Origin of the sequence: Kitasatospora sp. NPDC097643 (assembly GCF_040302625.1) — a bacterium.
In the GTDB taxonomy this organism is placed as follows: Bacteria; Actinomycetota; Actinomycetes; order Streptomycetales; family Streptomycetaceae; genus Kitasatospora.
This window is the reverse complement of sequence record NZ_JBEOSA010000075.1, coordinates 1-44,046: the sequence shown is the minus strand read 5'-3', so window position 1 is coordinate 44,046 and position 44,046 is coordinate 1. Positions and strand designations below refer to the sequence as shown.

Here is a 44,046-nt window from a genome sequence, read left to right as displayed (position 1 = left end):
ACACTCCGCACCCGCGGACCGGCCGGCGGGGTGCTGTGGAATCCCGCCCCGGCCGACTTCCCACTCCGCGGCCATCGCCGCCGGCGGCGGTCGTACCGTGCAGTAGGGTCCGGGGCGAACCAGTTCGATTCCGCCCCGAGTGCGAGGAGCCACCGATGTCCGACCTGCTGGAGAGTGCCCGTCCGGCGGCCGAGGTGCTGGCGGCGTTCGAGGGCGCGACCGGGTTCATGCCGGTGGACGAGGGCCTGGCGCTGTACGCGGCCGCAGTGGCCGCGGCGCGGGCCACCGGGCTGCCGGTGCTGGAGATCGGGACGTACTGCGGGCGGTCGGCGATCCTGCTGGCGGCCGCGGCCCGGGAGACCGGCACGGTCGCCCTGACCGTGGACCACCACCGCGGTTCGGAGGAGCAGCAGCCCGGCTGGGAGTACCACGACCCGACGCTGGTCGACCCGGAGGTGGGGCTGATGGACACCCTGCCGCGGTTCCGCCGGGCACTGCACGCGGCCGGGCTGGAGGAGCACGTGGTCGCGCTGGTCGGCCGCTCGCCGCGGATCGCGGCGCTCTGGGGCCGGCCGCTGGGCCTGGTGTTCATCGACGGCGGGCACACCGACGAGCACGCCACCGGCGACTACGAGGGCTGGGTCCCGCACCTGGCGCCGGAGGGGCTGCTGGTGGTCCACGACGTGTTCCCGGAGCCGGCCGACGGCGGCCAGGCCCCGTACCGGGTGTACCTGCGGGCGCTCGCGGAGGGCTTCGAGGAGGTCTCGGTGACGGGTTCGCTGCGGGTCCTGCGGCGCACCGCCCGCTGACCGCCGCCGACCACCGCCGACCGCCACCCGCCTCCCCCAACCCGCCCCACAGCCGCGCACGGATGCTCTAACGTCGTGCCGGGGCTGTCGGGCGGGGATTCGAACGGTACGGTGTCCGCGCAGCACCAGGCAGAGCATCGATCGGCGGACGGTGGGGGCTAGCGGCACATGACGGACCAGCACAACAGCGCACCGGCGGTCTGGGATCCGACCGCGCGCGGCGGCGCGGGCGGCTGGGTGCGCGGCCCGCAGGGCCCGGACGCCGAACACGCCCCGAAGCCCGCCCCCACCGGCCCCGTCGCGCCCCCGCCGGCCCCGCCCGGCCCGGTCGCGCCCCCGCCGAGCCCGGTCGCGCCGCCGCCCGTCCCGGGCGCGGTCGGCGACCAGGGCCCGCCGCTGGCCGCCCGCCCGTACCTGGCCACCGCCCCCGGCTACGACGCGCCGACCGCGCCCGCCTTCCCGGGCGTCGCGCCGCCGCCCGCGCAGCCCCAGCGGCCGGCCGGCCCGCCGGTCACCCCGCCCGCCTCGGCCTTCCCCTCCCACGCGACCCCGCAGGCCCCCGGCCCCGGTTACGGCTACCCGCCCCAGCCGTACGGCGGCCCGCCCGGCCCCCCGCAGCCCGGGTACGGCCAGCCCCCGTACGGCCAGCCCGGCGCGTACCCGGCGCAGCCCGACTACCCCACCGACTACGCGGACCCGGACGACGACGACCGCCCGGGCAACCGGAAGGCGCCGCTGCTGATCGGCTTCGCGCTGCTGCTGGTGCTGGCGATCGGCGGCGGGCTGCTGCTGGCCACCAAGGACGGCGGCGACAAGAAGGACCAGGCCGCGCCGGCCCCCTCGGCCACCTCGGCGGCCTCCTCCGCGAACCCGCCGCCCGCACCGGCGCCGACCGGGACGGACGCCGCGGCAGGCAGCGCCACCACCGGCCCGGCCACCCCCAGCGGGACGCCGAGCCCGACCGCGAGCGGCGCCGGGCCCAATGCCAAGACCCAGGCGCAGGCGCTGGACGGCCTGCTCTCCGAGGGCGAGAACGCGAAGGCCCCGATCGGCAACGCGGTCGCCAAGGTGTCCAGCTGCCCGGCGAAGGCGGACATCGAGAGCGCGGCGCAGACCTTCGACAACGGCGCCAGGCAGCGCGACGACCTGATCCGCAAGCTGACCGGGATGACCGTCACCGACGTGCCGGGCGGCGCGGACGCGGTGGCGTCGCTGAAGTCCGCCTGGCAGCTGTCCGCCGACATCGACCGGGCGTACGCGGCCTGGGCCCGTTCGGTCGGCACCCAGGGCTGCTCGGGTTCGGCCCCGAACACCGCCGACAAGAAGCACGCCGACGAGCTCAACCCGCAGGCCACGCAGGCGAAGAAGGACTTCGTGGCCAAGTGGAAGCCGATCGCGGACAGCTTCGGCCTCACCCCGCGGACCCAGGACAGGATCTGACCCACCCGTGACCGGCACCACGCCCCGCCCGCCCCGCCGTTCCACCCTGCTGCGCGTCACCACGGTGGTGGGCGCGGCCGTTCCGCTGTGCACGGCGGCCTGGTTGGGCTGGCAGGCCCTCGACGGCCCGGCCACGGCCGCCTCCCCGGGCACCCCGGCCGCCGCCCACGCCCTTCCGCAGTCCGCGACCCCGCCGGGCACCACCGCGCCGGGTACCACCGCGCCCGGCAGCAGCACGCCCGGCGGCACCGCCCCCGCCACCGGATCGCCGGGCACGGACGCACCGACGCCCACGGACGCACCGACGTCCGGCGCACCGGCCACCGCCGGTACCGCCGGCACCGCTCCGACCGGGGCCGCCGTCTCCCTCACCGGCCGCACCGTCGTGATCGACCCCGGCCACAACCCGGGCAACGCCGCGCACACCACCGAGATCAACCGCCAGGTCGACATCGGCAACGGCCGCAAGGAGTGCGACACCACCGGCACCGAGACCAACGCCGGCTACACCGAGGCCGAGTACTCGCTGGACGTCTCCCGCCGGGCCCGCGCCATCCTGGCCGCCCGCGGCGCCACCGTGGTGCTGGTGCAGGACGGCGACCGCCCGTGGGGGCCGTGCATCGACGAGCGCGCCCGGGCCGGCGGCGAGGCCCACGCGGACGCGGCGGTCTCGGTGCACGGGGACGGCGGGCCGGCGAGCGGCAGCGGGTTCCACGTGATCCTGCCCGCCCGGGTGGTCGCCGGGAAGGCGAACAACTCTGCGATCGTCGAACCCTCGCACCGGCTCGGCCTGCTGCTGCGCGACCACTTCCACACCGCGACCGGCGAGCCGTACGCCGACTACACCGCGAACGCTGGGCTGGACACCCGCTCCGACCTGGGCGGGCTCAACCTTTCCACCGTCCCCAAGGTGTTCATCGAGTGCGGTAACATGCGCAACCCGGCGGACGCGAAGCGGATGACGGATCCTCAGTGGCGTCAACTGGCGGCCCAGGGGATCGCCGACGCGCTGACGGCGTTTCTGACCGATTCGGCCAATCAGGCGAAGCCGTAAGGGAGTTCCGGCCGGGTACCCGGACCAGGAACGACGCGTCCGGCCGACACGGTTTGCAACGACTTCGCCCCATTCCCGGTCCCGCCGTGCACCGGCGGGTCGGTTGGGCCTAGGCTTCTGGTCCGTTCGGGAGTTTCGGCCGGTCGGCCCGACCGCGCGAATCGCCGTCCACGACACGTCAACGAGGGGAACGTTAGTGAATCTGCGCGCTCTCACCAGGGGAGACGCCGCCGTCGGAGGCGCGGCCGTCCTGCTCTTCATCGCCTCCTTCCTGCCCTACTGGACCGTGAGCTGCAGCGGGGTGTACTGCGGGGGGCTCAACACCTCGCAGAACGCGTGGAGCACGGAGCTGTTCCCCATCCTGCCCTCGGTCTACCTGCTGGGCATCGCCGCCGCCGTGCTGATCCTGGTGCAGCGGTTCCAGGGCCCGGCCGGCGCCGGCCGTCAGGTGCTCGGCCTGCGGCTGGACCAGTGGGGCATCGCGTTCGCCGTCGCGGCGCTGTGGACCTCGATCTGGGCGCTCGGCGGTGGCTACGACGGCCCCAACATCAGCCACGGCTTCGGCGCCTGGCTGGGCTTCATCTCGCTGATCGTGCTCGCCGGTGCGGCCGCGGCCGGCCCGCTGGTGCCCGCGCTGAAGGCCCCGCTGGTCACCGACCGTCCGGCCGCCCCGTTCCAGGGCGGCTACCCGATGCCCGGCCAGCCGGGTCAGCCCGGTCAGCCCGGCCAGTACGGTTACCCGGCCCCGGGCCAGGACCCGAACCAGGCCCCGGCGTTCGGCGGCCAGCCGGGCGGCTACGGCTACCCGGCCGGCGGTCAGCCGCAGCCGGCGCAGCCCGGCCAGCCGCAGGACGCCGGCGTCCCGGCCCCGCAGCCGACCCCGGCCGCGCAGCCGCAGCCGGGCCCGGCGGCCGACTTCACGCCGTTCTGGTTCGCCGTCCCGGCCCCGCGTCAGCTGGCGCCGAAGGACAACCCGGCCGGCGCCCCGGTCGGCGACCTGGTGCCCGGCACCTGGTACCTGGCGGTCGAGCAGCGCGGCACCGCGCTGGTCGCCCAGCTCCAGGACGGCACCCAGGGCCTGCTGGCCGACACCTCGGGCATCCAGCGCGGCTGACGCCCGTACAGCCCGTACGACACACCGCGAAGGGGCGGGACCGGATCTCTCCGGTCCCGCCCCTTCGGCGTGCGTGCGTCGTGCTGTCGTCAGCAGCAGTCCTGGACCACCAGCCCGGCGGGCAGCTGCTCCCCGCCGAACACGGCGACCGTCGCCGGGTCGCCGCCGAGCGCCGCCACCGCGAGCAGCAGCGCGCCGGCCGTCCAGGTGGTGCGCTCCTCCGGCCAGATCGCGTCGTCCTCGAAGACGTACCCGGTCCAGTACGAGCCGTCCTCGTGCCGCAGGTGCTTCTGGATCCAGCGCAGGATGTCCACCGCACGGTCGGACTCGCCGACCGCCCAGAGCGCGAGGGCCAGTTCGGCGCTCTCGCCGCCGGTCACCCACGGGCGGTCGCTGACGCAGCGCACGCCGAGGCCGGGGACGACGAAGCGGTCCCAGTCCCGGTCGATCCGGGCCAGGGCGGCCTCGCCACGCAGGCCGGTGCCGAGCACCGGGTAGTACCAGTCCATCGAGTAGCGGTCCTTGTCGAGGAACCGCTCGGGGTGGTGGGCGATGGCGTGCCGCAGCCGGCCGGCCGCGAGCTCCCAGTCGGGCTGCGGCTCCTCCAGGTACTCGGCGATGGCCAGGCCGCAGCGCAGCGCGTGCAGGATGCTGGACGAGCCGGTGAGCAGTGCCTCCCCGGTGGCGGTGCCGTCCTCGTCGAGGCGCCAGGCGATCGGGCCGCCGGGCAGCCGCAGGCCGACGATGAAGTCCAGGGCGCGCCGGACCACCGGCCACATCCACTCCAGGAAGTGGTCGTCGCCGGTGCTGAGGTGGTGGTGCCAGACCCCGACGGCCACGTAGGCGCAGAAGTTGGTCTCCTTGGCCCGGTCGGTGACCACGCCGTCGGTGTAGGCGGAGTACCAGGAGCCGTCCGGGTTCTGGTTCGCGGCGAGCCAGCGGTAGGCGGCCTCGGCGGCGGCGTGCTCGCCGGCCGTGTCGAGGGCCATCGCGGCCTCGGTGTGGTCCCACGGGTCCAGGTGGTGGCCGGTGAACCACGGTATGGCGCCGTCGGGGCGCTGCTCGGCCAGGATGCTGCGGACGGTGCCGGCCGCCTGCTCGGCGTCGAGCACCCCGTCGAGCAGCAGCACCTCGGGGACGGCGGCGGTCATGCCTTCGCCCGCTGGGGCTTCGAGGCGTAGGCGACGAAGCTCTTGCCGATGACCGGGTTGAGCGCCCGCTCGGCGGCCTTGGTGAGGGTGCTGATCACCGGGGTGCCGACGATGTCCCAGACCAGCAGCTGGTGGTAGGCCTTGACCGGCAGCGCCTTGTCGTTGTTCACGCCGACCGCGCACTTGATCCACCAGTACGGCGAGTGCAGCGCGTGCGCGTGGTGGGTACCGTACGGCTCCAGGCCGGCGTCCTTGAGCTTGCCGAGGAGTTCGTCGCCCCGGTAGATCCGGATGTGGCCGCCCTCGACCTCGTGGTACTCGTCGGACAGCGCCCAGCAGATCTTCTCGGGCAGCCAGCGCGGCACGGTGACGGCGAGCAGCCCGCCGGGCTTGAGGACCCGGAACATCTCGTTGAGCACGCCCTTGTCGTCCGGTATGTGCTCCATCACCTCGGAGATGATGATCTTGTCGAAGTACTCGTCCTCGAACGGCAGCGCCAGCGCGTTGCCCTCCATCGCGACCGCCGACGCGCCCTCGGGGGCCTCACCGGCCTGCTCCATCGCGGCGAACCACTTCTTGACCTCGGCGATCTCCTCGGTGTTCTGGTCGAGGGCGATCACGTTGGCACCGCGGCGGTAGCACTCGAACGCGTGCCGGCCCCCGCCGCAGCCCAGGTCGAGCACCCGGTCGCCGGGGGCGAGCGGGAAGCGCGAGAAATCGACGGTCAGCACTGCAGGGCTCCCATTCCTTTTGCTACCAAGCGATTTGCTACCAAACGACGGTGACGCTTCGTCGGATCGACCCGACCCGGGGTCGGCGCCGGACTCGGGACCGGACTCCGGACCGAAGGCGCCGGGGTCGGCACCGGACCCGCGGCCGGCACCGGGCCCGACTCAGGGCACGTACCGCCAGCCCGGCCCGGAGCGGGCCCGGGCGCCGGCACCGGTGGCGATCGCCGCGCGGTAGGCCTCGGCGGTCAGTTCGGCGGCCCGCTCCCAGGTGAACCGGGCGAGCACCCGCTCCCGTCCGGCCGCGCCGAGCTCGGCGCGCAGCCGCGGGTCGTCCAGCAGCCGGCCGAGCGCCGCCGCCAGCGCGTCCGCCTCCCCCGGCGGCACCGCCAGACAGGTCTCGCCGTCCGGCCCGGCCACCTCGGGGATCGCACCGCCGGTGGTGGCCACCAGCGGGGTGCCGGTGGCCATCGCCTCGGCGGCGGGCAGCGAGAAGCCCTCGTACAGCGACGGCACGCAGGCCACCTCGGCCGAGCGGTAGAGGTCGACCAGCTCCTGGTCGGTCAGGCCGCTGCGGAACTCGATGTGCTCCGCCAGCCCGAAGCGGCGCACCGCGTCGGCGACCGGCCCGTCCTCCTTCTGCGGCTTGCCGACCACCACCAGGTGCGCGTCCCGCTCGGTCCGCACCTTGGCCAGCGCCTCGACCAGGTACACCAGGCCCTTGAGCGGGACGTCCGCGCTGGAGGTGGTGACGATCCGGCCGGGGACGCGGGCGACGGACTCGGACGGCGACCAGAGCCGGGTGTCGGCGCCGATCGGCACCACCGAGATCGCGCCCGGCGCGGCGCCCAGGTGCTCGGCGATCTCGCGCTGCGAGGTGCCGGAGACGGTGATCACGTGGTCCAGGCGGGCGGCGACCCGACGCTGCATCCGGGTGAAGGCGTACCAGCGGCGCAGCGAGAGCCGCTTGAGCCGGGTGGTGGCCGCGTCCAGCTCCAACTGCCGGTCCACGGTGATCGGGTGGTGGATCGTGGTGACCAGCGGGAAGCCGTGCCGGGCCAGGCCGAGCAGGCCGTAGCCGAGGGTCTGGTTGTCGTGCACCACGTCGTAGCGGCCCTTGTGCCGGGCCAGGTACTGACGGGCCCGCAGCGAGAAGGTCAGCGGCTCGGGGAAGCCGCCGGTGCGCATGGTGGCGAACTCCAGCACGTCCACCGGGCCGCGGAACTCGCCGCGGGCGGGCGTGCGGAACGGGTCGTCGGCGCGGTAGAGGTCCAGGCTGGGCAGTTCGACCAGGCGCACCGAGCCGGGGCCCTCGACCTCGTCCAGCACGGGGTACGGCTGGGCACCGATCACGTCCACGTGGTGGCCGAGCCTGGCCAGCTCGCGGGAGAGGTGCCGTACGTACACGCCCTGACCGCCGCAGAAGGGGTCCCCGCGGTACGACAGCAGGGCAATCCGCAGCGGCTGCGCGGTCATCCTCGGGCCCTCATCTCTAGCTGCTATCTGTGCTGGCGGTCGCTAAAGTAGATCAGGTTTCAGTGGGTGTGGAACTCGTCATCGACCATGTGAACAATGAGAGACCTCGAAGATACCGGCCCGTAGCTTCCGCTCAGGAGCCAGGGCTGGTGATTCCCGCCACGCCGAGCCAGCCGATCTTTGTGGAGCACGCCGCCACCCACGCGCCCCGGGAGCACTCCTTGCCGCCGCCGATCACGCCCCTGAGCCCGACCGCGCCCTCCCCCGCACAGCCCGGCGAGCCCCCGCTGACCGCCCGCCAGGCCGAGCGCCGGCGGCGGATCCTGCGGGCGGCCACCGCGCTGGCCGCCCGGGGCGGGTACGACGCGGTGCAGATGCGGGAGGTCGCGGAGAGCGCGCAGGTCGCCCTCGGCACGCTCTACCGGTACTTCCCGTCCAAGGTGCACCTGCTGGTCGCGGTCATGCTGGAGCAGTTGCAGGGCCTCCAGGAGCACATCCGGCGGCACCCGCCCACCGACCCGGAACCGGCGCCGCGGGTCGCCGACACGCTCACCCGGGCGTTCCACGCGCTGCAACGCGAGCCGCTGCTGGCCGAGGCGATGGTCCGGGCGCTGTCCTTCGCGGACCGCTCGGTCGGGGCCGAGGTCGACCAGGTCAGCGTCGCCACCGGACAGCTCATCCTCGACGCCATCGGCCAGTCCGGGCCGCCCAGCGAGAGCCAGCGCGCGGCGGTGCGGGTGATCGAGCACACCTGGCACTCCGCGCTCGTCGCCTGGCTCTCCGGCCGCGCCTCGATCGCCGAGGTCCGGGCCGACCTGCAGACCGCCGCCCGGCTGCTCACGCTGCCCTGACTGGAACCTGTTCCTGCGGCGGTTCCGGCGGCGGCGGCCGGGGCGCGCAGAGCGGTTAGAGTCGACGGGCGAAACAACTGCATCCCGCTCCTCCACCGGGGGAAGCCGGTGCGAAACCGGCACTGACCCCGCAACCGTGAGCCCGCACCCCCACCCCGGGGCCGGGCGAGTCGGACCGCCCGGGGAGGCGCGAGCGGCCAGTCCGGGCCCGCCCCATCGCGCGCCCGGCACCGTCGAGGACTACGGAACGGCCCCGCCGGGCCACCACCGCTCACCGAAAGGCACACCTCCACCATGCTGACCGCCGCCCGCCTGGGCGCCGCCGCCCTGTCCGCCGCGCTGCTCACCGGCGCCGCCGCCGCACCGGCCCTCGCCGACAGCCCCGCGCCGACCGCCGGTTCGCCGACCGCTGCGGCCGTCCCCGAGGGGCTGTACGGCAAGAGCGACCCGACGTACGACGGCGTCTGGCGGCAGTCCCTCGCGCTGACCGCCCTCGCGGCCGCCAAGGTCACCCCGGCCGACTCGGCCGTCGGCTGGCTCACCGGACAGCAGTGCGAGGACGGCGGCTGGCCCTCCTACCGGGCCGCCGGCGCGGCCTGCGACGCCAAGACCGAGGACAGCAACGCCACCGCCGTCGCCATCCAGGCCCTCGTCGCGCTCGGCGGGCACCAGGACGCCGTCGACAAGGGCGTCCAGTGGCTCAAGGCCAACCAGAACGCCGACGGCAGCTGGGCCTACAACCCCGGCAGCCCGGGCGACGCCAACTCCACCGGACTCGCCGTCAACGCCCTGTTCGCCGCCAAGACCGACCCGGCGGGCGTCGCCAAGGCCGGCAAGAACGCCTTCGACGGGCTCGCCCTCTACCAGCTCGGCTGCGCCGCCGCCCCCGAGCAGCGCGGCGCCTTCGGGTACCAGCCGGCCCCCGACGGCGCCCTCGCCCCCAACGGCCTCGCCACCGCCCAGGCCTCGCTCGCGGCCGCCGGCGGCCACCTCCCGGTCGCCACCACCGTCCGCGCCGACGCCGCGCCCAAGGCCCTGAACTGCCCGGCCGGTTCGGCCACCACGGCGGTGTCGCACGCCGACTCGGCCGAGGCCGTCGGCGCGTACCTGACCACCCAGCTCGGCACGGGCGACAACCACCTCACCCTCACCCTCCCGGGTGCCGCCCCCACCCCCGACTACACCGGCACCGCCTGGGCCGCCCTCGGCCTCATCCAGAGCGGCCACCCGCAGCAGGCCACCGGCGCCGTCGACTGGCTCGCCAAGGAGGGCGCCACCTGGACCAAGGGCGGCACCGACGCGGCCGCCACCGCCAGCCTGCTGCTCGTCGACCAGGCCGCCCAGCGCGACACCGCCGCCCTCACCGGCCAGCTGACCGCCCTCGGCCCCGCCCCGAAGGCCACCACCACCGCGGCCACCACCACCGCCGCCGAGGAGGAGGGGAAGAGCAGCGACGGCTTCGGCCAGTACTGGCTGATCATCGTCGGCCTCGCCATCGGCATCGGCGGCGGCCTCCTCCTCAGCCTCCAGCGCAAGCGCGGCGCCAAGCTGTGACCCCCCACGCCCCGGCAGGCACCACCCCCCGCCGGGCCGCACCCTGCGGCCCGGCGGGGCGGCGTCGGGCCGGCCGGGTGCTGACGGCGTGCCTGGCCGGGGGGTTGCTGCTGCTCGCGGCCGCTGCGCCGGCGCAGGCCGCGGGGTACCGGTACTGGTCGTTCTGGCGGGGCAGTGGCAGCGGGTGGCTGTACCAGCAGCAGGGCCCGGCGGTGTACGTGCCGCCGGACGGGGCCGTGGACGGGTGGCGGTTCGCGGTGAGTCCGGACGGCGGGCAGGATGCCGCCCGGCCCCGCTCGGACGCCGGCTTCGCGACCGTCTGCGCGGTCACGCCCGCCCAGCAGGGCCGCAAGCGGGTCGCCGTCGTCCTGGACTTCGGTTCGGCCGCCGACGCCGGCTCCGCCGAGCAGCCGCCCGCGGAGCGGACCGTCTGCGCCGTCGTCCCGACCACCGCCAGCTCGGCCGAGGTGCTGGCGACCGTCGCCCCGCCGCTGCGCTACGACACCAACGGCCTGCTCTGCGCCATCGCCGGCTACCCGAAGGCGGGTTGCGGCGAGCAGCTCGGCGCCGGCGCGCAGCCGAAGACCACCTCCGCCGGCGGCACCGAGCGCAACAACAACGCCGACGGCCCGGACATCGGCCTGGCCGCCGGGGGCGCGCTGATCGCCGCACTCGCCGGCGGCGCCCTCTGGCAGACCCGCCGTCGCCGCACCCCCTGAGCCCACACCCCCTGAGCCCACACCTCCTGAGCCCGCACCCCCTCACCTGGACCACCCGTGACCACAGCCCGCAGCACCCGCCCACCCACCGGCCCCCGCCAACTGCACCCCGGGGCCTGGTGGTTGTGGGCGCTCGGGCTGGGCGCGGCGGCCACCCGGACCACCAACCCGGTGCTCCTGCTGCTGCTCGCCGCCGTCGCCGGGTACGTGGTCGCGGCACGGCGCGGCGATGCGCCGTGGTCGCGTTCGTACGGCGCGTTCCTGCGCCTGGGCCTGCTCGTGCTCGGCATCCGGCTGCTCTTCGCCGTGTTCCTGGGCTCGCCCGTCGCCGGCACCCACGTGCTGTTCACGCTGCCCGAACTGCCGCTCCCCGCCTGGGCGCAGGGGGTGCGGATCGGCGGCCGGGTAACGGTCGAGGGCCTGCTCGCCGCGCTGTACGACGGGTTGCGACTGGCGACCCTGCTGGTCTGCGTGGGTGCCGCCAACGCCCTTGCCAGTCCGGCCCGTTTGCTGCGCGCGCTGCCCGGCGCGCTCTACGAGGCGGGGGTGGCGGTGGTGGTGGCGATGACCTTCGCCCCGAACCTGGTCGCGGATGTCCGCCGGCTGCGCGCCGCCCGTCGCCTGCGCGGCCGCAACGACCGGGGCGTCGCCGCCGTGCTGAGCGTCGGACTCCCGGTGCTGGAGGGCGCGTTGGAGCGCTCGGTGGCGCTGGCCGCCGCGATGGACACCCGCGGGTTCGGCCGTACCGCCGACGTCCCGCGCCGACTGGCCCGCCTCACCGCCGGGTTGACCCTGGCCGGCCTGCTCGGGGTCTGCCTGGCCGCGTACGGGCTGCTGACCGCCGGGGGTGCGGGCTGGGCCCTGCCGGTCCTGCTGCTCGGCGTGGCGTCGGCGTTCACCGGCCTCCTCCTCGGCGGTCGACGCTCCGCCAGGACCCGTTACCGGCCGGATCCTTGGGCGCTGCCCGAGTGGCTGACCGCCGGTTCGGGCGCCGCCGTCGCGGCCCTGACCGTCCACCTCTCCGGCCTCGATCCGGCCGCCTTCGCCCCGACCGTCGTCCCGCCGTCCGTCCCCGTGCTGCCACTGGCCGCCGTGCTGGCCGTCCTGCTCGGCCTGGTGCCGGCGTTCGCCGCCCCGATCCCGCCCCGGAGGGCATCGTGATCACCTTCGAGCAGGTCTCCGTCCGGTACCCGGACGCCGCCGCAGCCGCGATCGACGGGGTCGACCTGACCGTCCCGGAGGGCGAACTCTGCCTGCTGGTGGGCCCGTCGGGCTCCGGCAAGTCCACCCTGCTCGGTACGGTCAGCGGACTCGTCCCGCACTTCACCGGCGGCACCCTGCACGGCCGGGTCACCGTCGGCGGCCGGGACACCCGCGCACACCGGCCGCGTGAACTCGCCGACCTGGTCGGCACGGTGGGCCAGGATCCGCTCGCACACTTCGTCACGGACACCGTCGAGGACGAACTCGCCTACGGCATGGAGTCATTGGGGCTACCCGCGGACGTCATGCGGCGCCGGGTCGAGGAGACCCTCGACCTGCTCGGCCTCGCCGACCTGCGCGACCGCGCCCTGACCTCGCTCTCCGGCGGCCAGCAGCAGCGGGTGGCGATCGGCTCGGTACTGACCGTCCACCCGCGCGTGCTGGTCCTGGACGAGCCGACTTCGGCGCTGGACCCGGGCGCGGCGGAGGAGGTGCTGGCCGTCCTCCAGCGCCTGGTGCACGATCTCGGCACCACCGTGCTGATGGCCGAGCACCGCCTGGAGCGGGTGGTCCAGTACGCCGACCAGGTGCTGCTGCTCACCCCGGGCGCCCCGCCCGTGCTCGGCGAACCGGCCGAGGTGATGGCGCACTCGCCGGTGCACCCGCCGGTGGTCGGCCTCGGCCGGCTGGCGGGCTGGCGGCCGCTGCCGCTGTCCGTCCGGGACGCCCGCCGCAAGGCCGGGCCGCTGCGGGACCGCCTGGACGGCCACCGCCCGGCGACCACCGGCACCCCGATCGCCACCGACACCCCGATCGCCACCGTCGACCGGCTCGCGGTGCGGCGCGGCCCGGTCCAGGCGCTGCGCGGCGTCGACCTGGCCGTCCGGCCCGGCGAGATCACCGCCCTGATGGGCCGCAACGGCGCCGGCAAGTCCACCCTGCTGGGCAGCCTGGTCGGCCTGCACGAGCCCGCCGCCGGCAGCGTCCGGGTGGGCGGCCGCACCCCGCACCGCACCCGGCCCGCCGAGCTGATCCGCGAGGTCGGCCTCGTCCCGCAGGACCCGCGCGACCTGCTGTACGGGGAGACCGTCGCCGCCGAGTGCACCGCCGCCGACGCCGACGCGGGCGCCGCCGGCGGCACCTGCCGGGCCCTGGTCGAGCGGCTGCTGCCCGGCATCGCCGACGCCGCCCACCCGCGCGACCTCTCCGAGGGCCAGCGGCTGACCCTGGCGCTGGCCGTCGTCCTCACCGCCCGGCCCCCGCTGCTGCTGCTCGACGAACCGACCCGCGGCCTCGACTACGCCGCCAAGGCCCGGCTGGTGGAGATCCTGCGCGACCTCGCGGCCGAGGGGCACGCCGTCCTGCTGGCCACCCACGACGTCGAGCTGGCCGCCGAACTCGCCCACCGCACGGTGATCCTGGCCGAGGGCGAGGTGGTCGCGGACGGCCCGACGGCGGAGGTGGTGGTCTCCTCGCCCGCCTTCGCGCCGCAGGTGGCCAAGGTGCTCGCGCCCGGGCCGTGGCTGACCGTCCGGCAGGTCGCGGAGGCGCTGGGCGCATGAACTCCCGCATGAACGACCGTATGAACAACGGTATGAACGACCGCCCCGTCCCGCTCGGCCGCCGGTCGGTCGCGACCCTGCTGCTGGTGTCGTCCGTCGGCGTCGCCGCCTTCGGCTGGCCGCTGCTGGCCTCGACGAAGTCCGCCCTGGTCGGCCACGCCACCGACGCCCCCTGGCTGTTCGCGCTGCTCCTCCCGCTGCTCCTCGCCGTCGTCGTCGCCCAGATCTCCGAGGGCCGCTCGGCGGGCGGCGGCGCGCCCGGTCTGGACGCCAAGTCCGTCGCCCTGCTCGGCGTGCTGGCGGCCGCGGGCGCGGCCCTGCGCCCGCTCGGCGCGGGCACGGCCGGCCTGGAGCCGATGTTCTTCCTGATGATCCTGTCGGGGCGGGTGCTCGGCCCGGGCTTCGGCTTCGTCCTCGGTGCCCTGTCGATGTTCGCCTCCGCCCTGCTCACCGGCGGCGTCGGGCCCTGGCTGCCGTTCCAGATGCTCGCGATGGGCTGGGTCTGCCTCGGCGCCGGGCTGCTCCCCGGGGCGGCCTCCCTGCGCGGCCGCCGCGAACTCGCCCTGCTCGCCGGCTACGGCGCCCTGTCGGCCGTCCTCTACGGCACGATCATGAACCTCCAGGGCTGGCCGTACATCGCGGGCCTCGCCGGCTCCATCTCCTTCGTCCCCGGCGACCCGCTGCCCGCCAACCTGGTCCGCTTCGCCGCCTACTGCCTCACCACGTCGCTGGGTTGGGACCTCCCCCGCGCCGCCCTCACCGTCGTCCTCTGCCTCACCCTCGGCACCCCGGTGCTGCGCGCCCTGCGCCGCGCCACCCGCCGGGCCGCCTTCGACGCGCCGGTGAACTTCCGCCCGCCAGGCGGGTGAACTGCGCTCCCCGCTCGCGCCGTCGGCCTCCCACACTCCCGTTCGTCCACGATCATCTCGACCGTGATCCGAACCCTCGCCCGCACCACGACCGTGGCCACGCTCTCCCTGGGCCTCGCCACCGCGCTCGCCTCCCCCGCCGCAGCCGTCACCTTCATCGGCCGCGACGTCCCGACGACCGTCACCATCGCGCCCGGCCAGACCGCTCCGGTGCCGTGGACGTACCAGAACACCGGCGGCGCCGGGCTCCTGCCGCCGTCCGGCATGACCGCGATCTTCACCGCCCCCGGCAACACCACCTTCCCCGCGCAGTCCACCGTCGCCACCGAGTACAGCGGCGACGGCTCGTCCTGGGGCGTCAACAACGTCGGCCTGCGGGGCTGCACACTCAGCAACGGCAACCGGACGCTGACCTGCGAGGGCTACGGCCTCAACGGCGCCAACAGCGGCTGGCCGGCCCGGGGTTACTTCCGCTTCTCGCCGCGCGTCACCGTGGACGCCACCGCCCCGGCCAACACCACCCTCGCGCCCGGCAACGGCAGCTTCCGCTACACCAACCCGGGCAGCGGCACCCAGTACACGATCACCGACGGCACCCTCAACGTCGCCACCCCGCCCCGGGTGCCGACCGGCATGTGCCTGGACGTCGGCAGCACCCGCTTCAACGCCGACAACGCCCGGATCTGGCAGTGCCTCGACCACCCCAACCAGCGCTTCGTCCTCGACGAAGGGCGGGTCAAGGTCGCGGACACCGTCGGCACCGGTACGGAGATGTGCCTCGACGCCGACAACACCGGCGAGAACGGCGACAACGTCCGCATCTGGGCCTGCGAGTACTCCCGGGCCGCCATCGCCAACCAGACCTGGCTGCTGAGGCAAGGCTCCTTCGTCCTCCAGTCGACCGTCGGCACCGCGAAGGAGATGTGCCTCGACGTCGGCGGCACCCGCGCCAACGGCGACAACGCCTTCCTCTACGAGTGCGGCGCCACCGACCCCAACCAGAAGTTCGTCGTCGACGGCGGCTACATCAAGGTCCGCGACACCCTCTGAGCCCGCCTGCCCTTAGGGTGATCACTCGCAACCACGCGCCAGAACCGGGGGTCCCAGTGTCCGACGAACCTTTCGACACCACCGACGACGATGACGAGGACGAGGCTCCCTGGATCGTCGCGACCTGCCCCGTCTCGCCCGAACTGGCCGCCCAGATCGTCGAGATGACGAAGCTCGACTGGGAGGACCCCGAGCTCACCGAGCAGGCCATGGTCTCCGCCGGCTGGCGCTCCACCGGCGACTACCTGGGCGACCTCAACGAGAAGGCGTACACGCCCGCAGGCCACCTGGTCCACGGCGACGACTGCTTCGCGATGCCGTTCGCGTACGAGTACCACGTGCACCCCGACGGGGCGATCACCGAGGACTACTGGGGTGAGCAGCCCGGCTGGCAGAGCCACATCGACCCGCCGGATGACGCCTTCGACGCCCAACTCGACGCGGTTGCCGCCCAGTTCACCACCCTGCTCGGCCCGCCCGACCACGACGTCACGCACGAATCCCACCCGGACTTCGACTACCGCTGGCGGTACCGCATCTGGCGCCGGGGCGACAACCTGCTCGTCGTCGCCCCGGGGCTGGACGAGTTCTCGTACTCCCAGTTCGAGCACGCCTTCGTCCAGATCCGCCCCCTCCCGGCGGACGCCCCGCTCCCGCCCGCCTCCGAGCTGCCCGACTTCCTCTGGTAGTCAGCGCTGACGGTCTCGGGGGGGGGACCGGGCATCGAGTGCCGCCTGCCGGCTCGGCCGGTAGGCGGGCAGCGTCGCGGACGAGGTCACCAGGTCCGCCGGGACGTAAAGCGGTGGACAGTCCGCCGCCTCCGGGCGACCATCTCCGCGATGAACGATGAACTTCGCTCCGTCCCCAAGCGCGTCCGCTTCGTAGAGCTCAACGCAAAGGCACTGCGGGCACTTGCCGACGGCGACCTCGCCGGCGCCAGCACCGAGGCCGGCGTCGCCCTTGACGAACACTTCGTCAGCGACCGGGCCCGCGGAATCTTCGGCTATCGCGCCGATCAGCTCGCCAAAGACCCGTCTGCCGCGCCCTGGATCACGCGGGCCGCAGTCTCCGAGCCGGACGGGACCGTCATCGGCGACGCCGGGTTCCACGGGCCGCCGGACGAGGCCGGCATGGTCGAGGTCGGCTACTCAGTCGTGCCCGGGTACCGCCGCCAGGGATACGCCCGCGCCATGCTGACGGCACTGCTCGTCAGGGCCGCCGCCGAACCCGGTGTCCGGACCGTGCGGGCCAGGATCCGATCCGACAACGCGGCCTCCCTGGCCACCATCGCGGGCTTCGGCTTCACGCGCGTCGGCGAGCAGGGGAACGAGCGCGACGGGATCGCATTCGTCCTCGAGGTCCCGGCAGACGCGATTCAGGCCGCGTAGCCCGCCGCCGCCCGACACGACGCACACACCTGCCCGGCACCCTCGACGGGCCGCCCGCACATCCCGTCCCGCCCGGGACACTCATGTCGGCGCTGCCCGTGGCCGTGGCGCCGGGCCGCCGGAACGGGCGGCACCTTCGCAATCCGCCCCGCAAGGATCGCCCCCACGCTGTGCGTGACCTTCTCGGGCAGCGGCGCGCCAAGGATCCCGGTCAACGCATCCCGGGTCCAGCCGCCGGCCAGCAACCCTTCGACCCGCGCGGCCTGATCGCTCAACGGCTTCCCGGCCAAGGCCATCTGCGGGTCGCGGCGCCCGAGTTCGAGCAGCAGCGCCATCCCGGCCGTCACCTTCCCTGCGGACGGAGGGACGGAGGGCTCTTCTGCTTCCTTCTCGGTCACTACCTTCCCGGAAGGGCTTCCCGCCTTCCCGGCGCCTGCCACCCCAGCTCCAGGCCCACCGGCGGCCGGTGACACGGGAAGCGGCGGCACCGTGTGAACCGCCTTGCCCACCACCGGCACCTCGTGAACGGACACCGTCGTCCGCACCTGCCCCGTCACCGGATCGCGCAACGTCCGACGGACGTAGTGCCCCGCTGCCTCCAGCTCCCGCAGCGCCCGCGCCACCGTCGTCCGCCCCTCGACGCTCTTCGCCGCCAGCGTGCGCACGTCCTCCCGCGCTCCGTCCGGCAGGCTGAGCAGGTAGCTCAGCAGCCCACGCGCCGCCCACGACAGCGAGTGCTTCCGTACGACATGCCCGTTGTCCAGGATCGTGTACCCGGGCGCATGCCGAGGGATACGATGAATCTGCATCTTGGAGTGTCTCCTCCTGGTGCCATACCCCGGGGTGTTCCAGCACCGCCGGGGTTACTCATTGCCGCGCATCGCGAACCTGCGCATCGCAATGCTCACCGTAATGCGCCAACGAAGCGTCAAACCCACACTCACATCACCCATTCGGGCGGCGCCAGCGCACACCACCGGCGCGCCCCAGGCTCCACGAGCCCGGGACGCGCCACCGCTACCGGCCGGGATGCCCTCAGTAGGTGATGGCCATCCGAAGGCGTCGCCATGAGCGACGGCGGCGGCGTCAAGCTGGCCATGCCCCGGCCCACCGTGGGCGCCGAGCAGGTGGGCCAACTGCTGACCGCCGGCGTGGCGCTGTGGGGCCCGGTGGCGGAGGTGGAACCGACCCTGGTCAACGGCCACCCGGCGCTGCTCCTGCGGATCGACGGGGAGATCGACCTGGTGGTGGCGATGCGGCTGGACGAGGGCCGGATCACCGGCATCTACTCCGTGCGCAACCCGGAGAAGCTGACCCGCATGGAGCGGGAGACCGTGGTCAGCCGCTGAGGCCCGGCCGCTCGCCCCGGCGGTGCCGATCGGCGGTCGGCCGTCACCAGTCCAGGCTGCGCCTGGCCAGCGTCGCCAGGGCGAGCGAGGCCGGCAGTTCGACCAGGAACGCCATCGCCAGCGCGACGTACCAGTCGCCGCCGCCCTCGGCGGTCATCACGTCGAACCAGGCGTCGAGGAACAGCAGGGTGGCGGAGGCGGCACCGGCCAGCGCGGTCAGCCGCGAACGCCTGGTCAGCAGCAGGCCCGTGGCGATCAGCCCGGTGACCTGGAGGACGTCCAGCCCGATCCACACCGTGGACCAGTTCCGGACCTCGGCCTGCCCGTGGGTGATCGATCCCAGCACCAGGATCCAGCCGAACAGCAGCGCCGCCACCGCCAGCAACGCCCCGGCCAGCACCCGCCGCGAGCGCCCCGCCGCCGGATCCTCCGCCCCCAGCCGGTCGAGCACCGCCGACAGCGACCGGCCACCCGGCCCCGAAGTTCTCATGATCCAAAATCTACCGACCCGACTCACCGTCGCGTGAACACCCCTGAGCCGCCGCCTGAAACATTGTCACAAGATCTTCACATCCTCGCAGTTACCCCTGGTGCCGGCCCACCGGACGGGACATCATCGGCGCAGACGAGCGGAACCGTCCCCCCCGAGGAGATCCATGGTCGACACCATCAGCTCACTGGCTTCCCGCGTCCACGACCTGCTGGTGACGAGCATGACCAATGCCGCCGCCTCGGTGGTGCCGGGGCAGGGGGCACTCTCCTCGCTCGCGCGGGCGTTCCTGGGCGTCCCGCAGAGCGTCGACGTCACCGCCGGCTTCCACGACGTGATCGCCCGCGCCGGCACGCTCGGCCCGGACGGCGCCTTCCTGGTCGCCGCGGGCCACGGGGGCCTCACCGGCCTGGCCATCAAGCACGGACAGACGGAGCAGGCCCTCCACCACCTCGACGCCGCGGTCACGTTCGGCTACAACGACTGCGTCGCCCTCCACATGCCGCTGCTGCGTCCGCTGCACGACGATCCGCGCTTCCGCGCGCTGTACCAGCGGATGCGGATCACCCCGGCCGACCTCGACGAGCTCTACTGGCTGCACCAGGAGATCCAGATCATGTCGCGGGACGCCACCCGGGCGAGCATCGACAACATCAACCGCCACGACACCGGGGTGGCGCTGCTCCCCCAGGCCCCGCTGCCGACCCGCACCCCGAACACCGCCGGCCTGCTGATCTCCCGCATCGAACTCGCCGCGGCCCAGACCGCGCTCCAACAGGCCGCCATGCGCTCGGACATGAGCCGCAGCTCGGGCAACGTCAGCCTCAGCCTGATCGACGACTCGTGGGACTACGCCGCCGCCCGGCGCGACGCCTGGCGCGCCGACGACCTGGAATCCCACCGCCGCCAGGCCGCCGCGGCCCGGGCCTTCGTCGAACGGCCCGGCGCCAGCACCCTGGTCATCCCCTGCCCGCCGCTGGGCTCGATCGTCTACCCGGGCTGACGGGGGTCACGGGCGGCACGGCGGTCACAGCGGTCACGGCGGTCACGGGCGGTCGCGGGCGGCACCGGGGTCACGGAGGGGGGTCACGCCGCTCGCGAGCGGCGACCGCGCAGGACCAGGACGGCGGCCAGGGCGCAGGCCACCGCCGGGAGCGCCATCGCCACCGCCCCGCCCGTACCGCCTCCGCCACCCGTACCGTCCCCGGCGACGAAGGCGCCCGTCACCACCACGCCCAGCGTCGCGCCGACCTGGCGCACGGCGTTCAGCAGGCCGCCCGCCGTGCCCGCGGCGCCCTCCGGCGCCGTCGTGACCACGGCGGTGACCAGGGCGGGCAGCGCGAAGGAGACCCCGAACCCGGCCAGCAGCAGGCCGACGGCCAGCAGGGGGTACGGAGGCATGTCCAGGCCGGCGGCCACCGCAAGGACCGCGCAGCCGAGCGACAGCAGGGTCAGGCCGCCGAGGACCGGCCGCCACGGACCGACCCTGGCGACGATCCGGCCGGTGAGCAGCGGGTTGAAGCCGGGCGGGAGGGTCATCGGGAGGAACGCGAGGCCGGCCAGCGTGGGCGACAGGCCCAACTCCCCTTGCAGCAGCAGGGGGAGGACGAAGAGCACGCCGAGCATGGCGAAGTTGACCGCGGCCCCGGCGGTCAGGACGACACCCATCCCGCGAGCCCGCAGCAGGGCCGGGGGCAGGACCGGGGCGGGGCTGCGGCGCTCCAGCCGGACGAAGGCCCCCGCGGCGAGCGCCGCACCGGTCGCCGAACAGCCCGCGTGCGCCAGGGCGCCGGAGCCGGAGCCGAGGGCGATCAGCGCATCCGTGCCCAGGGCGAGTGCCGCGCAGGCGGCCAGCTGCGTCCGCCAGTCCAGGCGGCGCTCCCCGCGCGGACAGTGCACCGCCCGTCCGGCCACCAGGGCCAGCACCACCACCGCCAACGGCACGTTCACCAGGAACACCGCCCGCCAGCCCGCGAGGTCGACCAGCACCCCGCCGACCAGCGGCCCGAAGGCCATCGCGCAGCCGCTGACCGCCGCCCAGACGGCGACCGCCCGCGCCCGCTCCCCGGTGTCCGGATACAGCCGGGCGATCAGCGCCATGCTCGCCGGCACACAGGCCGCCGCCGCGACGCCGAGGACGGCGCGCAGCAGCACCAGTGTCCAGATGTCCGGGGCGAGGGCGCTGAGCAGCGACCCGGCCCCGAAGGCGGCGATCCCGAACCGGAAGGCCCGGTGCGCGCCGTACCGGTCGGCGGCGGCGCCGGCCGACAGCAGCAGGGCGCCGAAGGCGACGCTGTACCCGGTGACGGTCCACTGCAGGCCGGCCGTCGAACTGCCCAGCGACGCGGCCAGATCGGGTTCGGCGACCGAGAGGACGGTGGTGTCGAGGAGCACCATGAAGTAGCCGAGGGCGATGCCGAGCAACGCGCGCGGGCGGGTGGCCGTGGTCGCGGTCGGGGCCGTGGTCGGGGGCGGGGTCGTGGTCGTGGTCATCGGGAGGTCTCCTGGTCGGGAACGGTCCGGCCGCCCACTCTCACCAATCGCCGCCGCCCGCTCGACCGCCGGAACCTCACGTACCGTTCGGTTTTCCCGAACGCACCCGTACGCTGTCCCGCAACACGCACAACGCACAACGCACAACGCACGCACGCACTCACGCACGCACTCGCACACGAGCACGGACACGGACAGCACGGACACGGACCCGCGGAAGCGGTCGGGGGAGCCAGTGGAACTTCGTCAGTTGCGCGTCTTCGAGGCGGTCGTCGCCCACCGCACGGTCACCGGCGCGGCCGTGGCCCTCGGCCTCGCGCCGTCCTCCGTGTCCGAGCAGATCCGCACGCTCGAACGGAGCCTGGGCACCGAGCTGTTCGACCGGGCCCCGCGCGGGATGGCCCTCACCCCGGCCGGCGAGCGGCTGCTGCCGTGGTCGCGGCGTCTGCTCGACCAGGCCGACCAGGCGCGCCGGGAGGTGTCGGCGGCCCGCCCCCGGCTGCGGCTCGGCGCGCTGGAGACCATCGCGGCCACCCACGTGCCCGCCGTGCTGGCCCGGCTGGCCGAGCGCCGGCCGGACCTGGAGGTGTCGCTGCACACCGACACCGCGCGGGACGGCCTGCTCGGCGGGGTCGCCGCCGGGGCGCTGGAGGCGGCGCTGATCCTGGACACCGCGGGTCCGCTCGGCGAACTCGGCTTCTACCTGCCGCCCGCCCCGCTGGAGTACCTGGACCTCAGGGACGTCCCGCTCGCCCTGGTCGCCGCCCCGGCCCACCCGCTGGGCCGCGCCACCGCCCTCACCCGCGAGGACCTGCGGGGCCAGCGGCTGCTGGTGAACACCCCGGCCTGCTCCTTCCGGCTCGCCGGGGAACGGCTGCTCGGCCACGACGTCGAACGCGTCCGCACCGGCGGCGTGGCCGTCACCCGCGCCTGCGCCGAACAGGGCCTCGGCATCGCGCTGCTGCCCGAGTTCGCCGTCCACGACGAGCTCGCCGCCGGCTCGCTGATCCGACTCCCGCTGGAGGTGCCCGGACTGCACCTGCGCCTGGTCTGGCGGGCCGACCGGGAGTCCGTCCCCGGCCTGCGCGAGGTGCTGTACGCGGCCGCGTCGTGATCACCCGAAGGCGTGACCACCGGGAGGTCCGAACACGGACGCACCCCGGCACCCGAGGGTCCCGGGGCGCGCCCCCGCTCACCGGTCGTCAGCCCTTGGGCCCGGCCGACTGCACCACGTCGAACGACCACAGCGTGGACCCGGAGGCCGCCGGCCGCTTGGGCGCCTCGCCCTCGCCACCGCCCTGGTGGGCCGACTTCATGGGCCCCTCCATCCAGGCCTGGAAGGACTCCTCGTCGCGCCAGCGGGTGTACACCAGGTACTGGTCGGTCCCCTCGACCGGGCGGAGCAGTTCGAACCACTCGAAGCCGTCCGAGTTCTCGACCGCGCCGGCGCGGGAGGCGAAGCGCTGCTCCAGCACCTCGCGCTGTTCGGCCGGAACCGTCAGCACGTTGATCTTTACCACGCTACCCACATGACACCCCTTAAGTTGCACGGTCAGCCCGGGTGGCGACCTAACCTTGATCACGTGCGAGCAGTCTCATACATACGACAGAGCAAGCGACGCGAGGACGACTCGAAGGCGTCGCCCGAAGCACAGCGTACGAAGACTGAGGCACTGATGCAGTCAAAGGGCTGGGACAACGCCGGGCACTTCGAGGACATCGGCAAGTCCGGGTGGGACCCGAACACCCACCGTCCCGGCTTCGAAGAGCTGATGGCCGCCGTGCGGGGCAGGCACGTTGACGCGGTGGTCGTCTTCTCGCTGTCCCGGCTCACCCGACGCGGCGCGCTCGAAGCAATGAAGATCATTGACGAGCTGGAGCGTCACGGCGTGCGACTCGTCAGCGTCGAAGAGCCCTACCTTGACACCTCCACACCTGTCGGCGTCGGCATCCTCGCCATCATCGCCGGACTCGCTCAGCAGGAGTCCGACCTGAAGTCCGCCTACATCACCAGCGCCAAGGAGGAGATCCGCCGGGTGGGCGGCCACACGTCCGGCATCGCCCCGTACGGATTCGTCAGTGAGCGTGTGACGCGTGGTGAGCTGACGGTCTCCCGGCTCGTTCCGTCCCCCGTCGAGGCCGACTGGGCACGGAGCATGGTCGGGTGGGCGCTCGACGGCGAGTCCGCCGCAAGCATTGCCCGCTTGCTCAACGAGACGGAAGCCCCGACCAAGGTCGCCTAGCTCGGTGAGGGCGGAGCCAAGCGCCTTGCGGCCCGGCGCGCCCGTGGCATGTCCGAACCTGTCGAACGTCCCGCGTGGACCTCTACGACAGTCCTGCGGATTCTTCGTGATCCCCGTCTTGCCGGGTACGCGATCGAGTGGGAGGGGCGCAAGCAACGGACCAAGGATGAGGACGGGCGCATCGTGCCGGGGAGCACAGGCCGCCGGGCCATCCTCCGCGACTCGTCAGGCGCACCCCTGGAGTCACACGAACCGCTGATTCCCCCGGCGGACTGGTGGGCGCTTCAAGACGTGCTGAACGGTCGCAGCAAGACAGTTGAGCGTCGCACGGGCCGCGTACCGACGCTGCTGGCCGGCCACGGCTTCCTGTTCTGCGACGTGTGCGGCTCCGTGATGGTCGCTGGACTGCGCGGCCAGACCCGCTACTACCAGTGCAACCGCGCAGGCGGCGTGGTCGCCGGTCACGGTGGACTCGTCATCAACATGGAACAGGCCGACGACGAGACGGCTCGCCGCGTCTGGGCAAGGCTGACCGCAATGGACCCTGACGATCCCGAGGACCGGGAGTGGCTTGCCGAGGCAGCACGCCGGCTCGCCCACCAGCGAGACACCTCGGGACGGGAGGCAGAACTTGCGGCCGCCCGCTCCGAACTGGAGCACGTCCGAACATCCCTCCGCACGCTGTACGAGGACCGCACAGCGGGGGCCTACGTCGGCACGGTCGGCACTCAAGTCTTCCGCGACTCAGTGGAAAGGCTGACGGCTCACGAGCAGCGCACAACTGACCGGATCAAGGAACTGGAGCAAGCCGCCGCGGGAGCCGTAGCGATCCCAGACGACTGGACAGGCGTCATCGGCGACCCCCTCGGGCCGGGAAGTACCTGGGCCAAATGGCAGCTACAGAAGCGCCGTGAGTTTCTGGACCTGTTCGTTGATTCGGTCCGAATCACTAAGGCCACCGGACGTGGCCGCAACGCGAACACGACAGACCGGATCGTGATCCGATGGGCCGAGAGGCCAGAAGTGATCTGAATGAGGACGACAGCACCCACAGCCGCGGATTCCCGGTGAGGGTTGGCCGGCCGTCCTGACAGCGCAGCATCGCCGCCTGGCGGCCCGTACAGCGAAACGAGAGCCCCGGCAGGTCCACGGAGACCGCCGGGGCCCTTTCGCACCCACAGAGGGCAGCTCAGAATCTCGCCGGTCAGCGCCGGGACCTCGGGTGACGAGGTGACGTTCAGAGGGGTGATTCTGGTTTCTCTATGACTCGCAAAGTCTAAGAGAACCTGAAATAAGCCCTTCGAACGTCACCCCGTCACCTCGGGGCACCTCTGGTCTCCCCCTAAGAGTGAGGGAAGGCCGAGAGCCCACGCCGGAGGCCGCGGGAATCCTGCCCACTCTCCACAACAGTAGGGGCGGGAATACCGAGCACCCCACCGAAGCGGCGGCGGACTGAGTACCCGGTCTCACTCGCTGCTCTGCCCGTGCACCACGCACCCGCTCGGGGTGGCCGCCGGAGTCGTGAGGCAGAGCGCGGGGGACTGAGCCGCCCACCAGTAACCGCCCCTCGGGGCGCCGACCGGGGTAGCAAGCTCGCTCAGTCCCCCACCCGGACCGGCTCGCCGGTGAGGGCCACCAGGACCAACAGGAACGGCACCGACGGCGCGTCCGCGGGGTGCCCGAGGCAGGGGTGACACGGTTCGCCTGCCACCAGAGCCCGCCTAGCCCAACGGCAGAGGCGACGCGCTTAGACCGCGTGTGTTCCCGGTTCAAATCCGGGGGCGGGCACCAGCCTCGTCTACGGGTGGGGCGTCTTGCTTCGCGCTGCCATCGCGAGTGCGACAACCCAACCGAGCAGCGTCCACCCAAGGAAGATGTTGATCACGACCACTGAACCCCGGTTCGGGACAGCTCGTGCCATCGCAACGACTGTCGGCAGGAAGTACAACAGAAGAACTGGCAGTGCGATCAGCAGAGCTAACTTGATGCTCATACGTCCCCCTTGAACTCCTGGCGGCCGACCGGCCATTGGCAATCTTCTACGCCGTTGGTTGCCGACTGTCCAGACCGCGCAAGCCGTCGACAGTTCACCTTGAATCCGGGCGATACCACCACAACGAGGGGGCACCGTGCGCTGTATCGACTGCACCGAGCCCCCGACTCGCCGAGGGCGCTGCGAGGCCCATCACAGGGCTTACGAAGCCCGCCCCTCGGTCCGTGCCCGCCGACGGCTGCAACGGCTGGTCTCGCGGCACTACAGCGGCGCCGAGAGGCTTCGCCGGCGAGTCGACCGAGCGGGCTCCGCGCGGTGTGGGCTATGCGGCGAGGACTTCCCCGCGGCCCTGGTCGACGTGGACCACCGCACCCCGCTTGCCCTCGGTGGCGAGGACACGGACAGCAACGTGTGGCCGCTGTGCCGCACCTGCCACCGAGGGAAGACCGCGAAGGACTTCGGTCTGTTCGCTGTTGGTCCCTGACCGGCTCACCGTTGTGCCCACCAGGCCGCGAGGCTGCTGCCCCCGGCGGACACCACGGTAATGAGCCATACGGGGATGCGCTGAATGGTCAAGTGCAGCCCACCGACGCGGAGTTCAAGGGCAGGCCGCTGCTTCCGGCGTTCCATTGCCTGAGTCATGGCGACAGTGCAGCACATGGGGCATGCGACGCGCGCGTGACCTAACCCACGGTCCAACCCATACCTCCAGGTTCAGCCCCATTTCTGACACCTAATTCGGAGTACAAGGAGTGACTTTTCCGTGCCACGTAGACCCCGGCCCCCGTGCTCAGTCCCGGGCTGCCCCGAGCTGACCACGGGCGGACGCTGCCCGCGCCACCAGGCCGAGGCAGACGCACAGCGAGGCACACCAGGCGGTAGCGCGTACTGTCCTCGCTGGCCCCGCATCCGTCGGGCCTACCTCTACGCGCATCCGTGGTGTCTGCTCTGTGCTCGGGCTGCGGTGGTCGCTGATCACTTCCCCGAGTCGCGTCGGTCGCTGGTCGCCCGTGGCGTGCCCGATCCGGACGCCTGGTCGCGTCTCCGCCCGCTGTGTACGCAGTGTCACAGCCGTGAGACCGCTGTTCACCAGCCTGGAGGCTGGGCCAGTGAGCAGGTCAAGCCCGTTCGAGGCCCTGACCTGCGGTGACCCCAGGCGGGGGACTCCCTCCCCTGCCCACACAGCGCGGCAGGGAGGCAAAAGACTCGTACGGCCAATTTGAGCATTTCTGCGGGCTGAGACCCGACACCGAATTCCACCATTGAAAATGGAGACTTACAATCATGGCTCTGACCCTTGCCGAATCCGCGAAGCTCTCGACCGAGAACCTCCAGCGCGGCGTGGTCGAAACCTTCGTCCAGGAATCCCCGATCCTTGACCGACTTCCGCTGATCGAGTTCGAAGGGACCTCCTACCGCTACAACGAGGAGTCCGCCTTGCCCGGCGTCTCCTTCCGCGCCGTCAACGAGGCGTACCCGGAGAGCGTCGGCGCGGTCAGCCCGCGCATCGAAACCCTGGCCATCCTCGGCGGCGACTCCGACGTGGACAAGTTCATCGTCAAGACGCGCGGGGACATCAACGACCAGCGCGCAATCCAGGAAACCCTCAAGGTCAAGGCTGCATCCGTCCACTTCTCGGACCAGTTCTTCAACGGTGACACCGCGCTGAATCCGCTTGGCTTCGACGGTCTGCGCAAGCGGCTTATTGGGCGGCAGGTACTTGACGCAAAGGGCGTGGGTCCGGTCGCCAACGGCTACGACTTCTTTGATGCACTCGACGCGCTGACCGCTCAGGTTCGCGGGATCACCGGCCAGAACGGCGCGCTGTACATGAACGCGGCAATCCTGGCGAAGATCCGTTCCGGGTTCCGCCGGCTGGGCGGTGCCGAGCTGCCGACTGCCGAAATCCACGGCAAGGAAACGACCATGTGGAACGGCATTCCGATGCTCGACCCCGGCCAGAAGCTCGACGGTACGGACGTTCTCCCGCTGACCGTCGGAACCGGCGGCAAGGAGACCGGCGACATCTACGCCGTCCGCTTCGGGTCCTCCGAGGCTGACGCGGGCGTGTCCGGTCTGACCAACGGCGGCATCCAAGTGACCGATCTCGGCGAGGCACACGACAAGCCTGTGTTCCGGACCCGCATCGAGTTCTACTGCGGCATTGCACTGTTCGGCGGCAAGGCTGCGGCCCGTCTCACGAACGTGCTGAACGGCTGACCTGTCAGCGGGACCAACGCGGCCCCCGCACCCTCCTCCCCTTGCTGGGCGGCGGGTGCGGGGGCCATTTCGCCGTTTGCCGCCATAGCTGTGCGTGACTGAGTACACCCCCTCACGGTGATCAACTGACCGTAGCCTCTTGACTACAGGGTCACCGTGGGTGGAGTGTCGTGCACATCCATGCAACCAACGAGGCACGGAGGGAACCATGGCACTAACCTTCATCGCCAAGGACCCGAACACCGATGGGGCCAACTGCCCGACGGTGTGGGTCGACCAGGACGCCGGGGAGTTCGTCATCCAGGGGTGGAAGGTGGACGAGGTGACCACGGCCGAGTGCCTGGCGACTGGTCCTATCCCCGAAAGTGAGACCGTGCTGCGGCTGCCTGTCCGAATGGCTGCCGCCCTCAGGGAGGCTATTGATGTCGCCGAAGGCACCCACGTTCGTTGAGCTTCTGAACGCCGCTCAGCGCTCGGCGATCCACCTTGAGATGCGGGACTCGTACGTTGATCCCGACGAAGCACCGCGACTTTCCGCCTGGCGGGCGGGGCATCGCCACAACCCGGCCGACCGCGCGTCCTGGTGGCGCCCTTGGCTTGACCTCGTGTCCGAGGCGGTAGCGCGTGATGTCGTGATCCGCAGGGCGCGGATCGTGTCGGAGCCGGTCAGCGAGTACACGCAGTACCTCCACGAAGGCACGTTCACCAACGTGGCGGCGGGCGAACAGATCCGGTGGCTGCCTCGCCGCCAGGCGTCGGACCTCGCCCTGCCCGGAAACGACTTCTGGGTGTTCGATGACACGGTTGTGCGCTTCGGCCACTTCTCGGGCGAGGGCGTCTACCTGGGCGACGAAGTAACAGAGGACCCTGCCGTGGCGAAGCTCTGTACATCGGCCTTCGAAGCGGTGTGGTCTCGCGCGATTCCGCACGACGACTACCGGATCTGACCGACGAAGCGCCGGACAGCCAGCTCATGCCCACTTCTCCTTCCTCCAGCGTCCAGGCGGCGCGCAAGGCACTCGCCGACCGCCTTCGGGACCTTTGCAGGGACGCCGGGATCAACGGGCGTGAGCTGGCTCGCTTGGCCGGCTGGCACCCCTCGAAGTCCTCGCGGATCATCAACGCCGTAACCCCGCCGTCGGACGAGGACATTCGGACCTGGTGCCGACTCTGCGGAGCGGACGATCAGGCGGCCGACCTGATTGCAGCGTCCCGATCCGCCGACTCGATGTACGTGGAGTGGAAGCGTCTCCAGCGCACGGGCCTCAAGAGACTCCAGGACTCCTACGTACCGCTGTTCGAGCGAACCCGAGTCTTCCGGGTCTATTGCTCGACGGTGGTCCCCGGATTGCTTCAAAACCACGGCTACGCAACGGCCTTGCTGTCTTCCATCACCCGCTTTCGCGGCACACCCGATGACGTGGCAGACGCCGTCTCCGCCCGGCTCGCCAGGTCACACATCCTGCGAGAGGGAGATCATCGCTTCGCCGTGATCGTGGAGGAGTCGGTCCTCAGGTACCGCGTCGGCGACGCCGACGCCATGTCGGGGCAGCTCGGATATCTCCTGGCCGTCATGTCGCTGCCCGCCGTCTCGCTGGGAGTCATCCCGTTCAGCGCCGAACGGGACATCTGGCCGCTGGAGACGTTCAGCGTCTACGACAACGAACAGGCCCAGGTGGAAACCCTCACCGCCGCCGTCACCGTGACCGCGCCGGGGGAGATCACCCAGTACCTCAACGCGTTTCAGAAGCTGTCCGGCATGGCGGTCTACGGTGCCCAGGCTCGGGCTCTGATCACGGCGGCGATTGATGCACTCGGGTGATGCGCGTGCAATCTCGTAGAACATCGTAGAGGCCAACTCTCTGTGCTCCCTAGCCTGTTCACCAACAAGGCGGAGGGAGCGTCGTATGGGCGGGCTGGAGACAGAGGCGGAGAGGCTGCGGCACTTCCGCGCGGAGGCGGAGGAAGCAGCCGAAGCTCTGGAGACGGCCATCAGGGTGGCCGGACTGCCACCCCTGATCAGCCTCTCGCCGGTCTACGCGGCCACCGGCTTGCCCGACGGCGCGCATGTCCACATCGGTGGCTGTAGCGCCCACACCGCCCGCGCGCTCGCCGACTGCCTCACGGAGTTCGCCCGACTCACCGGCCGACTGATCGACGGCGAGTCGCGGCGGTTTGCCGCTCGGGTGCTCGCCGACTCCGGCGTGCAGCCCGCCCTGCCGAGGGAAGGACTCTGCTTCGTACGTGGGGAGTTGAGCGCGTGAGCGCCCCCACGGAGGCCGAGCCGGCCAGGGTGCCGGATGAGCGTCCCCCACTGACACCGGAGGACCACACCGACCAGCCACTGACTCCGTGCGAGTGGAAGCGCCGGGCAGCATTGTTGGCCCGCGTGAGGGATGCCAACCGCCGGTACCGGCGCTGATGGCCCCCTGGGCAGCCCAACGGCGGCCTACCGGCCCCGGCGCCCTGGTGAGCGGCTCAGCACAGGCCCTATTGGGCCCCACATATCCCCGTCCCGGCCGCCTGGGGAAGGATTCGGCCGGGACGGGCCGCACAGTGCACGACGGCCCCGGGAAGCCCCGGGGCCGACGCAGAAACGGAGGGACAGCACATGCCCATGCCTACGTTCGACGGGAAGCACGGTGGCGGCACCGGTTCGGGTACCGGTGGCGGTCAGCAGGACGACTCCAGCAGCGGCAACAAGCACGGTGGCGGCGGGTCCTCCGAGGGTGGCAACACCTCGGACGGCAAGGGCCCGGCGGACGGCAAGTAGCCGGTGAGCGACAAGCACGATGCGGAGGCCGGTCGGACCCGGCTGGCCTCCGCGCTGATCGCGAACGGGTCTCTAACGTCTGACTGGCTGGGGCCGTACAACGCCGTGCCGCGTCACCTGTTCGTGCCTGACACGGTCTGGCCGGGCCAGGGCGACGGAGTGCGCCAGGGCGAGGCGGTCAGCCGCAACACGACCCCGGAGGCGTGGTGGAACGCCGTGTACTCGGACGTGCCGCTCACGACTCAGTGGGACGACGGCGACCACAGCGGAGACGGCCGGGGAACCGTGCCCACGTCGTCCAACTCGATGCCCACCATGGTGTTCTCCATGCTCGCTGCCCTGGACGTCGAGGATGGTAGCCGAGTGCTGGAGATCGGCACCGGTACGGGGTGGAACGCTGCCCTGCTGTCTCACCAGGTCGGGTCCGGGAACGTCGTCACGGTCGAGGTGGACGAGGACAGCGCGGCCAGCGCTCAACGCCGACTCGCACGGGCCGGATACGCCCCCACGCCCGTGGTCGGCGACGGAGCGGACGGCTATGCCAAGGGCGGCCCGTATGACCGGGTGATCGTCACGTGTTCGGTCGGGCGACTGCCGTATGCGTGGGTGGAGCAGTCCCGGCCCGGCGGGGTGATCGTCGCGCCGTGGGGCCCGGAGTACGGCGGGGAAGCCGTGGTGCGGCTCACGGTCGGCGACGACGGGACGGCAAGCGGCCGGTTCGTCGGGTCCTCTGCGTTCATGCGGCTGCGCCAGCAGCGCGCGCCCCGCCCGAACAGCCTGACGTACCTCTCAAGCCCCTGGCCGGCTGGCGGGGCCAAGTCCGAAACGGCGCTGTCTCCGGACGACGTGGGCGGGTGGCTGGCCATGTTCGCCATTGGGGTGCAGGTTCCCGGAGCGTTCCCGCTCACCGAGCGGTACGCCGATGGCTCTTACACGCTGTGGCTGCATGACACGGCCGTCACGTCGTGGGCAACCGCTGATTGGGAACCCGACCGGACCGACTACGAGGTGGTGCAGTCCGGGCCCCGGAACCTCTGGGACGAGGTGGAAGCGGCGTGGCGCTGGTGGGACGACCAGGACCGCCCCGGGTTCGACCGCTTCGGGCTCACCGTGACGCCGGACGGCCACATGGTGTGGCTGGACAGCCCGGAGAACCCGGTGCCCATCCGAGCCTGAACACGAACGGAGCCCCGACACCTCCCCTGGTACACCTGCTGCCAGGTCCGGCGCCGGGGCTCCGTGCTGCCCTGTCCCCCATCGATCAGCTGGTCATGTCTATGTGGGTGACTTGACAAGTACGTTGATCTTGACGACGGACATGGCGTTCCTCCTCGTCCTGCCGGGGCGCTCGACGGCCGCCGGCTCGGGTTGCTCCCGAGCAGTCTGCTACACCTCACACGCCGCTGGTCAGGCGATCCACGGCGGGAGGACCCGGTCGGCGTCGCGGGGGGCGAGGCCGCAGGCGCCTTCCGGGGTGACGGCGTCGGGGTTGTAGGCGTACGCCGGGGAGGGGCAGGCGACGACGGCGGTGAAGCCGGTGGCGGTGGAGATCTGCCGGGCCTGGTCGGCGGGGAGGACGAGGGTGTCGCCCGCGGCGACCGTCAGGGTCTCCCCGGCGAGGTCGACGGACGCGGAGCCGTCCAGGAAGGTCCAGATCTGCTCGACGTCCATCGCGTGCAGCGGGCCCTGCCGGTCGGCGGGCATGTCAACGTGCCACATCGCCAGGGAGGTTGAGCCCTGGGTGGGCGAGGCGCAGGTGATCATGGCGGCGTTCGGGGTCTCGGTGCGGCGGGCATCGGCGTGACGGATCACAGGCATGGCGAAGGAACCCCCTAAGATGGACAACCGGATTGTCTATATGGTCAATGAGGTTGTCTATCGTGTCAAGCGAACCGCCCCCGCCGGGCTTCGAGCTGCCGCTGCGCCTGCTGCTCGCCTTCCGGACGATCATCGACGAGCTGCACGAGCGCCTCGCCCGCGAAGGGCACCCGGACCTCCGCCCGATGCACGGCTTCGTCTTCCAGGCGATCGGGCCGGACGGCACCACCGCCGTCGAGCTCGGCCGCCGCCTCGGCGTCTCCAAGCAGGCGGCGGGCAAGACCATCGAGGGCCTCGAACAGCTCGGCTACGTGGAACGCGGCAGCGACCCGGCCGACGCCCGCCGCAAGGTGGTCCGGCTCACCGCCCGGGGGGTGGACAGCCTGGTCCGCTCGGCCCGGATCTTCGACGAACTGCGCGCCGAGTGGTCCGCCACCCTCGGCGAGGAGCAGCTCCGCCAGGTGGAGGACGGCCTGCGCCGGCTCGCCCCCGGCGACCCGTTCCGCCTCGACACCCCCCGCTGGTTCGGCGCGCCGTGATCAGCAGCGGCCCTCCGTGATCAGCAGCAGCTCGCCGCGATGCCGGATCCGGCTACTCCCAGATGGTGTTGGACGGGGCGACGACCGCGGCCCGGTCCTCCGGCGCAACGGACTGCGCGACGACCTGGGCACCGGCCTGAGCACCGGCCTGAGCGCCGCCCTGGGTGGCGAGGGCCGGGGCGAGCGCGGCGAGGGCGAGGGCGGTGACCGCGGCGGCCTTGCGGAGGTTGGTGCGCAGCATGGTTCGATCCTTTGCGAGAGAGCTGGGATGAGGGGCATTTCCGGTCGCGCGTCCCGCGGTGACACGTCGTCCGGTGCTGCCCGCCGGGCGTCTCCCCCGATCGGCGAGAACTGCTCCGGCGAGAACTACTTTCGTCGCAGCTCAGAGGTGGCGAAAGGGCTGTCGGCTGGACGGATTCGGCCCTGGCCAGTTCCGTCCACCGAGGCCGGAAGCGGACAGCAGGCGCTCGTGGACGGGCGCGATCAGCGGGGCCTCGGCGCGGGTGACGGTCCAGCCGTCCAGGGCGGGCATGGTCGCGACGGCTCGACGGCAGGCCTCGGCCGCCCGGCGCTCGGCGTCCGCCAGGCGGTCCGCCACCAGGAAGAGGCCCAGCACGGTGGTGGAGTCCGCCCGCCGGTGCACCGAGACGTGCTCGACCGGCTCCCTCGGGTCAGCCGTCGTGCGGATGAACTCGGGGACGCCAGGTGGGAGTTCGGCGCCGGCGAAGGGCGGTCTGAGTGCCGCGTGAACGAGGTGCATGGCGCGACGTTCCCAAACCACCCGGGGCCGCGCATAGACGCCCAAGAGGGACGGTTCCGTCCCTGGCCGGAACCGTCCAAGGAAGCGCCTGGCCGCCCGCACTCCGTTCGTGTGATGATCGTTTTAAAACTGCCCGCACGGAGTTCACACTGGGGGGAACCGCTGTGCTCGCCGCAATCGGACTGGACGCCACCGCGGAGGCGCTCTACCGCACGATGCTCGCGCATCCCCGCGACGGGGTGGCCGCACTGGCGCAACGACTGGGCGTGCCGGAGGACGAGATCCGACGCACCCTCGACCTGCTCAGCGAACTGGCCCTGATCAGGCCGTCGTACGAGCACGAGGGCGAACTGCGGGCGGTCTCGCCCGAGGTCGGCCTGGAACTGCTGATGGCCCGCCAGCGGACCGAGCTGGCCGCCCAGCAGCTCCGCATCGAGGCCTCACGGGCGGCGGCGGCCCAGCTGATCGCCGACTTCGCCGACCTCACCCCCCGCGCCGCCCACCCGGGCGTGGAACAGCTGACCGGCCTGGACGCGATCCGCGACCGGATCGCCGGGCTGGCACGCGAACTGACCGACCAGATCATGACCTTCGCCCCGGGCGGCGGGCACAACGAGTCCAGCATCGAGGCGTCCAAGCCGCACGACGAGGCCCTGCTGAAGCGCGGGATCCGGATGCGCACCGTCTACCTGGACAGCGTGCGCAACAACCAGCCCACCGTGGCCTACGTCAACTGGCTCGCCGGGCTGGGCGGCGAGGTGCGGACCGCCCCGGAGCTGGCGACCCGGATGATCATCTTCGATCGCCGCGCCGCCGTCATCCCGGTGAACAGCGAGAACTCCGGCGCGGCCGCCGTCGTGCTGACCGGGGACGGCACGCTGACCGCGCTCTGCGCCCTGTTCGAGCACGTCTGGGCCTCGGCGCAGCCGTTGAACGGCTGCGCGGCCAAGGACGAGAGCGGGCTGAGCGCCCAGGAGTCGACGGTCGTCCGGCTGCTGGCGCAGGGCCTCACGGACGACGCCATCGCCAAGCGGCTCGGGGTCTCGCCGCGGACGGCCCGCCGGACGGCGACGGAGCTGATGGAACGGCTGGGCGCCCGCAGCCGGTTCGAGTTCGGTGTGCGGGCGGTCCAGCACGGCTGGCTGCCCTCGGAAGCCTGAGCGGGGCCCGAGCGCCCGAGCAGCCCCCAGCAGCCCCGAGCAGCCCCCCAGCAGCCGAAGCCGCCGCGCCCGCGCCCGCGCCCGCCGTCAGAACGACCGCCCCTCGCCCCGGTACGGCGGCTCCGGCCCGACCGGGTCCGGGCGGTCCCGCGGGTCGGCGCACAGCCCGGAGCTGAGCCGGTTGAGCAGCTCGGCGAGGTCGGTGTACTGCTTCTCGTCCCAGTCCCCCAGCAGCTCGGCGAGTTGGGAGCGCCGGGCCGCGACGAGCTGCAACGCGGCCTGCTCCCCCGGTTCGGTGAGCCGCAGCGGCAGGCCGCCCGTACGGGCCGCCAGGCCCCGGCCCTCGACCTCGCGGACGGCCTCCTCGACCACGGCGATCGGGACGACCCGGCGTTCGGCGAGTTCGGCGGGTTCGACCGAGCCGTGCTGGTGCATCTGGAGGAGCAGCCAGCTGGAGGCGGGTTTGAGGTCGAGCCCGGCGGTGGCGGTGATCCGCCGGAAGAGGTCGCGCCGGGCCTCGCGGGTGCTCAGCACGGACAGGGCGCGGGCGATCTCGTCCAGCGAGGAGCGTTCGACCGGGTTGAGCCCGATGGACTCGCTGAGGTCGGGGGCGGTGACGGTGGTGCGCAGTTTCTGCTCGCGCAGGAAGAGCGAGAGCACGAAGGCGAGCACCGTGACCGGCACCGCGTAGAGGAAGACCCGGGTGATCGACTCGGCGTACGCGTGGTAGACCCCGGCCTGGGCGGCGGGCGGCAGTTGGGCGATCACCCGGGGGTCGGAGGTGATGGCCTCGGGGTGGAAGCCGGGCGGCAGCGGGATCCCGGCGAGCACGTCCGCGAGCCGGTCGTTCAGCCCGCTCGCGAAGACGGTGCCGAAGATCGAGACGCCGAAGGAGGCCCCGATGGAGCGGAAGAAGGTGGCGCCGGCGGTGGCGACGCCGAGGTCCTGGTAGCCGACGGAGTTCTGCACGATCAGCACCAGCACCTGCATGACCAGGCCGAGGCCGAGGCCGAAGACCAGGAAGTAGCAGCTCATCTCGAAGGTCCCGGTGTGCTCGTCGAGCCGGGAGAGCAGCAGCAGGCCGACGGTGGTGACGGCCGTCCCGGCGATCGGGAAGACCCGGTAGTGGCCGGTGCGGGCGACGATCTGGCCGGAGCCGATCGAGGTGACCAGCATGCCGAGCACCATCGGCAGCATGTGGATGCCGGAGAGCGTGGGCGAGACCTGCATGACGACCTGGAGGAAGGTCGGCAGGTAGGTGAGCGCGCCGAACATCGCGAAGCCGACCACGAAGGAGATCACCGCGACCAGGCTGAAGGTCCGTGAGCGGAACAGCCGCAGCGGCAGGACGGGTTCGACGGCGACCCGTTCGACCAGCACGAAGGCGATCAGCAGGGCGACGCCCAGCACACCGAGTCCGGTGATCTGCCAGGAGTTCCAGTCCCAGGTGGTGCCGCCGAGCGAGGTCATGAGCACCAGGCAGGTGGCGACGGCCGCGATCAGCGCGGTGCCGAGGTAGTCGATCCGGTGCTCGCGCCGCACCTCCTGCCCGTGCAGCACGGCGGCGATCACCACCAGGGCGACGGCGCCGATCGGCAGGTTGACGTAGAAGACCCAGCGCCAGCTGAGGTGGTCCACGAACAGGCCGCCGAGCAGCGGCCCGAGGACGCTGGTGACGCCGAAGACGGCACCGAACAGGCCCTGGTACTTCCCGCGGTCCCGGGGTGAGACGAGGTCGCCGACGATGGCCTGGGAGAGCACCATCAGCCCGCCGCCGCCCAGGCCCTGGAGCGCGCGAAAGGCGATCAGCTCGCCCATGTTCTGGGCGATGCCGCAGAGGACGGAGCCGAGCAGGAAGATGACGATCGAGGCCTGGAAGAAACGTTTCCGGCCGTACATGTCGCCGAGCTTGCCCCAGAGCGGGGTGGCGGCGGTGGAGGCCAGCATGTAGGCGGTCACCACCCAGGAGAGGTGTTCCAGGCCGCCGAGGTCGCTGACGATGGTGGGCAGCGCGGTGGAGACGATGGTCTGGTCGAGGGCGGCGAGCAGCATCGCGAGCAGCAGGGCGCCGATCGGCACCCAGAGGTTGGGGGTGGTGACCTCCGGCGGGCCGGGTTCGTACGCCGGGCCCCGGTCGGACGCGGCGAGCGGATCCGTCATGGCGTCTCCGTAGGGTCGCGGGCCGCCGCGTGGGGGGCAGGGCCCGGGCGGACGATCACTCCCAGCTCACCATGCTGTCAGAATTGCCCGGTTTTGCTCCGCCGGGTTGAGCCGAACGTAAGCACGGATACCCTCCGCCGCGCACCGACCGTTCATCAGGTGCCAACCACCACCAACCGGCACAACCTCACCACGAGCGGCCGGACGCCCCTGTCCACCCTCCGGGACGTCCTGCATAATCAGGCGCGATCGTGCGCCCCGGGCCACCCGGCGAGCGCGCCCGAGAGCCCGAGAACCGAGGAGGACCGGCCGATGCCGGACCAGCACTGCCCGACGTGCGGCACCGCACGCTCCACCGGGTGCGGCTGCCTCCCGGACCCGAGCCTGGCCGAAACCGCCGTCCTCCCGCACCTGGAGGGCCCGCCGCTGGTCCGCCCGTACGTGCCGCTGGCGGCCGGTCAGGTGGCCGCCCAGGTGGCCGGGGCGCCGTCGGCGGACGCCCCGGCGGTGGACCCGTTCGCGACCACGGTCCTGCCGCCCGTCATGGCCGCCGCGCCCGCGCAACAGCCCGTCAGCGCCCACCCCGTCAGTGCGCACCCCGTCAGCGCCCACGCCGCCGGCCCGCACCCCGTCACTCCCCCGCTCGGGCCGGACGCCGACGCCTACGCCACCACCGTGCTGCCGCCGATGCCCCCGTCCGGGCCGGGCGCGTACGCCGCCGCAATGCCCCCGCAGGCCCCGGGGGCGGACCAGGCGCCTCCCGGCCCCGGCGACGACCTCGGCTTCTTCCCCTTCCACACCGCCGATGACGCGGTGTCCGGCCCCTCCGGCGAACAGTCGGCCGGCGGCCGGGCGGCGAGACGGGCGGCCGAGCAGTCCGGCCGCAACCCGTTCGCCCGGCACAAGCTGCTGGTGGCCGGGGCGGGCGCCGGGCTGCTGGCGCTCACCGTGGGCCTGGCGTACGCCCTGACGCCCGCGAAGGAGTCGTCGGGCCGCCAGGCGCAGCCGCTGCCGACCACCACCCTGGCGCCGGCGCCGGTGGACCCGCCGACCCCGACGCCGCCGGTCCCGAGCGCGGCGCCGCCGACCAGCAGCACGCCGACCCCCACGCCGACCAGGACGGCCAAGCCGAGCCCGACCAGGACGGCCACCCCGACCCAGGTCGCGCCGCCGACCACCACCCAGGCGGCGCCCCCGGCGGCCCCGGCCCCCGCGCCGACCCCCACCCCGACCCCGACACCCACCCCCACTCCCACGCCGACCCCCACCCCCACGCCCACCCCCACCCCGACCGTGCGGGTGCTCCAGCTCGGGATGACCGGGGCGGACGTCAAGGACATGCAGCAGCGCCTCTGGGCCGCCGACTGCGGACTTGTCGACAAGTCGCTGATCACCGGCACCTTCGACTACTGGACCCAGTCGGTGCTCGCCGACTACCAGCGCTACAACCGGATCAAGGGCGAGAACAACATCTACGGCCCCAAGACCCGGGCCGTCCTGGAGGCCGACCCGGGCTGCTGAGGGCCCACCGGCCCGCCCGGCCGGCCGTCACCCGGTGATCGCCCGGACGATGCTGACGCCCGCCAGCAGCACCATGACCGTCGCCGCCACCCGGACGATCAGCTTCATCGGCACGTGCTTGAGCAGCTTCTGCCCACCCACGATGGCCAGCCCGCCGACCGCGCACAGCGCCAGCCACGAGCCGAGGCCGACGGCCAGCGGATCGGCGTACTTGGCGGCCAGGTTGGCGGTCATGATCTGGGTCAGGTCGCCGAACTCGGCGACCGCGACGACCACGAAGCTCGCCCCGGCCACCTTCCAGAAGCCGTTCGAGGACGGCTCCTTGGCGGCGTGCCCGTCCTCGTCACCGCCGCCGTGGAACAGCAGCATCGCCGCGCCGACCAGGAACAGCACCCCGGTGACGCCCTCCACCCAGCGGTGCGGCAGCAGCGAGAGCAGGTGCCCGGCGGCGAGCGCGAGGCCCACCTGGACGGCGAAGGCGGCGGCGATGCCCGCGAACACGTACGCCGCGCGGTACTTGGTCCCCAGCACCAGGCTGGCCAGCGCGGTCTTGTCCGGCAGTTCGGCCAGGAAGATGATGCCGAAGGTCAACGCGGCAACGGTCAGACTCATCAGAGAGGTCCTCGGTCGGGCTGCCCGGCCTCCGCAGGTCCGTCAGGGGACGCTTCGGCCCGACAGCACTGGAAATGGTCACAGCACTGCGGCCGAAGGTCTCGCCGGCACCGCCCCGCTGGGACGGGTGCCCCGGGCGCCGGGCCCTGGAGGGCCAGTATGTCGACGGTCCGGTGGAGGGCTACTCCCCTTCAACGTGCTCAAGGGTACCCGACGCCGCCCGGCGCCCCGGCGGTCACCAGCCCGCGGCCGACCAGCTCCAGCACCACCACGACCGCCGTCGACTCCACCGCCAGCAGGCCGATCAGCACGAACAGCTGCACCGCCCCGGCCTGGGTGGGCGAGGCGCCGCCGAGCAGCATGCCGACGAAGGCACCGGGGAGGGTGACCAGGCCCACCGTGCGGGTCTGGTCGAGGGCGGGCACGAGCGAGGTGGCGGCGGCGGTGCGGCAGATCTCCAGCCGGGCGTCGCGCTCCTCGAAGCCGAGCGCCAGCGCCGCCTCCACCTCGCCGCGTCGCTGCCGCAGCTCGTCCAGGGCGCGCCGCCCGGCCAGCGAGGTGGCGGTCAGCGCGCCGCCGATCAGGATCCCGGCGACCGGGATGACGGACAGGCCCTTGGGCGGCAGCAGTCCGACCGCCAGCAGCAGGGCCAGCACCGGCAGCACCCCCGCGCCGATCGGGGCGGCCGCCCAGACCCAGCCGGGGCCCGGGGTCATCCGCCGCCCGGCCGTGCGCACCGCGACCGAGAACATCAGCAGCACGAACAGCGCCGACCACCAGAGCGAGCCGACCACCCAGGTGATCACCGCGGCGACGGCTGCCAGCTGCACCACCGCGCGCAGCCCGGCCCGCAGCACCGCGCGCCCGTGGCCGAGCAGCCCCCACCCGGCGACCGCCACGGCGGCCAGCAGCAGCACGGCGGTGACCACCCCGAGCACCGGGGTGACCGGCAGCAGCTGACCGGCCGGGGCCGCGAAGGGCGCGGACGGCGCAGGCGCCACGCGGTTCAGATCCAGCTGGTGAACCACATCCGGTCCTGCCAGGACGACATCGGGATCACCTCCGCCGTGTACAGCGGGTAGAAGAAGGCGAAGCAGCCGACGATCGCGAGCACGATCAGCCCGGCCGCGGCGGCGCCGATCCGGCGCCGCTCGGGGCTGCAACCGGCCGGGCCGAGCAGGGCGCCGAGCATCTGCGCGACGGCCAGACAGAGGAACGGCACCAGGACGACCATGTAGAAGGAGAAGACGGTCCGCTCCTGGTACTGGAACCAGGGCAGGTAGATCCCGGCGACGGCGCACAGCACGGCGCCCGAGCGCCAGTCCCGGCGGAAGAACCAGCGCCACAGCAGGTAGACCAGCGCGAAGCAGGCTGTCCACCACAGCAGCGGGGTGCCGAGGCCGAGGATCTGCGCCGCGCAGCCGCCGGAGGCGGTACAGCCGTGCTGCCCGGTCGGGACCTGCTCCCAGTACATGGAGACCGGGCGGGCGTCGACCAGCCAGCTGTACGGGTTGGACTGGTAGGTGTGCGGGGTGCTCAGACCGGTGTTGAAGTCGTACATCTGCCCGTGGTAGTGCCAGAGGCTGCGCAGCGGCGCGGGCACCCAGCTCATCGACACCTGCGGCAGCGGGATGCCGAGGACGCTGTCCGGGGAGAGGCCGTCCCGGCCGTCGGCCCAGTGCCGGTCGTACCCGCCCTCGCCGCCCCGGCCGCTGAACAGCCAGCCGCTCCAGGCGCCGACGTACACCACCAGGGCGGAGCCGACCATGGCCAGGAAGGCGGGGACGGCGTCGTGGCGCAGCATCGAGCGCCAGGGCCGGCGGGCACCCGCCCAGCGGCGGCCGGACTGGTCCCACAGCACGGTCAGGATGCCGAAGGCGGCGAGGACCATCACGCCGTTCCACTTGACCGCGCAGGCCGCGCCGACGAACACCCCGGCGGCGATCCGCCAGGGTCGCGCGCCCAGGCGGACGGTGTCGCCGCGGCGGTCGGCGACCGCGACGGCGAGCCGGGCGCGGGCGTGGTCACGGTCGATCAGCAGGCTGCCGAAGGCGGCCAGCACGAAGAACATCTGGACGCCGTCGAGCAGGCTGACCCGGCTCATCACCAGCTGGAGGCCGTCGACGGCCATCAGCAGCGCGGCGGTGCAGCCGATCAGGGTGGAGCCGAACAGCCGGCGGCCGATCCGGGCCAGCATCAGGACGGTGACGGTGCCGAGCAGGGCGGTCATGAACCGCCAGCCGAACGGGTGCAGGCCGAACAGCTGCTCGCCGACGGCGATCACCCACTTGCCGAGCGGCGGGTGGGCGATGAACTCGGGCGCGGAGGTGAGCGGGGCGGTCTGCGGGACGGCCAGGATGTCGGCGTTGGCGTGGTCCGGCCAGCTGCCCTCGTAGCCCTGCTGGAGCAGCGACCAGGCGTCCTTGGGGTAGTAGGTCTCGTCGAAGACGAAGGCGTTCGGGTGGCCGAGGTTCCAGAACCGCAGCAGCCCGGCGAAGAGCGCGACGCCGATCGGCCCCAACCAGCCGGCGTGTCTGGCGGCCCAGGGGTTCCGCCAGCGCGGGGCCGGTGCGGGGGCTTCCGGGGCCGGGGCCGCCGGGGGGTGCGTGAGCGCCGCTTGGGTCATCGCCTCGCCGATTCCTGGGTCTGCCGTGGTACCCGTGGCCGCCGGGCCGGGCGGGCCGGACGGTCAACAGGCACTGACCCTAGGCCGCGCTGGTCGCGAAACCAAGCGCGACGGGCGCCGACCAGGTGATCCGGTCGGCGCCCGTACGGTTGTCCTGTTTGCCCTGACTCACGCGGCGGTCTGCAGCTCCCGGACGGGCAGGGGGGTGCGGACCACGGCCGGGGCCGCGTTGTCCTGCTCCGGCGTGAGGTGCGGGCGCAGCCGCAGCGCCATGGCGACGATCAGCAGCGTGGAGCCCGCCATGGCCGCCAGGTAGAGCGGCCAGGTGCCGGAGCCGACCAGCAGCACGCCGACGGCCGGGCCGACCGCGATGGCGATCTGCTTCACCAGGGCGTACCCGGCGTTGTAGGTGCCGAGCAGCCGGGCCGGGGCGAGGTCCGCGACGATCGGGCCCATGGTGGGGGCGAGCAGCGACTCGCCGACACCGAACAGGGCGTAGATCGAGACGATCGCGACCGTGGCGGCCATGGTCTCGGTCCGGATCAGGCCGGCGACCAGGGCCATCGCCCAGGCGCCGAGCCAGACCACACCGGCGGCGGCCATCGCGGTGGTGCGGCGGCGGCGCGCGGTGATCTTCACCATGAACATCTGCAGGACGACGATGGTCAGCGCGTTGGCACCGATCGCGAAGCCCAGGGTGGAGGGCGCGGTGCCGACCGTGTCGGTGGCGAAGGCCGCGACGCCGGACTCGAACTGGCCGTAGCAGGTGAAGAAGATCAGCCCGGCGAGCAGGCAGAGCCGCAGCATCGCCTTGTCGGCGACCAGGGCGCGCAGGCCGGTCGGGCCGTCCTGCTTGCCGTGGACCAGGGTCAGCGGGGCCGCGGGCATCCGGGCGGTGCCGGCGACCAGGGCCAGGCCGAGGAAGGTGGCCGCCTCGATGGTGAACAGCCGGGTCAGGCTGGCCGGGTCGGCGACGTTCACGATCTGCCCGCCGACCAGCGCGCCGATGCCCATACCCAGGTTGACCAGGGTGAACTGCAGCGCGAAGGCGTGCGCGCGGGTCGCGGCCGTCGAGCAGCGGACGATCATCGTGGCGAGCGCCGGCTGGCAGGTGGTGACACCCGCGCCGAACAGGAAGGAGGAGACCAGCAGGCCCGGGGTACCGGTGGCGTGGCCGAAGGCGAACGCACCGGTGGCGGCGAGGGCGGTGCCGGCCAGCAGGACGGGACGGGGACCGTACTTGTCGATCCCGCGGCCGGTGAGCGGGAGGACGGCGAGCGCCGCCAGCGCGAAGACGGTGAACACCATCCCGGCCGCCAGCGAGCCGAGCCCGCGCACCTGGTCCACGTACACGAACATGTACGGCATCGTGAACCCGCTGCCGAACGCGCTGAGCGCGTTACCGATCTGGACGCGGCGCAGCGGGCCGCCCGCCGTACGTCGCTGCTGCCTCTGCTGCTTCACCGTGCCGATCACCGTGCACATCCCTTCCTGGCTTCAACTGGATACTCTTAAGTCCAGAAGATTTCAGAGCTAAAGTTTGACGAGATAAAGTCTTAGCACCGGAAGAGTGCGGAGTCAAAGGCTTAAGATCTGCACCCCCCGTGCGACACTGGTGCCCATGACTACGGACAAGCCCGCGCCGGCCTCCGCCAAGGAGCTCGGCATCGCCGAGCAGGTGGCCGTCTACCAGCGGGAATTCCCCACCGTGGACCCCCAGGTGGAGACCATCGTGCAGACCCTGTCCCGGGTCGCCCGGCGGATGGGGGTGGCCTACGACCGTCAGCTGACTGTGCTGGGAATCACCTCCGCCGAGTGGGAGGTGCTCAAGGCGCTGGTGGTGTCCGGCAGCCCGTACCGGCTGGGGCCCGGCGAGCTGGCCAAGCGGCTCGGGCTCACCCCGGCCGCGATGACGCACCGGATCGACCGGATGGTGGCCGAGGACCTGGTCACCCGGGAGCGGGACGAGTCCAACCGGGTGCGGGTGATCATCGAGCTGACCGAGAACGGCCGCGACAAGTGGCTGGAGTCGATGCGGATGGCCGCGGTGTTCGAGGAGGAGCTGCTCCAGGACGTCACGGGCTTCGAGCGGACCGTGCTGTCCACGCTGCTGGCCCGGATGCTGCGGCGGATCGAGGAGGGCCGGCCGGACGCCCCCGGGCGGACCTCCGACCTGGGCTGAACCGCAGGACCCGGCCCGAAGCGCAGAAAGAGTCCGGCCCGCCGGGGCAGGCCGTGCGGCTCGCCCTCGTCCAGGTTGGCGCGCAGGCCGATGTGCCCGTTGGAGAGCGCGAACACCGACTCGGCGCGGGCCATCGCGG

At 72.7% G+C, this 44,046-nt stretch carries 46 protein-coding genes and 1 tRNA gene; 31 read left to right on the top strand and 16 right to left on the bottom strand.

Annotated features, from left to right (window positions below; genetic code table 11):
* Nucleotides 1–155: 155 nt before the first annotated feature.
* From ABTY15_RS33880 to ABTY15_RS33865, 4 genes are all read left to right on the top strand, one after another.
* Nucleotides 156–809 carry a class I SAM-dependent methyltransferase gene (locus tag ABTY15_RS33880; RefSeq protein ID WP_350604288.1) on the top strand — a complete coding sequence of 218 codons (654 nt, stop codon included), beginning with the start codon at nt 156–158 and terminating at the stop codon, nt 807–809.
* A 168-nt stretch (nt 810–977) separates the two neighbouring features.
* A complete protein-coding gene (locus tag ABTY15_RS33875; RefSeq protein ID WP_350604281.1) occupies nt 978–2,249 on the top strand; it encodes a hypothetical protein in 1,272 nt (423 codons plus the stop codon).
* A gap of 7 nt (nt 2,250–2,256) precedes the next feature.
* A complete protein-coding gene (locus tag ABTY15_RS33870; RefSeq protein ID WP_350604279.1) occupies nt 2,257–3,303 on the top strand; it encodes an N-acetylmuramoyl-L-alanine amidase in 1,047 nt (348 codons plus the stop codon).
* Nucleotides 3,304–3,499: 196 nt separating this feature from the next.
* On the top strand, nt 3,500–4,417 hold the full coding sequence (locus ABTY15_RS33865) for a hypothetical protein (RefSeq protein ID WP_350604274.1): 918 nt from the start codon (nt 3,500–3,502) through the stop codon (nt 4,415–4,417).
* 89 nt (nt 4,418–4,506) lie between these two features.
* Here the strand turns inward: ABTY15_RS33865 and ABTY15_RS33860 are convergent, their stop codons facing one another.
* The 3 genes from ABTY15_RS33860 to ABTY15_RS33850 all read right to left on the bottom strand — a co-directional run bounded on the left by ABTY15_RS33860 (nt 4,507) and on the right by ABTY15_RS33850 (nt 7,772).
* Complete coding sequence (locus ABTY15_RS33860) at nt 4,507–5,568, bottom strand: prenyltransferase/squalene oxidase repeat-containing protein (RefSeq protein ID WP_350604272.1); 1,062 nt, start codon at nt 5,566–5,568, stop codon at nt 4,507–4,509.
* A complete protein-coding gene (locus tag ABTY15_RS33855; RefSeq protein WP_350604267.1) occupies nt 5,565–6,299 on the bottom strand; it encodes a class I SAM-dependent methyltransferase in 735 nt (244 codons plus the stop codon). The genes ABTY15_RS33860 and ABTY15_RS33855 overlap by 4 nt, the downstream gene beginning before the upstream one ends.
* Before the next feature lie 162 nt (nt 6,300–6,461).
* On the bottom strand, nt 6,462–7,772 hold the full coding sequence (locus ABTY15_RS33850; RefSeq protein ID WP_350604264.1) for a glycosyltransferase family 4 protein: 1,311 nt from the start codon (nt 7,770–7,772) through the stop codon (nt 6,462–6,464).
* 233 nt (nt 7,773–8,005) lie between these two features.
* Here ABTY15_RS33850 and ABTY15_RS33845 point away from each other — a divergent pair, with 233 nt between their 5' ends.
* The 9 genes from ABTY15_RS33845 to ABTY15_RS33805 all read left to right on the top strand — a co-directional run bounded on the left by ABTY15_RS33845 (nt 8,006) and on the right by ABTY15_RS33805 (nt 16,968).
* Nucleotides 8,006–8,623, top strand: a complete 618-nt coding sequence (locus ABTY15_RS33845) for a TetR family transcriptional regulator (protein ID WP_502893653.1) — start codon at nt 8,006–8,008, stop codon at nt 8,621–8,623.
* Between the two features lie 294 nt (nt 8,624–8,917).
* Nucleotides 8,918–10,177: an SCO2321 family membrane protein gene (locus ABTY15_RS33840; RefSeq protein WP_350604260.1), complete on the top strand. Its 1,260-nt coding sequence runs from the start codon at nt 8,918–8,920 to the stop codon at nt 10,175–10,177.
* Nucleotides 10,174–10,896, top strand: coding sequence for an SCO2322 family protein (locus ABTY15_RS33835; protein WP_502893652.1), 723 nt, complete (start codon nt 10,174–10,176; stop codon nt 10,894–10,896). Before ABTY15_RS33840 ends, ABTY15_RS33835 begins: the two co-directional genes overlap by 4 nt.
* Nucleotides 10,897–10,953: 57 nt before the next feature.
* Nucleotides 10,954–12,057 (top strand): CbiQ family ECF transporter T component, encoded by a 1,104-nt coding sequence (locus ABTY15_RS33830; RefSeq protein ID WP_350604257.1) that lies wholly within the window; start codon nt 10,954–10,956, stop codon nt 12,055–12,057.
* The gene (locus ABTY15_RS33825; RefSeq protein ID WP_350604254.1) at nt 12,054–13,661 is read left to right on the top strand and encodes an ABC transporter ATP-binding protein; all 1,608 of its coding nucleotides are present in this window, start codon (nt 12,054–12,056) and stop codon (nt 13,659–13,661) included. Before ABTY15_RS33830 ends, ABTY15_RS33825 begins: the two co-directional genes overlap by 4 nt.
* Nucleotides 13,662–13,693: 32 nt before the next feature.
* Nucleotides 13,694–14,530 carry an ECF transporter S component gene (locus ABTY15_RS33820; protein WP_350604252.1) on the top strand — a complete coding sequence of 279 codons (837 nt, stop codon included), beginning with the start codon at nt 13,694–13,696 and terminating at the stop codon, nt 14,528–14,530.
* A 63-nt stretch (nt 14,531–14,593) separates the two neighbouring features.
* Nucleotides 14,594–15,580, top strand: coding sequence for an RICIN domain-containing protein (locus ABTY15_RS33815; RefSeq protein ID WP_350604248.1), 987 nt, complete (start codon nt 14,594–14,596; stop codon nt 15,578–15,580).
* 56 nt (nt 15,581–15,636) lie between these two features.
* Nucleotides 15,637–16,269: a hypothetical protein gene (locus tag ABTY15_RS33810; protein WP_350604246.1), complete on the top strand. Its 633-nt coding sequence runs from the start codon at nt 15,637–15,639 to the stop codon at nt 16,267–16,269.
* Nucleotides 16,270–16,419: 150 nt separating this feature from the next.
* Nucleotides 16,420–16,968 carry a GNAT family N-acetyltransferase gene (locus tag ABTY15_RS33805; RefSeq protein ID WP_350604244.1) on the top strand — a complete coding sequence of 183 codons (549 nt, stop codon included), beginning with the start codon at nt 16,420–16,422 and terminating at the stop codon, nt 16,966–16,968.
* On the opposite strand, the gene ABTY15_RS33800 is transcribed toward ABTY15_RS33805, so the two are convergent.
* Complete coding sequence (locus tag ABTY15_RS33800) at nt 16,956–17,777, bottom strand: helix-turn-helix domain-containing protein (protein ID WP_350604242.1); 822 nt, start codon at nt 17,775–17,777, stop codon at nt 16,956–16,958. The genes ABTY15_RS33805 and ABTY15_RS33800 overlap by 13 nt on opposite strands.
* A gap of 258 nt (nt 17,778–18,035) precedes the next feature.
* Here ABTY15_RS33800 and ABTY15_RS33795 point away from each other — a divergent pair, with 258 nt between their 5' ends.
* Nucleotides 18,036–18,317 (top strand): sigma-70 family RNA polymerase sigma factor family protein, encoded by a 282-nt coding sequence (locus ABTY15_RS33795; RefSeq protein ID WP_350604237.1) that lies wholly within the window; start codon nt 18,036–18,038, stop codon nt 18,315–18,317.
* Nucleotides 18,318–18,360: 43 nt separating this feature from the next.
* Here the strand turns inward: ABTY15_RS33795 and ABTY15_RS33790 are convergent, their stop codons facing one another.
* Entirely contained in the window at nt 18,361–18,807 is a 447-nt protein-coding gene (locus tag ABTY15_RS33790) for a hypothetical protein (protein WP_350604234.1), read from the bottom strand.
* A gap of 166 nt (nt 18,808–18,973) precedes the next feature.
* Between ABTY15_RS33790 and ABTY15_RS33785 the strand changes: the two genes are divergently transcribed.
* Entirely contained in the window at nt 18,974–19,810 is an 837-nt protein-coding gene (locus ABTY15_RS33785) for a hypothetical protein (protein WP_350604232.1), read from the top strand.
* Between the two features lie 83 nt (nt 19,811–19,893).
* Here ABTY15_RS33785 and ABTY15_RS33780 read toward each other — a convergent pair whose 3' ends face one another.
* Nucleotides 19,894–21,300, bottom strand: a complete 1,407-nt coding sequence (locus tag ABTY15_RS33780; protein ID WP_350604229.1) for an MFS transporter — start codon at nt 21,298–21,300, stop codon at nt 19,894–19,896.
* Between the two features lie 235 nt (nt 21,301–21,535).
* Here ABTY15_RS33780 and ABTY15_RS33775 point away from each other — a divergent pair, with 235 nt between their 5' ends.
* Nucleotides 21,536–22,414 carry a LysR family transcriptional regulator gene (locus tag ABTY15_RS33775; RefSeq protein WP_350604228.1) on the top strand — a complete coding sequence of 293 codons (879 nt, stop codon included), beginning with the start codon at nt 21,536–21,538 and terminating at the stop codon, nt 22,412–22,414.
* Nucleotides 22,415–22,502: 88 nt separating this feature from the next.
* Here the strand turns inward: ABTY15_RS33775 and ABTY15_RS33770 are convergent, their stop codons facing one another.
* Nucleotides 22,503–22,829, bottom strand: coding sequence for an antibiotic biosynthesis monooxygenase family protein (locus ABTY15_RS33770; RefSeq protein WP_350604223.1), 327 nt, complete (start codon nt 22,827–22,829; stop codon nt 22,503–22,505).
* A 54-nt stretch (nt 22,830–22,883) separates the two neighbouring features.
* Between ABTY15_RS33770 and ABTY15_RS33765 the strand changes: the two genes are divergently transcribed.
* From ABTY15_RS33765 to ABTY15_RS33755, 3 genes are all read left to right on the top strand, one after another.
* A complete protein-coding gene (locus tag ABTY15_RS33765) occupies nt 22,884–23,543 on the top strand; it encodes a recombinase family protein (protein ID WP_350604219.1) in 660 nt (219 codons plus the stop codon).
* Nucleotides 23,544–23,591: 48 nt separating this feature from the next.
* Complete coding sequence (locus ABTY15_RS33760; protein WP_350604216.1) at nt 23,592–24,575, top strand: recombinase family protein; 984 nt, start codon at nt 23,592–23,594, stop codon at nt 24,573–24,575.
* A gap of 683 nt (nt 24,576–25,258) precedes the next feature.
* A tRNA-Leu gene (locus ABTY15_RS33755) sits at nt 25,259–25,334 on the top strand.
* Nucleotides 25,335–25,341: 7 nt separating this feature from the next.
* Here ABTY15_RS33755 and ABTY15_RS33750 read toward each other — a convergent pair.
* Nucleotides 25,342–25,536, bottom strand: coding sequence for a superinfection immunity protein (locus ABTY15_RS33750; protein WP_350604212.1), 195 nt, complete (start codon nt 25,534–25,536; stop codon nt 25,342–25,344).
* A 136-nt stretch (nt 25,537–25,672) separates the two neighbouring features.
* On the opposite strand from ABTY15_RS33750, the gene ABTY15_RS33745 reads away from it, so the two are divergent.
* From ABTY15_RS33745 to ABTY15_RS33710, 8 genes are all read left to right on the top strand, one after another.
* Nucleotides 25,673–26,020, top strand: coding sequence for an HNH endonuclease (locus ABTY15_RS33745; protein WP_350604210.1), 348 nt, complete (start codon nt 25,673–25,675; stop codon nt 26,018–26,020).
* An 800-nt stretch (nt 26,021–26,820) separates the two neighbouring features.
* Nucleotides 26,821–27,756 carry a major capsid protein gene (locus tag ABTY15_RS33740; protein ID WP_350604208.1) on the top strand — a complete coding sequence of 312 codons (936 nt, stop codon included), beginning with the start codon at nt 26,821–26,823 and terminating at the stop codon, nt 27,754–27,756.
* A gap of 208 nt (nt 27,757–27,964) precedes the next feature.
* Entirely contained in the window at nt 27,965–28,207 is a 243-nt protein-coding gene (locus ABTY15_RS33735) for a hypothetical protein (RefSeq protein WP_350604205.1), read from the top strand.
* Entirely contained in the window at nt 28,179–28,703 is a 525-nt protein-coding gene (locus tag ABTY15_RS33730; RefSeq protein ID WP_350604202.1) for a DUF6879 family protein, read from the top strand. Before ABTY15_RS33735 ends, ABTY15_RS33730 begins: the two co-directional genes overlap by 29 nt.
* 26 nt (nt 28,704–28,729) lie before the next feature.
* On the top strand, nt 28,730–29,578 hold the full coding sequence (locus ABTY15_RS33725) for a helix-turn-helix domain-containing protein (RefSeq protein ID WP_350604298.1): 849 nt from the start codon (nt 28,730–28,732) through the stop codon (nt 29,576–29,578).
* An 85-nt stretch (nt 29,579–29,663) separates the two neighbouring features.
* Nucleotides 29,664–30,020 (top strand): hypothetical protein, encoded by a 357-nt coding sequence (locus tag ABTY15_RS33720; protein WP_350604198.1) that lies wholly within the window; start codon nt 29,664–29,666, stop codon nt 30,018–30,020.
* Between the two features lie 347 nt (nt 30,021–30,367).
* Nucleotides 30,368–30,529, top strand: coding sequence for a hypothetical protein (locus tag ABTY15_RS33715; RefSeq protein WP_350604194.1), 162 nt, complete (start codon nt 30,368–30,370; stop codon nt 30,527–30,529).
* A 3-nt stretch (nt 30,530–30,532) separates the two neighbouring features.
* On the top strand, nt 30,533–31,705 hold the full coding sequence (locus ABTY15_RS33710) for a methyltransferase domain-containing protein (protein ID WP_350604193.1): 1,173 nt from the start codon (nt 30,533–30,535) through the stop codon (nt 31,703–31,705).
* A gap of 231 nt (nt 31,706–31,936) precedes the next feature.
* Here the strand turns inward: ABTY15_RS33710 and ABTY15_RS33705 are convergent, their stop codons facing one another.
* Nucleotides 31,937–32,347 carry a cupin domain-containing protein gene (locus ABTY15_RS33705; RefSeq protein ID WP_350604188.1) on the bottom strand — a complete coding sequence of 137 codons (411 nt, stop codon included), beginning with the start codon at nt 32,345–32,347 and terminating at the stop codon, nt 31,937–31,939.
* Nucleotides 32,348–32,409: 62 nt separating this feature from the next.
* On the opposite strand from ABTY15_RS33705, the gene ABTY15_RS33700 reads away from it, so the two are divergent.
* On the top strand, nt 32,410–32,886 hold the full coding sequence (locus ABTY15_RS33700) for a MarR family winged helix-turn-helix transcriptional regulator (protein ID WP_350604186.1): 477 nt from the start codon (nt 32,410–32,412) through the stop codon (nt 32,884–32,886).
* A 52-nt stretch (nt 32,887–32,938) separates the two neighbouring features.
* Here the strand turns inward: ABTY15_RS33700 and ABTY15_RS33695 are convergent, their stop codons facing one another.
* Both ABTY15_RS33695 and ABTY15_RS33690 read right to left on the bottom strand, forming a co-directional pair.
* On the bottom strand, nt 32,939–33,127 hold the full coding sequence (locus tag ABTY15_RS33695; RefSeq protein WP_350604182.1) for a hypothetical protein: 189 nt from the start codon (nt 33,125–33,127) through the stop codon (nt 32,939–32,941).
* 141 nt (nt 33,128–33,268) lie between these two features.
* Entirely contained in the window at nt 33,269–33,646 is a 378-nt protein-coding gene (locus tag ABTY15_RS33690; RefSeq protein WP_350604178.1) for a hypothetical protein, read from the bottom strand.
* 164 nt (nt 33,647–33,810) lie between these two features.
* Between ABTY15_RS33690 and ABTY15_RS33685 the strand changes: the two genes are divergently transcribed.
* Nucleotides 33,811–34,806: a helix-turn-helix transcriptional regulator gene (locus ABTY15_RS33685; protein ID WP_350604176.1), complete on the top strand. Its 996-nt coding sequence runs from the start codon at nt 33,811–33,813 to the stop codon at nt 34,804–34,806.
* Nucleotides 34,807–34,893: 87 nt separating this feature from the next.
* Here ABTY15_RS33685 and ABTY15_RS33680 read toward each other — a convergent pair whose 3' ends face one another.
* Complete coding sequence (locus tag ABTY15_RS33680) at nt 34,894–36,966, bottom strand: MDR family MFS transporter (protein WP_350604172.1); 2,073 nt, start codon at nt 36,964–36,966, stop codon at nt 34,894–34,896.
* Nucleotides 36,967–37,125: 159 nt separating this feature from the next.
* On the opposite strand from ABTY15_RS33680, the gene ABTY15_RS33675 reads away from it, so the two are divergent.
* Nucleotides 37,126–38,487: a peptidoglycan-binding domain-containing protein gene (locus tag ABTY15_RS33675; RefSeq protein WP_350604169.1), complete on the top strand. Its 1,362-nt coding sequence runs from the start codon at nt 37,126–37,128 to the stop codon at nt 38,485–38,487.
* A 27-nt stretch (nt 38,488–38,514) separates the two neighbouring features.
* On the opposite strand, the gene ABTY15_RS33670 is transcribed toward ABTY15_RS33675, so the two are convergent.
* The 4 genes from ABTY15_RS33670 to ABTY15_RS33655 all read right to left on the bottom strand — a co-directional run bounded on the left by ABTY15_RS33670 (nt 38,515) and on the right by ABTY15_RS33655 (nt 43,189).
* Nucleotides 38,515–39,102, bottom strand: a complete 588-nt coding sequence (locus ABTY15_RS33670) for a TMEM165/GDT1 family protein (protein WP_350604292.1) — start codon at nt 39,100–39,102, stop codon at nt 38,515–38,517.
* Between the two features lie 197 nt (nt 39,103–39,299).
* Entirely contained in the window at nt 39,300–40,100 is an 801-nt protein-coding gene (locus tag ABTY15_RS33665) for an ABC transporter permease (protein WP_350604165.1), read from the bottom strand.
* Between the two features lie 5 nt (nt 40,101–40,105).
* Nucleotides 40,106–41,725 (bottom strand): dolichyl-phosphate-mannose--protein mannosyltransferase, encoded by a 1,620-nt coding sequence (locus ABTY15_RS33660; protein ID WP_350604164.1) that lies wholly within the window; start codon nt 41,723–41,725, stop codon nt 40,106–40,108.
* A 168-nt stretch (nt 41,726–41,893) separates the two neighbouring features.
* Nucleotides 41,894–43,189, bottom strand: coding sequence for an MFS transporter (locus ABTY15_RS33655; protein ID WP_350604161.1), 1,296 nt, complete (start codon nt 43,187–43,189; stop codon nt 41,894–41,896).
* Between the two features lie 157 nt (nt 43,190–43,346).
* Between ABTY15_RS33655 and ABTY15_RS33650 the strand changes: the two genes are divergently transcribed.
* Nucleotides 43,347–43,907: a MarR family winged helix-turn-helix transcriptional regulator gene (locus ABTY15_RS33650; RefSeq protein ID WP_350604158.1), complete on the top strand. Its 561-nt coding sequence runs from the start codon at nt 43,347–43,349 to the stop codon at nt 43,905–43,907.
* Nucleotides 43,908–44,046 lie beyond the last annotated feature (139 nt).

Bases quoted from the DNA above. Each gene is read 5' to 3' on its own strand.
- ABTY15_RS33880 (WP_350604288.1), top strand. From the start codon at position 156: ATGTCCGACCTGCTGGAGAGTGCCCGTCCGGCGGCCGAGGTGCTGGCG.
- ABTY15_RS33875 (WP_350604281.1), top strand. From the start codon at position 978: ATGACGGACCAGCACAACAGCGCACCGGCGGTCTGGGATCCGACCGCG.
- ABTY15_RS33860 (WP_350604272.1), bottom strand. From the start codon at position 5,568: ATGACCGCCGCCGTCCCCGAGGTGCTGCTGCTCGACGGGGTGCTCGAC.
- ABTY15_RS33850 (WP_350604264.1), bottom strand. From the start codon at position 7,772: ATGACCGCGCAGCCGCTGCGGATTGCCCTGCTGTCGTACCGCGGGGAC.
- ABTY15_RS33840 (WP_350604260.1), top strand. From the start codon at position 8,918: ATGCTGACCGCCGCCCGCCTGGGCGCCGCCGCCCTGTCCGCCGCGCTG.
- ABTY15_RS33820 (WP_350604252.1), top strand. From the start codon at position 13,694: ATGAACGACCGCCCCGTCCCGCTCGGCCGCCGGTCGGTCGCGACCCTG.
- ABTY15_RS33805 (WP_350604244.1), top strand. From the start codon at position 16,420: ATGAACGATGAACTTCGCTCCGTCCCCAAGCGCGTCCGCTTCGTAGAG.
- ABTY15_RS33800 (WP_350604242.1), bottom strand. From the start codon at position 17,777: ATGCAGATTCATCGTATCCCTCGGCATGCGCCCGGGTACACGATCCTG.
- ABTY15_RS33795 (WP_350604237.1), top strand. From the start codon at position 18,036: ATGAGCGACGGCGGCGGCGTCAAGCTGGCCATGCCCCGGCCCACCGTG.
- ABTY15_RS33790 (WP_350604234.1), bottom strand. From the start codon at position 18,807: ATGAGAACTTCGGGGCCGGGTGGCCGGTCGCTGTCGGCGGTGCTCGAC.
- ABTY15_RS33785 (WP_350604232.1), top strand. From the start codon at position 18,974: ATGGTCGACACCATCAGCTCACTGGCTTCCCGCGTCCACGACCTGCTG.
- ABTY15_RS33780 (WP_350604229.1), bottom strand. From the start codon at position 21,300: ATGACCACGACCACGACCCCGCCCCCGACCACGGCCCCGACCGCGACC.
- ABTY15_RS33760 (WP_350604216.1), top strand. From the start codon at position 23,592: ATGTCCGAACCTGTCGAACGTCCCGCGTGGACCTCTACGACAGTCCTG.
- ABTY15_RS33750 (WP_350604212.1), bottom strand. From the start codon at position 25,536: ATGAGCATCAAGTTAGCTCTGCTGATCGCACTGCCAGTTCTTCTGTTG.
- ABTY15_RS33740 (WP_350604208.1), top strand. From the start codon at position 26,821: ATGGCTCTGACCCTTGCCGAATCCGCGAAGCTCTCGACCGAGAACCTC.
- ABTY15_RS33735 (WP_350604205.1), top strand. From the start codon at position 27,965: ATGGCACTAACCTTCATCGCCAAGGACCCGAACACCGATGGGGCCAAC.
- ABTY15_RS33730 (WP_350604202.1), top strand. From the start codon at position 28,179: ATGTCGCCGAAGGCACCCACGTTCGTTGAGCTTCTGAACGCCGCTCAG.
- ABTY15_RS33725 (WP_350604298.1), top strand. From the start codon at position 28,730: ATGCCCACTTCTCCTTCCTCCAGCGTCCAGGCGGCGCGCAAGGCACTC.
- ABTY15_RS33720 (WP_350604198.1), top strand. From the start codon at position 29,664: ATGGGCGGGCTGGAGACAGAGGCGGAGAGGCTGCGGCACTTCCGCGCG.
- ABTY15_RS33715 (WP_350604194.1), top strand. From the start codon at position 30,368: ATGCCCATGCCTACGTTCGACGGGAAGCACGGTGGCGGCACCGGTTCG.
- ABTY15_RS33705 (WP_350604188.1), bottom strand. From the start codon at position 32,347: ATGCCTGTGATCCGTCACGCCGATGCCCGCCGCACCGAGACCCCGAAC.
- ABTY15_RS33695 (WP_350604182.1), bottom strand. From the start codon at position 33,127: ATGCTGCGCACCAACCTCCGCAAGGCCGCCGCGGTCACCGCCCTCGCC.
- ABTY15_RS33690 (WP_350604178.1), bottom strand. From the start codon at position 33,646: ATGCACCTCGTTCACGCGGCACTCAGACCGCCCTTCGCCGGCGCCGAA.
- ABTY15_RS33680 (WP_350604172.1), bottom strand. From the start codon at position 36,966: ATGACGGATCCGCTCGCCGCGTCCGACCGGGGCCCGGCGTACGAACCC.
- ABTY15_RS33660 (WP_350604164.1), bottom strand. From the start codon at position 41,725: ATGACCCAAGCGGCGCTCACGCACCCCCCGGCGGCCCCGGCCCCGGAA.
- ABTY15_RS33650 (WP_350604158.1), top strand. From the start codon at position 43,347: ATGACTACGGACAAGCCCGCGCCGGCCTCCGCCAAGGAGCTCGGCATC.